At 71.1% G+C, this 55,350-nt stretch carries 52 protein-coding genes and 6 pseudogenes (2 of these 58 cut by a window edge); 38 read left to right on the top strand and 20 right to left on the bottom strand.

The genetic code is table 11. The annotated features are described in order from the left end of the window. On the bottom strand, positions 1-67 hold the start of the coding sequence (locus ACZ3TS_RS05915; protein WP_467613989.1) for a GAF domain-containing protein. It extends 1,043 nt beyond the left edge of the window; the window shows 67 of its 1,110 coding nt (coding positions 1-67); its start codon is at positions 65-67; its stop codon lies off the left edge, out of view. Between the two features lie 109 nt (positions 68-176). Here ACZ3TS_RS05915 and ACZ3TS_RS05920 point away from each other — a divergent pair, with 109 nt between their 5' ends. From ACZ3TS_RS05920 to ACZ3TS_RS05935, 4 genes are all read left to right on the top strand, one after another. Further along, a complete protein-coding gene (locus ACZ3TS_RS05920; RefSeq protein WP_467613991.1) occupies positions 177-893 on the top strand; it encodes an ANTAR domain-containing response regulator in 717 nt (238 codons plus the stop codon). 144 nt (positions 894-1,037) lie between these two features. Then, on the top strand, positions 1,038-1,901 hold the full coding sequence (locus ACZ3TS_RS05925) for a hypothetical protein (RefSeq protein WP_467613993.1): 864 nt from the start codon (positions 1,038-1,040) through the stop codon (positions 1,899-1,901). Positions 1,902-2,109: 208 nt separating this feature from the next. After that, positions 2,110-3,357 carry an aminotransferase class I/II-fold pyridoxal phosphate-dependent enzyme gene (locus ACZ3TS_RS05930; RefSeq protein ID WP_467613995.1) on the top strand — a complete coding sequence of 416 codons (1,248 nt, stop codon included), beginning with the start codon at positions 2,110-2,112 and terminating at the stop codon, positions 3,355-3,357. Then, positions 3,354-4,433 (top strand): MBL fold metallo-hydrolase, encoded by a 1,080-nt coding sequence (locus ACZ3TS_RS05935; RefSeq protein WP_467613997.1) that lies wholly within the window; start codon positions 3,354-3,356, stop codon positions 4,431-4,433. Before ACZ3TS_RS05930 ends, ACZ3TS_RS05935 begins: the two co-directional genes overlap by 4 nt. Before the next feature lie 13 nt (positions 4,434-4,446). On the opposite strand, the gene ACZ3TS_RS05940 is transcribed toward ACZ3TS_RS05935, so the two are convergent. Beyond that, positions 4,447-5,070, bottom strand: a complete 624-nt coding sequence (locus ACZ3TS_RS05940) for a DedA family protein (RefSeq protein WP_467614116.1) — start codon at positions 5,068-5,070, stop codon at positions 4,447-4,449. Then, positions 5,070-5,843 (bottom strand): MBL fold metallo-hydrolase, encoded by a 774-nt coding sequence (locus ACZ3TS_RS05945; protein WP_467613999.1) that lies wholly within the window; start codon positions 5,841-5,843, stop codon positions 5,070-5,072. The genes ACZ3TS_RS05940 and ACZ3TS_RS05945 overlap by 1 nt, the downstream gene beginning before the upstream one ends. 84 nt (positions 5,844-5,927) lie before the next feature. On the opposite strand from ACZ3TS_RS05945, the gene ACZ3TS_RS05950 reads away from it, so the two are divergent. The 4 genes from ACZ3TS_RS05950 to dnaK all read left to right on the top strand — a co-directional run bounded on the left by ACZ3TS_RS05950 (position 5,928) and on the right by dnaK (position 11,271). Beyond that, positions 5,928-6,383, top strand: coding sequence for a hypothetical protein (locus ACZ3TS_RS05950; RefSeq protein WP_467614000.1), 456 nt, complete (start codon positions 5,928-5,930; stop codon positions 6,381-6,383). 114 nt (positions 6,384-6,497) lie between these two features. Next, complete coding sequence (locus ACZ3TS_RS05955; RefSeq protein WP_467614002.1) at positions 6,498-8,588, top strand: alkaline phosphatase family protein; 2,091 nt, start codon at positions 6,498-6,500, stop codon at positions 8,586-8,588. A gap of 225 nt (positions 8,589-8,813) precedes the next feature. Further along, positions 8,814-9,239, top strand: coding sequence for an OsmC family protein (locus ACZ3TS_RS05960; protein ID WP_467614004.1), 426 nt, complete (start codon positions 8,814-8,816; stop codon positions 9,237-9,239). 169 nt (positions 9,240-9,408) lie between these two features. Next, on the top strand, positions 9,409-11,271 hold the full coding sequence (gene dnaK / locus ACZ3TS_RS05965; protein WP_467614005.1) for a molecular chaperone DnaK: 1,863 nt from the start codon (positions 9,409-9,411) through the stop codon (positions 11,269-11,271). 7 nt (positions 11,272-11,278) lie between these two features. Here the strand turns inward: dnaK and ACZ3TS_RS05970 are convergent. The 3 genes and pseudogenes from ACZ3TS_RS05970 to ACZ3TS_RS05980 form a co-directional block, all read right to left on the bottom strand. Next, positions 11,279-11,488, bottom strand: a pseudogene (locus tag ACZ3TS_RS05970) (SAM-dependent methyltransferase); the annotation flags it as partial. A gap of 68 nt (positions 11,489-11,556) precedes the next feature. Beyond that, the gene (locus ACZ3TS_RS05975) at positions 11,557-12,420 is read right to left on the bottom strand and encodes a helix-turn-helix domain-containing protein (RefSeq protein WP_467614007.1); all 864 of its coding nucleotides are present in this window, start codon (positions 12,418-12,420) and stop codon (positions 11,557-11,559) included. 92 nt (positions 12,421-12,512) lie between these two features. Beyond that, on the bottom strand, positions 12,513-13,340 hold the full coding sequence (locus tag ACZ3TS_RS05980; RefSeq protein WP_467614008.1) for a helix-turn-helix domain-containing protein: 828 nt from the start codon (positions 13,338-13,340) through the stop codon (positions 12,513-12,515). A 26-nt stretch (positions 13,341-13,366) separates the two neighbouring features. On the opposite strand from ACZ3TS_RS05980, the pseudogene ACZ3TS_RS05985 reads away from it, so the two are divergent. The 3 genes and pseudogenes from ACZ3TS_RS05985 to ACZ3TS_RS05995 form a co-directional block, all read left to right on the top strand. Further along, positions 13,367-13,576 (top strand): annotated as a pseudogene (locus ACZ3TS_RS05985) (ADP-ribosylglycohydrolase family protein); the annotation flags it as partial. Between the two features lie 109 nt (positions 13,577-13,685). Continuing rightward, positions 13,686-13,991, top strand: coding sequence for a 4a-hydroxytetrahydrobiopterin dehydratase (locus tag ACZ3TS_RS05990; protein ID WP_467614009.1), 306 nt, complete (start codon positions 13,686-13,688; stop codon positions 13,989-13,991). Between the two features lie 13 nt (positions 13,992-14,004). Next, on the top strand, positions 14,005-14,745 hold the full coding sequence (locus ACZ3TS_RS05995; RefSeq protein WP_467614011.1) for a class I SAM-dependent methyltransferase: 741 nt from the start codon (positions 14,005-14,007) through the stop codon (positions 14,743-14,745). Between the two features lie 6 nt (positions 14,746-14,751). On the opposite strand, the gene ACZ3TS_RS06000 is transcribed toward ACZ3TS_RS05995, so the two are convergent. Together ACZ3TS_RS06000 and ACZ3TS_RS06005 are read right to left on the bottom strand one after the other, a co-directional pair. Further along, on the bottom strand, positions 14,752-15,213 hold the full coding sequence (locus ACZ3TS_RS06000; RefSeq protein WP_467614012.1) for a hypothetical protein: 462 nt from the start codon (positions 15,211-15,213) through the stop codon (positions 14,752-14,754). Beyond that, on the bottom strand, positions 15,213-15,689 hold the full coding sequence (locus ACZ3TS_RS06005; RefSeq protein ID WP_467614014.1) for a hypothetical protein: 477 nt from the start codon (positions 15,687-15,689) through the stop codon (positions 15,213-15,215). Before ACZ3TS_RS06005 ends, ACZ3TS_RS06000 begins: the two co-directional genes overlap by 1 nt. A 39-nt stretch (positions 15,690-15,728) precedes the next feature. On the opposite strand from ACZ3TS_RS06005, the gene ACZ3TS_RS06010 reads away from it, so the two are divergent. Next, positions 15,729-16,673, top strand: coding sequence for a helix-turn-helix transcriptional regulator (locus ACZ3TS_RS06010; protein WP_467614015.1), 945 nt, complete (start codon positions 15,729-15,731; stop codon positions 16,671-16,673). Between the two features lie 64 nt (positions 16,674-16,737). Here the strand turns inward: ACZ3TS_RS06010 and ACZ3TS_RS06015 are convergent, their stop codons facing one another. From ACZ3TS_RS06015 to ACZ3TS_RS06025, 3 genes are all read right to left on the bottom strand, one after another. Further along, entirely contained in the window at positions 16,738-17,877 is a 1,140-nt protein-coding gene (locus tag ACZ3TS_RS06015; protein ID WP_467614017.1) for an ABC transporter substrate-binding protein, read from the bottom strand. 322 nt (positions 17,878-18,199) lie between these two features. Beyond that, positions 18,200-21,025 carry a SpoIIE family protein phosphatase gene (locus tag ACZ3TS_RS06020; RefSeq protein WP_467614019.1) on the bottom strand — a complete coding sequence of 942 codons (2,826 nt, stop codon included), beginning with the start codon at positions 21,023-21,025 and terminating at the stop codon, positions 18,200-18,202. An 86-nt stretch (positions 21,026-21,111) separates the two neighbouring features. Beyond that, complete coding sequence (locus tag ACZ3TS_RS06025; RefSeq protein WP_467614021.1) at positions 21,112-21,780, bottom strand: vanadium-dependent haloperoxidase; 669 nt, start codon at positions 21,778-21,780, stop codon at positions 21,112-21,114. 163 nt (positions 21,781-21,943) lie between these two features. On the opposite strand from ACZ3TS_RS06025, the gene ACZ3TS_RS06030 reads away from it, so the two are divergent. After that, positions 21,944-22,810: a class I SAM-dependent methyltransferase gene (locus tag ACZ3TS_RS06030; protein WP_467614023.1), complete on the top strand. Its 867-nt coding sequence runs from the start codon at positions 21,944-21,946 to the stop codon at positions 22,808-22,810. A gap of 79 nt (positions 22,811-22,889) precedes the next feature. Continuing rightward, positions 22,890-23,180, top strand: coding sequence for a PucR family transcriptional regulator (locus tag ACZ3TS_RS06035; protein ID WP_467614024.1), 291 nt, complete (start codon positions 22,890-22,892; stop codon positions 23,178-23,180). 35 nt (positions 23,181-23,215) lie between these two features. Here the strand turns inward: ACZ3TS_RS06035 and ACZ3TS_RS06040 are convergent, their stop codons facing one another. Next, positions 23,216-24,052: an aldo/keto reductase gene (locus ACZ3TS_RS06040; RefSeq protein WP_467614026.1), complete on the bottom strand. Its 837-nt coding sequence runs from the start codon at positions 24,050-24,052 to the stop codon at positions 23,216-23,218. 293 nt (positions 24,053-24,345) lie between these two features. Here ACZ3TS_RS06040 and ACZ3TS_RS06045 point away from each other — a divergent pair, with 293 nt between their 5' ends. The 4 genes and pseudogenes from ACZ3TS_RS06045 to ACZ3TS_RS06060 all read left to right on the top strand — a co-directional run bounded on the left by ACZ3TS_RS06045 (position 24,346) and on the right by ACZ3TS_RS06060 (position 25,517). Then, positions 24,346-24,483 carry a pyrroloquinoline quinone precursor peptide PqqA gene (locus ACZ3TS_RS06045; protein ID WP_467614028.1) on the top strand — a complete coding sequence of 46 codons (138 nt, stop codon included), beginning with the start codon at positions 24,346-24,348 and terminating at the stop codon, positions 24,481-24,483. Between the two features lie 71 nt (positions 24,484-24,554). Beyond that, positions 24,555-24,743 (top strand): annotated as a pseudogene (locus ACZ3TS_RS06050) (glycoside hydrolase family 88 protein); the annotation flags it as partial. Between the two features lie 4 nt (positions 24,744-24,747). Further along, positions 24,748-25,032, top strand: a pseudogene (locus tag ACZ3TS_RS06055) (Tat pathway signal sequence domain protein); the annotation flags it as partial. Between the two features lie 11 nt (positions 25,033-25,043). Beyond that, the gene (locus ACZ3TS_RS06060; protein ID WP_467614123.1) at positions 25,044-25,517 is read left to right on the top strand and encodes a hypothetical protein; all 474 of its coding nucleotides are present in this window, start codon (positions 25,044-25,046) and stop codon (positions 25,515-25,517) included. 5 nt (positions 25,518-25,522) lie between these two features. Here the strand turns inward: ACZ3TS_RS06060 and ACZ3TS_RS06065 are convergent, their stop codons facing one another. Both ACZ3TS_RS06065 and ACZ3TS_RS06070 read right to left on the bottom strand, forming a co-directional pair. Continuing rightward, on the bottom strand, positions 25,523-27,349 hold the full coding sequence (locus ACZ3TS_RS06065) for an AMP-dependent synthetase/ligase (protein ID WP_467614030.1): 1,827 nt from the start codon (positions 27,347-27,349) through the stop codon (positions 25,523-25,525). Between the two features lie 280 nt (positions 27,350-27,629). After that, a complete protein-coding gene (locus tag ACZ3TS_RS06070; protein WP_467614032.1) occupies positions 27,630-29,114 on the bottom strand; it encodes an MFS transporter in 1,485 nt (494 codons plus the stop codon). Positions 29,115-29,225: 111 nt separating this feature from the next. Between ACZ3TS_RS06070 and ACZ3TS_RS06075 the strand changes: the two genes are divergently transcribed. Further along, positions 29,226-30,206: an Lrp/AsnC family transcriptional regulator gene (locus ACZ3TS_RS06075; RefSeq protein ID WP_467614034.1), complete on the top strand. Its 981-nt coding sequence runs from the start codon at positions 29,226-29,228 to the stop codon at positions 30,204-30,206. A gap of 473 nt (positions 30,207-30,679) precedes the next feature. On the opposite strand, the pseudogene ACZ3TS_RS06080 reads toward ACZ3TS_RS06075, so the two are convergent. Next, positions 30,680-31,534 (bottom strand): annotated as a pseudogene (locus tag ACZ3TS_RS06080) (LysR substrate-binding domain-containing protein); the annotation flags it as partial. A gap of 159 nt (positions 31,535-31,693) precedes the next feature. Between ACZ3TS_RS06080 and ACZ3TS_RS06085 the strand changes: the two are divergent. From ACZ3TS_RS06085 to ACZ3TS_RS06095, 3 genes are all read left to right on the top strand, one after another. After that, positions 31,694-32,707 (top strand): bile acid:sodium symporter family protein, encoded by a 1,014-nt coding sequence (locus tag ACZ3TS_RS06085; RefSeq protein WP_467614035.1) that lies wholly within the window; start codon positions 31,694-31,696, stop codon positions 32,705-32,707. A 113-nt stretch (positions 32,708-32,820) separates the two neighbouring features. Next, the gene (locus ACZ3TS_RS06090) at positions 32,821-33,180 is read left to right on the top strand and encodes a MarR family winged helix-turn-helix transcriptional regulator (RefSeq protein ID WP_467614037.1); all 360 of its coding nucleotides are present in this window, start codon (positions 32,821-32,823) and stop codon (positions 33,178-33,180) included. 19 nt (positions 33,181-33,199) lie between these two features. Continuing rightward, positions 33,200-33,727: an isochorismatase family protein gene (locus tag ACZ3TS_RS06095; protein ID WP_467614039.1), complete on the top strand. Its 528-nt coding sequence runs from the start codon at positions 33,200-33,202 to the stop codon at positions 33,725-33,727. Between the two features lie 10 nt (positions 33,728-33,737). On the opposite strand, the gene ACZ3TS_RS06100 is transcribed toward ACZ3TS_RS06095, so the two are convergent. After that, on the bottom strand, positions 33,738-34,457 hold the full coding sequence (locus tag ACZ3TS_RS06100; protein WP_467614041.1) for an SDR family oxidoreductase: 720 nt from the start codon (positions 34,455-34,457) through the stop codon (positions 33,738-33,740). Positions 34,458-34,626: 169 nt separating this feature from the next. On the opposite strand from ACZ3TS_RS06100, the gene ACZ3TS_RS06105 reads away from it, so the two are divergent. Continuing rightward, positions 34,627-35,436: a LysR family transcriptional regulator gene (locus tag ACZ3TS_RS06105; RefSeq protein ID WP_467614042.1), complete on the top strand. Its 810-nt coding sequence runs from the start codon at positions 34,627-34,629 to the stop codon at positions 35,434-35,436. Positions 35,437-35,545: 109 nt separating this feature from the next. On the opposite strand, the gene fdhD is transcribed toward ACZ3TS_RS06105, so the two are convergent. The 3 genes and pseudogenes from fdhD to ACZ3TS_RS06120 form a co-directional block, all read right to left on the bottom strand. After that, positions 35,546-36,394, bottom strand: coding sequence for a formate dehydrogenase accessory sulfurtransferase FdhD (gene fdhD / locus ACZ3TS_RS06110; RefSeq protein WP_467614043.1), 849 nt, complete (start codon positions 36,392-36,394; stop codon positions 35,546-35,548). 7 nt (positions 36,395-36,401) lie between these two features. Further along, positions 36,402-36,572, bottom strand: a pseudogene (locus ACZ3TS_RS06115) (2Fe-2S iron-sulfur cluster-binding protein); the annotation flags it as partial. A gap of 61 nt (positions 36,573-36,633) precedes the next feature. Further along, a complete protein-coding gene (locus ACZ3TS_RS06120) occupies positions 36,634-37,605 on the bottom strand; it encodes a 2-dehydropantoate 2-reductase (protein WP_467614045.1) in 972 nt (323 codons plus the stop codon). 218 nt (positions 37,606-37,823) lie between these two features. Between ACZ3TS_RS06120 and ACZ3TS_RS06125 the strand changes: the two genes are divergently transcribed. The 4 genes from ACZ3TS_RS06125 to ACZ3TS_RS06140 all read left to right on the top strand — a co-directional run bounded on the left by ACZ3TS_RS06125 (position 37,824) and on the right by ACZ3TS_RS06140 (position 41,163). Next, positions 37,824-39,149 carry an OFA family MFS transporter gene (locus ACZ3TS_RS06125; RefSeq protein WP_467614047.1) on the top strand — a complete coding sequence of 442 codons (1,326 nt, stop codon included), beginning with the start codon at positions 37,824-37,826 and terminating at the stop codon, positions 39,147-39,149. Next, on the top strand, positions 39,124-39,252 hold the full coding sequence (locus ACZ3TS_RS06130) for an MFS transporter small subunit (RefSeq protein WP_467614049.1): 129 nt from the start codon (positions 39,124-39,126) through the stop codon (positions 39,250-39,252). Before ACZ3TS_RS06125 ends, ACZ3TS_RS06130 begins: the two co-directional genes overlap by 26 nt. 157 nt (positions 39,253-39,409) lie before the next feature. Continuing rightward, positions 39,410-40,357 (top strand): beta-ketoacyl-ACP synthase III, encoded by a 948-nt coding sequence (locus tag ACZ3TS_RS06135; RefSeq protein WP_467614050.1) that lies wholly within the window; start codon positions 39,410-39,412, stop codon positions 40,355-40,357. Between the two features lie 128 nt (positions 40,358-40,485). After that, positions 40,486-41,163 (top strand): GntR family transcriptional regulator, encoded by a 678-nt coding sequence (locus ACZ3TS_RS06140; RefSeq protein WP_467614052.1) that lies wholly within the window; start codon positions 40,486-40,488, stop codon positions 41,161-41,163. Positions 41,164-41,202: 39 nt separating this feature from the next. Here the strand turns inward: ACZ3TS_RS06140 and ACZ3TS_RS06145 are convergent, their stop codons facing one another. Further along, complete coding sequence (locus tag ACZ3TS_RS06145) at positions 41,203-41,415, bottom strand: SDR family oxidoreductase (protein WP_467614054.1); 213 nt, start codon at positions 41,413-41,415, stop codon at positions 41,203-41,205. Positions 41,416-41,643: 228 nt separating this feature from the next. On the opposite strand from ACZ3TS_RS06145, the gene ACZ3TS_RS06150 reads away from it, so the two are divergent. The 11 genes from ACZ3TS_RS06150 to ACZ3TS_RS06200 form a co-directional block, all read left to right on the top strand. After that, on the top strand, positions 41,644-42,825 hold the full coding sequence (locus ACZ3TS_RS06150) for an ROK family transcriptional regulator (protein ID WP_467614118.1): 1,182 nt from the start codon (positions 41,644-41,646) through the stop codon (positions 42,823-42,825). Positions 42,826-43,011: 186 nt separating this feature from the next. Continuing rightward, positions 43,012-44,529, top strand: a complete 1,518-nt coding sequence (locus tag ACZ3TS_RS06155; protein WP_467614056.1) for a sugar ABC transporter ATP-binding protein — start codon at positions 43,012-43,014, stop codon at positions 44,527-44,529. Further along, complete coding sequence (locus ACZ3TS_RS06160; protein ID WP_467614058.1) at positions 44,526-45,545, top strand: ABC transporter permease; 1,020 nt, start codon at positions 44,526-44,528, stop codon at positions 45,543-45,545. The genes ACZ3TS_RS06155 and ACZ3TS_RS06160 overlap by 4 nt, the downstream gene beginning before the upstream one ends. Positions 45,546-45,562: 17 nt before the next feature. Further along, positions 45,563-46,603, top strand: coding sequence for a substrate-binding domain-containing protein (locus tag ACZ3TS_RS06165; protein ID WP_467614060.1), 1,041 nt, complete (start codon positions 45,563-45,565; stop codon positions 46,601-46,603). Between the two features lie 59 nt (positions 46,604-46,662). Next, on the top strand, positions 46,663-47,871 hold the full coding sequence (locus ACZ3TS_RS06170) for a Gfo/Idh/MocA family protein (protein ID WP_467614061.1): 1,209 nt from the start codon (positions 46,663-46,665) through the stop codon (positions 47,869-47,871). A 14-nt stretch (positions 47,872-47,885) separates the two neighbouring features. Beyond that, the gene (locus ACZ3TS_RS06175; RefSeq protein ID WP_467614063.1) at positions 47,886-48,884 is read left to right on the top strand and encodes a sugar phosphate isomerase/epimerase family protein; all 999 of its coding nucleotides are present in this window, start codon (positions 47,886-47,888) and stop codon (positions 48,882-48,884) included. A gap of 80 nt (positions 48,885-48,964) precedes the next feature. Beyond that, entirely contained in the window at positions 48,965-51,469 is a 2,505-nt protein-coding gene (locus ACZ3TS_RS06180) for a PQQ-dependent sugar dehydrogenase (protein ID WP_467614065.1), read from the top strand. A gap of 12 nt (positions 51,470-51,481) precedes the next feature. Continuing rightward, positions 51,482-52,816: a ThuA domain-containing protein gene (locus ACZ3TS_RS06185; RefSeq protein WP_467614067.1), complete on the top strand. Its 1,335-nt coding sequence runs from the start codon at positions 51,482-51,484 to the stop codon at positions 52,814-52,816. An 85-nt stretch (positions 52,817-52,901) separates the two neighbouring features. After that, positions 52,902-54,050, top strand: a complete 1,149-nt coding sequence (locus tag ACZ3TS_RS06190; protein ID WP_467614068.1) for an inositol-3-phosphate synthase — start codon at positions 52,902-52,904, stop codon at positions 54,048-54,050. Continuing rightward, a complete protein-coding gene (locus ACZ3TS_RS06195) occupies positions 54,047-54,958 on the top strand; it encodes an SCO3242 family prenyltransferase (RefSeq protein WP_467614070.1) in 912 nt (303 codons plus the stop codon). Before ACZ3TS_RS06190 ends, ACZ3TS_RS06195 begins: the two co-directional genes overlap by 4 nt. Beyond that, positions 54,955-55,350, top strand: partial view of a sugar phosphate isomerase/epimerase family protein gene (locus ACZ3TS_RS06200; protein WP_467614072.1) — the beginning only. 582 nt of this gene lie beyond the right edge of the window; 396 of the gene's 978 nt are visible here — the first part of the coding sequence; it begins with the start codon at positions 54,955-54,957; its stop codon lies off the right edge, out of view. Before ACZ3TS_RS06195 ends, ACZ3TS_RS06200 begins: the two co-directional genes overlap by 4 nt.

Raw genomic sequence — 55,350 nt, forward strand, 5'->3', positions numbered from 1 at the left:
CCTTGAGTTCCGCCACCCGGCGTACGAAATCCGCGAGCTCTTCCCCGAATTCGTCCGTCTGCGTCATGCGACGAACCTAACCCGGACGGTTGACTCCAAGGGCTTCGCGGGCCGAACCCGGCCGTGCTGTTTTTCGCGGCGGTGGGCGGGCACGCGCCCCGTGGAGGAGGTGAAGAATGCCGGACAGCGAACAGCTCGGTCACCTGGGGACCGAATCTCCGGAATCGGCTCTTCCAGGCCGTCGGCTGTCGGAACTCGCCGACCAGGCCGCGCGCTGCACCACCGATTGCTGCGGAGCCAGCAGCATGGTCGACGACGGCGGCGTGGACCGGCCCGCCGCGGTCACCCATCCCGACCTCGCCGCACTCGTCGCGGTCCAGCTCCGTTCCGGCGACGGACCCATTCCGGCGGCCCTGCGACACGGAGAACCTGTCGACGCGGCGGACCTGCTGAGGGACGAGCGCTGGCCCGAGTACCGCGCCGTCGCGCTCGACGCCGGCGTACGGGCCAGCGTCACGATCCCCTTCCGCCGCTCCGGGCTGACCGTCACCCTGAGCCTCTACAGCTTCCGGCCCGGCACCCTGGAGGATGCCCCGCACGGTGCCGCCCGGGCGCTCGGCGACCTCGCCGCGAGCTGTATCGTGCGGGACCGCTCCTACCGCGCCGCGCTCACCGAAGTAGACCAGCTCGGCGCGGCCCTGCGGACCCGGCCCGTCGTCGACCAGGCGTGCGGGATCGTGATGCACGTCCTCGACTGCGACGCCGACGCGGCTTTCGGCGTACTGCGCCGCATCTCCCAGAGTGCCAACCGCAAGCTGGCCGACGTCGCCGCGGCCGTGGTGGACAAGCGGGGGCGCGGTCTGGAATGCGAGCTGGGTTCGCTGTCCGGCTGACCCGACGCCTTCGTCACCCGCCCGGCGGTGCCGGTAGCGCGAATGGGGTCCGGCCGCGCGCGGGCCGGGGCCTGGCGGGCTGTCATGGGCTTTCGAGGGCACGGCCGTCGTGCCCCGGAGAAACCGGCCGAAGGAGTCGCCCGCATGCGCCGCAGCGCCCGTGTCCTGTCCGCCGCCGCTCTGGCTGGTGCCGCCCTGGGCTTCGTCGCCGCGCCGGCGTCCGCCGAGCCCTCCGCGGACATCACTCCGCGCTCCGCGGTACCCGGCGGAACGGTCACCGTGTCGGTGTCCTGCGACGCGTTCGGCGGTGCTCTGCCCGACTCCATCGAGGCCACCTCCCAGGGCTTCGAGGGGGGCAGGGTCCGGCTGATCCAAGTCGACGGCAACGGCGCCCGGGCCCGGGACTCGGCCACCGCCCTGTACAGCGGTACGGCCCGGGTTCCGGTCGGCGGCGCCGTCGGCGACGTCGCCGACCTGGCCGGCCGCGACGCGGAGTGGGACGTCGACGGCCGGTGCCCGGTGACGGGCGGCGGTCGCGAGAAGCCGTGGAACGTCTCGTTCACCGTGAACCGCGACGACATCGGGCGTCAGGGGGACGGTCAGGGGCAGCTGCCGGGAAGACTGCCGGCGACGGGCGAGCCCCAGCCGCCCGGGAGGCAGCAGGGCGAGGATCTCCTGCAGCAGCCGGGGAGGCAGCAAGGTGACGGGCGGGTTCAGCAGCCGGGTAACGGGCAGGTTCAGCAGCCGGGGAGGCAGCAGGGCGAGGGTCTGTTGCAGCAGCCGGGGAGGCAGCAAGGTGACGGGCATGGCGAGTACCCAGGCCGGCAACAGGGGGAGCGGGAGCACGGGCCGCAACCTCCCGCCGGGGTCCAGAACGGGGTGCACGCGGGCGAGGGTGGTGCCTTCACCGAGTCCGTGCCGATGCTGGTCGCGGGCGGCTTCCTGATCGCGGGCGCGCTCGGCGCCGCCGTCCACCGGGTGTGCCGGCACGGGGTGACCGGCGGCTGAACCTGTGACCCGGGCAACTCGGGCAGGCGGCCATGACCGGCCGGATCCCGGGGTACTCAGAACTCGGGGGCACCATCGACCTCATAAAGGAACAGGAGTACGAGATAAAGGAACAGGAGTACGAGAACGGACCGCGGCCACGGGTCGAGGGCCTGAGCGAGCCGGAGCCCCGGGGGACCGGCGCACCACGGACTGCGCGGAGGCACGCATGCGGCGCACGGATCCGGAAGGACACGGTCCCGTCCGTTACGGCCCGCCCCTTCCCGACCACGGACTGCCCCTCCTGCCGGGCCTGTCCGCCGCGCTCGCCGGGGCCGCGGACCCCGACGACACCGGCGCCGCCGGCCGTACGTCCGCCCTCCTCGACGCCGCCTGCGGGTACTTCGCGCGGCGCGGACTGGCCGCCGACCCCGACACGGTGGCCTCCGCTCCCGGTGCGCCCGCCCTGCTCGTCGCGGTCACCGCCGCGCTCGGCGGCGACGTGCTGATCCCACGGCCGTGCCCTGCCTGGTGGGCACCCCAGGTTCGCGCGCTCGGACGATCCGTGTTCCACGTGGGCACCCCCGCGGAGTGCGGCGGTGTCCCGGATCCGTACGCCCTCCTGGAGACCGTCCGCAGAATCCGCGCGGAGGGGGGCGACCCGCGCCTGCTCGTGCTGGCGGTCGCCGACGACCCGACCGCCACCGTGGCTCCGCCCGAGGTGATGCACGAGACCGTCGAGGCCGCCGCGGCCGAGGGACTCCACCTGGTGAGCGACGAGACCTGGCGCGACACCGTGCACCGGCCGCACGACACCGTGCTGCTCAGCCCCGCCGAGATGCTCCCCGGACGGGTCACCGTGGTCACCGACCTGGCCGGCCCCTTCCTGCCGCCCGGCTGGCCCGCGGCGGTCGCACGGTTCCCGGCCACCGCCGACGGCGCCGGGCTGCGCGCCCGTGTCCTCGACGTGCTCACCGCGCTCGGCGCCCGCGTCGCCGACCCGGTCGCCGCCGCGGCCGCGTACGCCCTCGACGAACCCGCCGACGTCGCCCACCGCCTGACGGCCGGCACCGCACTGCACGCGCGCGTGGCCGCCGCCGCGCACCAGGCGGTGGTCGCCGCGGGCGCCCTCGCCCGGCCCCCGCAGGCCGGGCGCCACCTCTACGCCGACCTCGGCCCGCTGCGCTCCGCGCTCGGCGCGCACGGCGTCGGCGACGCACAGGAGCTGGAGGACTTCCTCACCGCCCGGCTCGGCATGCCCGCACCCGGCGGCCACCGCTTCGGGGACGACCTGGCGGCCCTGCGCGTTCGCCTGTCCACCGCGCCGTTCCTCGGCACGACCGCCGAGGAACTGGGCCAATGCCTCATCTCGCCCGAGCCGTTGGAACTGCCACACGTGCAACGCGCGTTGATCCTCCTGGGATCGGTCTTCGACGATCTACGCGACGACGCTCAGCGATGGGAGCCTCCTCCATGACGCAGCAGTCCGAGTCGGCCACGAGTACCGTTTCGGCGCACCTGGACACCGGGGAACCCGCGTCCTCGTCCCTGCTGAGCCCGGGTTCCGGGCCGCCGACTCCGTTCCCGCCGCTCGCCGAGCCCCGTCCGCTCGGCGAGCACCGCCTCTGGCCACGCTCCTTCGTGGACCGGCTGACCTCGCCCCTGCCCGGCCTCAAGTCCTTCGCCCGCTTCGCCCGCGAGGGCGCGGTGCGGCCGGGACCCGAAGGCCTCAGGGACATACCGCTGCTGCCGTACGAGCCGGCCCCGGTGCCCCGGGTCGACGCCCGCACGGTGGCCGTCTCCTGGGCGGGGCACGCCAGTTGGGTGGTGCGGATCGGCGGGCTGAGCCTCCTCACCGACCCGGTCTGGTCCCGTCGCATCCTGGGCACACCGACCCGGATCACCCCGGTCGGCATCGCCTGGAACGCTCTGCCGCGCGTGGACGCCGTCGTCATCAGCCACAACCACTACGACCATCTGGACGCCCCGACCCTGCGTCGGCTTCCCGGTGACACCCCGGTGTTCGTACCGGCGGGCCTGGCCCCGTGGTTCCGGCGGCGCCGGTTCACCCGCGTCACCGAGCTGGACTGGTGGGAGGGCGCCGAACTCGGCGGTGTCCGCTTCGACTTCGTCCCCGCCCACCACTGGTCCAAGCGCACCCTGACCGACACCTGCCGTTCGCTGTGGGGCGGCTGGGTGCTGACCGCACCCGACGGACAGCGCGTGTACTTCGCGGGCGACACCGGATACGGCCACTGGTTCGAGCGGATCGGCCGCCGCTACCCCGGGATCGATCTGGCGCTCATGCCGATCGGCGCCTACGACCCGCGGTGGTGGCTCAGCGACGTCCACTGCGACCCGGAGGAGGCGGTCAGGGCGACGGCCGACCTGGGCGCACGGCGGATGGCACCCATGCACTGGGGCACGTTCGTGCTGTCGGCCGAGCCCGTTCTGGAGCCGCTGACGCGGGTGCGGACGGCATGGGAGAAGGCGGGGCTGGCCCGCGAGGACCTGTGGGACCTGCCGGTGGGGGCGTCCCGGGTGCTGGACTGAGCCGGGCCGCCGCTCAGGAGGCGGCGGTCCGGCGCATCCGGCGCCACACGCCGGGCGCCACGCCGATGGCCAGCGTCAGTGCGACCGCCGCCACGACGCCCTCCCACGGCTCCGCGAACAGGGAGCCGCCGAGGATGCCGATCAGCTGGTACGTGGCGGCCCAGGCGAGACAGGCCGGGGCGTCGCCACGGGCGAAGTCGCGCAGCGGCATCCGGGCCAGCAGGCAGGCGAGCATCACCGGGATGCGGCCCGCCGGGACGAGCCGGGAGAGGGTGAGCACCGCGATACCGTGGTCGTTCAGCTTCTCCTGTGCCTGGGTCAGCCGGTCCTCGGGGGCGCGGCCGCGGAGAGTCTCCAGCCAGCGGGATCCGTTCTTGGACCGCAGACCGCGCCGCCCGAGCCAGTACAGCGCGATGTCCCCGAGGAAGGCCGCGAACGCGGCGACGAGGAACACCAGCGCGAGCGAGAAGGGCGCGGTCTGGTGGAAGGCCACGACCGCCGCCGAACTGACCAGCGCGCCCGTCGGTACGACCGGCACGAGCGCACCGATGAGCACCAGCAGGAACAGCGACGGATAGCCGACCACCTGCTGTGTCGACTCCGGGGTCACACCGGTGGCCGCACCGCCGAGGAACATCACCGGGCGACCTCCGGGTGGACGCTCTCGCCGTGGGACAGGAGGTGCACCGCCACATCCGGCGCGTGTTGTGCGGCAAGGCGTACGAACTCGTGGCCGGGCGCGTGGAATTCATGGGGGCGCACGGCGTCCATCCCGATCGGCCAGTACGTGCCGTAGTGCACCGGCACCGCACTGCGCGGCATCAGCCGCGCCAGCGCCTGCGCCGCGCGCCCCGCGTTCAGATGCCCCGGCCCGAGGTACGGCCCCCAGCCGCCGACGGGCAACAGGGCCACGTCGACCGGTCCGACCTCCTCGGCCATCGAGTCGAACAGACCGGTGTCCCCGGCGAAGTACGTCCGTGCGGCGCCCTCGACGACGAACCCGAGGGCGGGACAACGGTGCGGTCCGACCGGCAGCCTGCGCCCGTCGTGCCGCGCCGGCACCACCCGTACGACCAGGTCACCGATGCGCACCCGGTCACCGGGCGCCACTTCTGTGAGCCTGAGATGGCCCAGCCGGCGCAGCCCCGGCACCTGTCCGGGAGCGCCGCGCGGCACCAGCAGCCGGGTGCCCGGGGCCAGCCGGGCCAGCGACGGTACGTGCAGATGGTCGGCGTGCAGATGTGAGACCAGCGCCGCGTCCGCGACGGCCGCCTCGGGAGGCGGCGTGGCCCCGCGCCGCCGCCGCAGATGTGCGAGACGGCGCGCGAACAGGGGATCCGTCAGGACACGTGTTCCGGAGTCCTCGATCGTGCAGGTGGCGTGACCCCACCACGTGATCTCCACCGGCACTCCCTTGCCTCCTTCGTGCGACTCCCCTCGAGCCTACGGGCAGGGGTAGGGTCGGCGGCGAAACCCTGAGGTGAGGGGGACACCATGGGAGATGCGCACGATACCTCCGGCACGCGCGACGCCTCCGGCAGCCGGCCTGCCACGGTACGGGTGACGGCGATCGCCAGCCTGACGCCGCTGGAGGAGCTGGACGCGGACCCCTTCCTCGTCGACTCCCGCAGCCAGCACGCGATGTGCGCGCGCTGGGCGGCGGAGCGGGGGTATGTGGTCACGCGGGAACTGCTTGTCCGGGGCCTGCGCCCCGACCACTGCGCCCTGTGGACGGATGTGGAGGCGGGTCTGGTCGACCTGTTCGTGGCCCCGAGCCGCCGGGTCCTGGAGCGGGCCCTGTCCTCCGTGGAGGAGTTCACTGCGGAGTGCACGCGGCGGGGCGTCCGCGTCGAGACGGTGGGCCGCGCGGAGCCGTCGTACGACGCCCAGATGAAGGCCCGCGTCCACCGCCGACTGTCCATGCCGACGGCGGGCTACGACGGCCGTTGACCTGTCGGCCGGCCCGGTCGGCGCCTCCGTCCGTTTCGGCGGGCCCAGGTCGTTGTGACAAGGTGGGGCGGGTCCTCCAGGATCGCATCGGCCGGGATGTGAGGTGAGCGGGGCGTGGGTCAGGAGCGCTGGCGGATACTGATCAGCGGTGTGGGGCGGAGCATCGCCGTGTGGGCCGCGTCCACCGCCACCATGCTCGTCCTCGCCGGGGTCCTCCCCGACTTCCGGCTGGAGTCCGCGGCCGGTGACAGCCTCACCCGCATCGCTCTGACCGCCGCGGCCGGCGCCGGCGTCTTCGGTCTGCTGTCCTCCCTCGTGTGGCCCCTGCTCGTCCGGTTGCTGCTGCTCGTGCCCGCCCTCGTTCTCGGGCTGCTGGTCTTCTTCCTCAACGGATCCCTGCTGCTGCTCGCCCTCCGCATCAACCCCTCCGGCCAGGGCGAGGCCGCCCCCGAGACCGCCGTCGTGGTCGCCGCGGTGATGTCCGCCGTCGCCTCGGCCACCGGCGGCGCCCTCGCCGTACGGGACGACGACGCATACCGCAGACGGCTGTACCGGCTCGCCGACCGGCGGCGCAGACGCGAGGGGCGGGCCGGACCCGGCACTCCGGCCGCCCTGTTCATCCAGCTCGACGGCGTCGGGCACGACGTGCTCCGGGCGGCCGTGGACAAGGGGCTCATGCCGACCGTCGCCTCCTGGCTGGGCCCCCGCGACGGCCGGGCACCCACCCACCGGCTCACCTGCTGGCGCACCGACTGGTCGAGCCAGACCGGCGCCAGCCAGCTCGGCATCCTGCACGGCTCCAACCACGACATTCCGGCCTTCCGGTGGTACGAGAAGGAGCACCGCGAGGTCATGGTCTGCAACCGGCCGTCGAGCGCCGCCGAACTCCAGCGCCGGGCCATCGAACGGACCGGCGACGGCGGACTGCTCACCGTCGACGGCGCGAGCCGCGGCAACCTCTTCAGCGGCGGTGCCGACGAGGTCGCCCTCGTGCTGTCCGTCGCCGTGCGCAGGGGCCGGGAGAACCGGTCCCGGGCCGGGTACTTCGCGTACTTCAGCGATCCGGCGAACGCCGTGCGCACCGCCCTGTCGTTCCTCGCCGAGGTCGGCCGCGAGATCGCCCAGTCCACCCGGGCCCGCCTCACCCAGCAGCGGCCCCGGGTCAAGCGCGGCGGCCTGTACCCCTTCGTCCGTGCCTTCGCCACCGTCGTGGAGCGTGACGTCGTCGTCGCCGCGGTGATCGGAGACATGCTCGCCGGACGCAACGCGGTCTACGCGGACCTGGTGGCCTACGACGAGGTGGCGCACCACTCCGGCCCGCACAGCCGCGACGCCGAGAAGGTCCTGCAGAGACTGGACCGCTCGCTCGCGCTTCTGGCGCACGCGGCCGAGCACGCCCCGCGCCCGTACCGGATCGTCGTGCTGTCCGACCACGGACAGAGCCCGGGCGAGACCTTCCGGACCCGCTATGGGCTCAGCCTCGGCAATCTGGTGCGGGCAGGCTGCGGACTGCCCGTGCCGCGCAAGGTGGAGGGCACCCACAGCGGTGCCGAGGCGCGCGCGGCGGTGCGGGCCGCCCTGCGCAGGCCGGTCGAGGAGGGCGGCGAGGAGCACCTGCCCGCCCGGCGCCGCAACGAGCCCGTCGTGCTCGCCTCCGGCAACCTCGGACTCGTCTCCTTCCCCGACGTGCCGCACCGGATGACCAAGGAGGAGATCGACCGCCGCCACCCCGCTCTGCTGTCGACGCTCGCCAATCACCCCGGCATCGGCTTCGTCCTCGTACGGAGCGAGGAGCACGGCGGGGTGGTACTGGGGGCGCACGGCGCCCAGGTCCCGGTCGACCTGCTCGCCGACGGAGGTGGCCCGCTCGCCGGCTTCGGCCCCGGCGCCGCCGACGCCGTACGTCGCACGCACTCCTTCCCGCACACCGCCGACATCATGGTCAACTCCTGGTACGACCCGGCCGAGGGCGAAGTCCTCGCGTTCGAGGAGCAGATCGGCTCGCACGGCGGACTCGGCGGCGCCCAGGGGCGGCCGTTCCTGCTCGCACCGGTGGCGCTGTCCGCCCCCGGCGAGGACGGTGCCGAACTCGTCGGCGCCGAGCGGCTCCACCGTGTCTTCCGTCGCTGGCTGCGCGAGTGCAACGGTCCCCAAGTGCCGCTGACCGCCCGCGAGGACGAGAACGAGGACGAACGCGCCGCCTGACCGGGAGGATCTCGGCGGCGGTACCCGCAGGAAGGCCATGTGAGGGCCGCAACCGTCGATCGATCCCGGACGGCGCCCGCATGCCGTTCACCGCGCGCGGGCCGGTGTTCCGGGTTCGGTGAGCCCAGGGCGGTCAATGGCGCGGTGCGACGGGTGCGTCGGGTTCAGGTGTGATCGGATGGGGTGACTTGACCCGGCAACGGGACCACACCGAAAGGAAGAACCGTGGCAACCACGCGCACCGCACACACCGTCTGGGAAGGCAACCTGCTCGAGGGCAACGGCGTCGTCACCTTCGACTCCTCCGGCATCGGCCAGCAGCCGGTGTCGTGGCCGTCGCGAGCCGAGAAGGCGAACGGCAAGACCAGCCCCGAGGAGCTGATCGCCGCCGCCCATTCCAGCTGCTTCTCCATGGCGCTGTCGCACGGTCTGACCGGCGCCGGCACCCCGCCCACCAAGCTCGAGACGAAGGCCGACGTCACCTTCCAGCCGGGTGAGGGCATCACGGGCATCCACCTCACCGTCGAGGGCACGGTTCCCGGCATCGACAACGACGCGTTCGTCGCCGCTGCCGAGGACGCCAAGAAGAACTGCCCGGTCAGCCAGGCTCTGTCCGGTACGACGATCACTCTGGATGCCAAGCTCGCCTGACGCACTCATGTCCGAAGGTGCCGCGCCGCCGTGAGGGGGCGCGGCATCGCCGTTTCCGGGGTATGTGCCAAGGGCCGAAGGGTACCCGCTCCGAGTCGAGGGCATTGACAAGGGGCCACTCAAGTTTTGTGATGGAGTGCAGGAAGCGCCCTGGCGGAAGGGGACAGCGATGGCACGTGCGGTCGGGATCGATCTCGGTACGACGAACTCGGTGGTGGCCGTTCTGGAGGGTGGTGAGCCCACCGTCGTCGCCAACGCCGAGGGGGCGCGAACCACTCCGTCGGTGGTGGCCTTCGCCAAGAACGGCGAGGTGCTGGTCGGTGAGGTCGCCAAGCGGCAGGCCGTGACGAACGTCGAGCGCACCGCGCGCTCGGTGAAACGGCACATGGGCGACACGAACTGGCACTTCCCGGAGACAGGGTCCGTCGACGGCACCCGCTACCGGGCGCAGGAGCTGTCCGCCCGCGTCCTGCAGAAGCTCAAGCGGGACGCGGAGGCCTATCTGGGTGAGGACGTCACCGACGCCGTGGTCACCGTGCCCGCCTACTTCGACGACGCCCAGCGGCAGGCGACCAAGGAGGCCGGGGAGATCGCGGGGCTGAAGGTCCTGCGGATCATCAACGAGCCGACGGCTGCGGCCCTGGCATACGGGCTCGACCGCGGCGAGGAGCAGACGGTCCTCGTCTTCGACCTCGGCGGCGGCACCTTCGACGTCTCCCTCCTGGAGATCGGTGACGGCGTCATCGAGGTCAAGGCCACCAACGGCGACACCCACCTCGGCGGCGACGACTGGGACCAGCGGATCGTCGACCACCTCGTCAAGCGCTTCAAGGGGCAGTACGGCATCGACCTCGGCGCCGACAAGATGGCGCTGCAACGACTGCGCGAGGCCGCCGAGAAGGCCAAGATCGAGCTGTCGAGTTCCACCGAGACGACCGTCAACCTCCCCTACATCACCGCCTCCGCCGAGGGCCCGTTGCACCTCGAGGAGGGGCTGACACGAGCTCAGTTCCAGGAGCTGACGGCCGATCTCCTCGACCGCTGCCGGACCCCGTTCCACCAGGCGGTCAAGGACGCGGGCGTGAAGCTGTCCGCGATCGACCACGTCATCCTCGTCGGCGGCTCCACCCGCATGCCCGCCGTCACCGAACTGGTGAGGGAACTCACCGGAAAGGACCCGCACAAGGGAGTCAACCCGGACGAGGTCGTGGCCGTCGGCGCGGCACTCCAGGCCGGTGTCATCCGCGGCGACGTCAAGGACGTACTGCTGCTCGATGTGACCCCGCTGTCCCTCGGCATCGAGACCAAGGGCGGCATCATGACCAAGCTCATCGAACGCAACACGACCATTCCCACGCGGCGTTCGGAGATCTTCACCACCGCGGAGGACAACCAGCCATCGGTCGGCATCCAGGTCTACCAGGGTGAGCGCGACATCGCCGCGTACAACAAGAAGCTCGGCGTCTTCGACCTGACCGGGCTGCCGCCCGCGCCGCGCGGAGTACCGCAGATCGAGGTGGCCTTCGACATCGACGCCAACGGGATCATGCACGTCTCCGCGAAGGACCTGGCGACGGGCCGGGAGCAGAAGATGACGGTGACCGGCGGCTCCGCGCTCCCCAAGGACGAGATCGACCGGATGATGCGGGACGCGGAGCAGTACGCCGAGGAGGACAGCAAACGCCGGGAGACGGCCGAGACGCGCAACCAGGCCGAGCAACTCGTGTACCAGACCGAGAAGTTCGTACGGGAGAACGAGGAGCGCATCCCGGCCGGGACGAAGGACGAGGTGACGGCCGCGGTCACCGAGCTGAAGGGCCTGCTGAAGGACGAGGCCGACACGGCGGCGCTGCGGGCCGGGACCGAGAAGCTCGCCACCGTCAGCCAGAAGATGGGGCAGGCGATGTACGCGCAGTCCCAGCCGTCCGGCTCCGGCGCCTCCGGAGACGAACACGGCGCTCCCGAGGACGAGTCGGTGGTGGACGCGGAGATCGTCGACGACGACAGGGAGGCCAAGGGCGGGACCGCCTGAGAGGGAGTCAGGGCTTGCGCGCGACTCCCGCGTACACCGGCACGATGCCCTCCGCCTGGGCCGCCACATCCTCCGGTTCCGGCCGCCAGCCGGAGACGGGGATCACTCCGGGGCCGAGCAGCTCCAGGCCGTCGAAGAAGCGTGAGAACTCGGCGAGGGAGCGGGGGAAGAAGGGTGTGCCGCTCTGCCGGAACAGGCCGGCGGCCCGCTCGACTGCCCGGTGGTGATGCGGATGCTCCTGGAAGGGGGCGGGTGAGGTGGGTGAGGGAAGGGGACGGCGTCGGGTCAGAAGGCGTCGCGGTACTCCTGGAGGATCTTCCTCGTGTGCTGGGCGGAGGCCGCCTTCGCCGACATGTGGTCCAGGACCTCCAGGTGCATGGCCACCTCGGCGCGCGAGTCGAGATAGAGGGCGCCGGTCAGATACTCGCTGTACACCATGTCGGGCAACTCCGGCTCACCGAAGCGGAACAGCACGAACGGCGTGTACGTCCCCGGGTGCGGACCGGAGGCGTACTCGGCGACCTGCAGCGTGATCCGCGGGTTCTCGGTGACCTCGATCAGCCGGTCGAGCTGCTCACGCATCACCTGGGAACGGACACTGACCGGGCGCCGCAGCACCGTCTCGTCCATGATCACCCAGAAGTGCGGCGCGTCCTCCCGGCTGAGCACCTCCTGTCGGGCGAGGCGCAGTGCCACATGACGCTCGATGTCCTGGGGGCGGACCTGCCCCACGGTACCCGCCTCCAGCACGGCACGCGCGTAGTCCTCGGTCTGCAGCAGTCCGGGCACGAAGTGCGGCTCGTACGAGCGGATGATGCGCGCGGCGCCCTCCAGACTGACGTGCAGGCTGAACCAGTCGGGCAGCACGTCGTGGTAACGCTGCCACCAGCCGGGCTCATTGGCCTCCTCGGCAAGCCGGACGAAGGCGGTGACCTCCTCGTGGGGCACGCCGTACGTGGTGAGCAGCACCTGCACGTACGGGATTTTCAGCGCGACCTCGGCGGTCTCTATGCGCCGCACGGTCGCCGGAGCGACACGCAGCACCCGCGCCGCCTCCTCGCGTTTCAGCCCGGCGGCCTCCCGCAACTCCTGCAGCCGTCGCCCGAGCACCACCTGTCCCACGGTGGGTGCGACCCGCCGCTCACTCACGCCACGCCTCCCCTACGCGCCGAAGTATGCGAGCAGTGTGGCATGTTCGAGTGGAAGTCGTACGGGATCAGCCGTAAGACATTGACGACAGGTCAGCTACCCGGCGACTGAAGGTGCTTGACCGTCGCAGGGTCCGCCGGGAGGAACGTCTCGATCGCCAGCTCCGCGACTGTCACATCCATAGGGGTGTTGAAGGTGGAGATGGACGAGATGAAGGACAGCACCCTGCCGTCGTGTTCGATCTGCATCGGGAGCGCGAAAGGAGGAACGGGCCCACCCGGTTCGGGTTCCGTCCGGTCCGGGACCGGATACGCCGCCACCTCCGTGTACAGCGCCCGCAGGGCTTCCGAACGCTGCAGGGCGATCTGCCGGTCCATCTGGGCCAGCAGATGGTCCCGCCACTCGCGCAGATTGCGGATACGCGGAGCCAGCCCCTCCGGATGCAGCGTGAGGCGCATCGCGTTCAGTGGCGGGTCGAGCAGCCGCTGCGGGACCCCCTCCAGAAGCATCGTGATGCCCCGGTTCGCCGCCACCACGTCGTACTTCGCGTCCACCACCAGCGCCGGGTACGGCTCATAACCCTGGATCAGCCGCTCCACACCCGCGCGCAGCGCCTCCATCGACGGGTCGTCCAACGGCGTCTCCGGGTAGCGCGGGGCGTAACCGGCGGCCACCAGCAGCACGTTGCGCTCGCGCACCGGGACGTCCAGGTGCTCGGCGAGCCGCAGCACCATCTCCTCGCTGGGCCGCGACCGGCCCGTCTCGATGAAACTGATGTGCCGCGCCGAAGAGTCGGCCCGCAGCGCCAACTCCAGCTGGCTGACCCGCCGCCGCTCCCGCCAACCGCGCAGCAGTGGACCGATGCCCCGGTCGGAAGGGGCCGGTGAGGAAGCGGAGGCGCCGGACGGGACAATGGTCATAAGACGACCGTAGTCGAGGATGGTGCATGTACGACGGGTGCCTCCTCGGGGGCGCCATAGGTGACGCCCTCGGGTATCCGATCGAGTTCGCCTCCCTCGACCGTATCCGTGCCGCGCACGGTGCGAACGGCGTCACCGGTCTCGTCCCCGGCGGCGGAGGCGCCGTGGGACGCGTCACCGACGACACGCAGATGACGCTGTTCACGGTGGAGGGGCTCCAGCGGGCGCACGAGCGCGAGGGCCCGGACAGTCCGGACGCCGAGGGCGCGGCCGCGCGTACGGCGCCGTACGGAGGGGATGTGACAGGGTGGGGCGAAGCCCACGTCGTACGGAAGGAGCCAGGTCATGCCCGTCGAACCGCTGTCGCAGAAGGAGATCGAGGACCGGCTGGCGGAGCTGCCCGGCTGGTCGCTGGACGGCGACCGGATCGCCCGCTCCTACCGGCTCGGCTCGCACTTCGCGGCGACCGCGATGGTCGTGCACATCGCCCAGGTGCAGGAGGAACTCGACCACCACTCCGACCTCACCCTCGGCTACAACACCGTCTCCCTCACGGTGAACACGCACAGCGTGGGCGGCGCGGTCACGGAGCTCGATCTCGAACTGGCCCGCCGCGTCGAGGAACTGGCGTCCGGGCACGGCGCGCACTGAGCGGAGGGCACCCATGCTCGACTACGAGAGTGAGGCGGAGGAGTACGACGCCACCCGCGGGGGCGAACCCCGGGCCGCGGCGGCGGCCGACGCCGTGCTCGGTCTGATACCCGAGGGCGCTGTCCGGCTGCTCGACGTGGCCTGCGGCACGGGGATCGTGACCCGGCGGCTCGCGGCCGGGCGGCCCGGGCTGCGGGTGACGGGCGCGGACCTGGCGTTCGGGATGGCCCGCCGGGCCGCAGCCCGGCTGCCCGGCGCCGTCGTCCTCGCCGACAGCCGTCGGCTGCCGTTCGGCGACGGGACGTTCGACGCGGTCGCGAGCATATGGCTGCTGCATCTCGTGGACGGGCCTCAGGACGTGCGGGCCGTACTGGCCGAGTGCGCCCGGGTACTGCGGCCCGGCGGTGTGTACGTCACCACCGTCGACAAGGCCGCCGCCCACGACGTGGGCAGTGACATCGACGCCGTCCTCGCCCGGCGCCCGCGCCGCCCGTCCCGCGATGAGTCGGAGGCGGTCGCGGCGCACGCCGCCGCGTGCGGCCTGGTGCCTGCCGGGCAGGCCCGTTTCCCCGGTGCCGGTCAGGGCCGCAGCCCCCGCGGCGCGGCGGCGGACCTGCGGCGCGGCTGGTTCACCACGCTGACGCCCGGCGATCCGCTCGGCGAGCGGATCGCCGGGCGCCTTGCGGCACTGCCGGACCAGGACCGCCCGCGCCCCGACCCGGTGTTCACTCTGCGGGCGTTCCGCAAGGACTGAGCGGGCTCAGTCGGGCCGGCTGAACTCCATGATCCAGTTGGTCACCCAGGTCTCCCCGCCGTCCACCGAGAACGCCTGCTCCCAGTGGGCCGCGCGCTCGGAGACCCCCGACCACACGAACCGCACGCGCACGTCCTTGCCGTCGTGTGTGTCGTCACCGTAGAACTCGCCCCGGTCGCCCTCGAACCGGCCGATCACCGGCGGGAACAGCTTCCCGCTGCTGCTGGAGGACCAGTTCAGGGACCACTGCCCGGTCTCCCGGTCGAAGAGCCGCAGGGTCAGACCCTTCGATCCGAGGTGGGGCATGTCGATCTCGTCGATGTTCGCGGCCCCGTCGAAGAGCTGCCAGCAGCGGTGCGTGGCCGGGAACTCCTCCCATGCGCTGTCGGGGTCGAGGAAGTCGGTGCGGCGGCGGTTGAGGACGTGCCACTCGCCGGGGAAGAAGTCGAAATCGTGCGGGCTGCTCATCAGCGGTCTCCTGTCGTGCCCTCGGGCAGGGAGTCGGTCAAGTAGGCCTGGAGATCTGGGACTTCGGGGGCGAGCAGATGCCGTACCCAGGCATCCCGCTCGTGCAGGACCGGCGGCAGCTCCCAGACGCAGCCGATCCAGGGCCGGTCGGGAAGGACGAAGTGGGCCGGGTCGCGGTCCGGGCAGCCGAGCACCGGCTGGCCCGCCGCGGCGTTCCGGTAGTGCAGGACGTTGTCCCACACCCAGCTGTACGCGTTCAGATAGGCGCCGTCGTCACCGCCCCGGTGCAGTACGACGAACGTCGCGGGCGGCGTTCCGTCCGGTTCCGGCAGCAGCTCGGGCAGAAGCGCATAGGCCGCCCGCTCGACGTCCGGTGCGATGCCGGCAGGGTCGGCGGTGACGTGGTAGCGCTTGATCCACCGTCCCGCCACCTTCATCGGTGGCGGGACGGTGAGGAGTTTCTCCGTGAAGGCCATGACGAGACGCTAGAGCCGGTCTCCTGACATCCTGTGTCGGTGAAGTCCAGCCGGCTCGTCTCCATCCTTCTGCTGCTCCAGACCCGCGGCCGGATGACCGCCGCCCAGCTCGCCGAGGAGCTGGAGGTCTCCGTGCGCACGGTCTACCGGGACGCCGAGGCGCTGCACGCGGCGGGCGTCCCGCTGTACGGCGACGCCGGACACGCGGGCGGCTACCGGCTCCTCGACGGATACCGCACCCGACTCACCGGCTTGACCACGGGCGAGGCCGAGGCCCTGTTCCTATCCGGCGCCCCCGGCCCGGCCGCCGAGCTGGGCCTCGGCCCGCTCCTGGCCGCCGCCCGGCTCAAGGTCCGCGCCGCGCTCCCGCCTGAGCTGCGTGCCCACGCCGACCGGATCAGCAGCCGCTTCCACCTGGACGCCCCCGGCTGGTACACGGACTCCGACGAGGCCCCCCACCTTCCTGCCGTCGCGGAAGCCGTCTGGAACAGCCGGGTGCTGCACGTCCTGTACCGCCGCTGGCGCGAACCCACCGACGTGGAGCGGCGCCTGGAACCGTACGGACTCGTACTGAAGGCCGGCCGCTGGTACGTCGTCGCCGGACCGGGGCCGCGCACCTTCCGTGTCGACCAGATCCTGGAACTCAGCACGTCCGACGAGGAGTTCAGCCGCCCCGAGGACTTCGACCTGGGCGCCTACTGGTCGGCGTACCAGCGCGACTTCCATGACCGGCTGCACCGGGGCGAGGCGGTCGTCCGGCTCGCCCCGGGGACCCGGACAAGCGGTGCCCTGGCGCGTGCGGTTGCCTCCAACGGACGGACGGATGAGGGAGGTTGGACGGTGACCACGGTCCCGATCGAGTCCGTGGAACACGCCCACGACGAGTTCCTGCGCCTGGGAGCGGCGATCGAGGTCCTTCGGCCGCCCGAACTGCGCGGGCGGATCGCGGCGACGGTGACCGCGCTGGCACGCACCTACGCGTAGCAAGCACTCGTCGGGAGCGCGAGGTCGCCGCGGCAGAACCCGTGTCCTCCCGCGAGCCCACCCGTCAGGCGGAGACGGCCTTCGCCCAGCCCCGGTCGACCGTCTCCGTCGCCTTCTCCAGTTGTGCGTCGGTCGGGAACGGCGGCATTCCCTCGACCGTCGGCAGCCGTGCGGCGGCGGCCTCGTCGAGGGTGCCGTCCCGCTTCATGACGTCCATGAGCACCGGGCGGGCATAGCCGTGGAGCCGGAGGTTCTGGCCCTCGGTGCTGAAGAGGTACTCCTGCCAGAGGCGGGCGGCCGCCGGGTGCGGCGCGTTCTTGTTGATCGCCTGCGCGTAGTACTGGGCGAAGGTGCCGTCGAAGGGGATCGCGACGTGCCAGTTCACACCCTTGTCGCGGAGCCGGTCGGCATAGCCGAGATTGAGGTAGTCCCAGTTGATGCTGATGGGCGTCCGACCGTCCTCGACCGCCGCGGAGGTGGACTCCAGGGGGTTGAAGTTGCCCCTCTTCTTGAGTTCGGCGAAGAAGTCGAGGCCGGGCCGGATGTCGTCGAACGACCCGTTGTTCGCCAGCGCGGCCGCGTAGACGGCGGAGAAGGCGGAGTTGGCCCGGGTCGGGTCGCCCTCGAGCGCGACCCTGCCCTGATGACGGGGCTTCAGCAGGTCCGCGAAGGTCTGGGGACAGAGCTTGACGCGGTTGGCGTCGCAGCCGATGGAGATGAAACCCCCGTAGTTGTTGTACCAGCGGGCGTCCGGGTCCTTCTGGGTGCCGGGGATGGAGTCGTACGCGGCGACCTTGTACGGCGCGAGCAGGTTCAGCCTCGCCCCCATCCGTGCGAACGTATCGCCCACATCGATCACGTCGGGGGCCGTCGGCCGTTTCCCGCTCTTCCTCAGGGCGTCGATCTCGTCCTCGCTGTGGGCGTCGGGACTGTCGACCGTGACCTTGATCCCGTACTTCTTCTCGAAGCCGTCGATGAGTCCGCCGTAGTTGGCCCAGTCACGCGGAAGCGCGATCGCTCGGAGCGCACCTTCCCGTTTCGCTGCGGCGACCAGCGTGCCCATGCCACCCATGTTCTCGGCGGAGGTGGCCACCGACGGCTCCTCGGGCCGGGCGGGCGGTGATTTCTCGCAGGCACTCAGGCCCAGTGCCACGAGGGCGAGGCAGCCGAGCGCGGCCGCTGCTCGGGCACGGGGTGCGGTCACGACGGCTCCAGAGGGTGGGATGTGCAAGGAGGGCTCTCATGGAGAGGCCTGGTGTGGGGAGCGCAGCGTCGGATCACCGGCGTGAGCGACCGGTACCTCAGAAGCGGTCGAGGGGCCGGGGCACGGCACTCGAGCTTGGGTCCAGCGCGTCGATGATGGGGTCGTCGAGGCCAGAGTACCCGGCCGACTCGATCACCGGATCCCACCGAGACAGCACTGCGAGCAGCGCCTTTCCACGGCGGGACCGCGGCCTGTGTGTGTCCGGGCCCCGGTCGCGGGCCGCGCGACGTGTCCTGTCGCCGCGCAGTTCGTACGCGACCTCTCACCATGCCGTGTCGTCCCCTTCGCCGAGCAGGATCTCGCCGAGCCGTTCCGCTCCCGGTGTGGCGCGGCCGTGCAGGGATTGTTCCGCCCAGATCACTTTGCCGGTGGGTGTGTAGCGGGTGCCCCATCGCTCGGTCAACTGGGCGACCAGGAAGAGTCCGCGGCCGCCCTCGTCGGTGACGTTCGCCCGGCGCAGCCGGGGCGAGGTGCTGCTGCCGTCGGAGACCTCGAAGATCAGGGCGCGGTCGCGGATCAGCCGGACGGTGACGGGCTCGCCGCCGTAGCGAACGGCGTTGGTGATCAGCTCGCTGAGGACGAGTTCGGCGGTGAAGGCCAGCTCCTCCAGGCCCCACTCCGTCAGCCGGTGGACGCAGGCGGTGCGCCCCGGGGCCACCGCCGCCGGTTCACGGGGCACGTGCCACTCGGCGACCTGTGCGGGACCGAGCCGACGGGTGCGGGCCACCAGGAGCGCGATGTCATCTGTGGGCCGATCGGGCAGCATGGTTTCCATCACCGCCGCGCAGGTGGCCTCCGGAGTGCGATCGGGCCCCGTCAGAGCACCGCGCAGGGCCTCCAGACCGGCGTCCGGGTCGCGGTCGCGGCCGACGATCAGACCGTCGGTGAAGAGCACCAGCCGGGAACCCTCGGGCACGGTCAGCTCGCCGCTCTCGAAGGGCAGGCCGGCGCCCAGCCCCAGCGGCGGGGAGACGGGTACCTGGGGGAAGTCCACGGTCCCGTCCGGATGGACCACCGCCGGTCCCGGATGGCCCGCGGAGGCGACGGCCAGCCGTCCGGACACGGGATCGTAGACGGCGTACTGGCAGGTCGCGCCGGTGATCGCCTGTCCGCCCTCGTCGGCGTCGATCTGGGCCACCAGCTCGTCCAGCCGGCCCAGCAGCTCCTCCGGAGGCATGTCCAGGCTGGAGAAGTTGTGAACGGCGGTGCGCAGCCGGCCCATGGTGGCCGCGGCGTGCAGGCCGTGGCCGACGACATCGCCGACCACCAGCGCCACCCGGGCGCCGGACAGCGGAATGACGTCGAACCAGTCCCCGCCCACCCCGGCCTGGGCGGGCAGGTAGCGGTGGGCCACCTCGAGGGCGGACTGCTCGGGCAGCCCGCGCGGCAGCAGGCTGTGCTGCAGGGTGACGGCCATGGTGTGCTCGCGGGTGTAGCGGCGGGCGTTGTCGATGGACACCGCCGCGCGGGCGGCCAGCTCCTCGGCGAAGGACACGTCCTCGTCCTCGAACGGTGGGGAGGCGTCGGCCCGCCAGAAGTCCGCCATTCCCAGCACCACCCCGCGGGCCTGCAACGGGACCACGAGCAGGGAGTGGATGCCGTGGTCGAGGATCCGCCGGGTGCGTGCGGGATCCTGGGCCTGCCAGCGGTCGGCATCGCTGAGGTCCCTGACCAGGATCGTCCGGCCGTCGGCCACTCCTCGGGAGACGGGGTGGGAGTCCGTGAACCGGATCAGCTCGCCGACGGGAAAGAGCAGCGGGGCCTCGTCCGGACCCGTGACCGCGATACGGCGCATCTCCGTGGGCGCACCGGAGGACTCCTCTCCGTGCAGGACCGGGTCCAGCAGCTCGACGGTGGCGACGTCGGCGAACCGGGGCGCCGTCACCTCCGCCAGTTCCTCGGCGGTGCGCTTCACATCCAGCGTGGTGCCGATCCGCAACCCGGCGTCGTGGAGCAGTCTGAGCCGTTCGCGTGCCCGCTCGGCCCTGTCGGCGAGAGCCCGCAGCTCGGTGGTGTCCCGTAGCGTCACCGCGCTGCCGACCGGTCCGCGAGGTGCGGTGGGCCGCTTGTTGACCGCCAGTAGCCGGTCGGCCGCCGGGTACACCTCGTCGGTGGCCGGGCGGTCGGAGGCCAGCAGCTCGGCAAGTTCCCCCTCCGGCCCCAGGTCGGTGATGTGGCGGCCTTCGGCGTCCGCGGGCAGGTCCAGCAGCCGCCGCGCCTCGCAGTTGGCCAGCAGCAGCCGACCGTCTCCGCCGATGATCAGGACTCCTTCTCGTACCGCGTGCAGCACCGCGTCGTGGTGCTCGTACATCCGGGTCATCTCGGTCGGGCCCAGGCCGTGGGTCTGCCGCCGCAGCCGCCGGCTCACCAGGCCGGCTCCTCCTGCGGCGATGGCAAGGGCTCCGGCGGTGGCGCCGAGCAGGACCGGCAGCTGCTGGTCCAACGTGTGACGCATCTTCTCGACCGTGACGGGAACGGCGACGACGGCGACAACGGATCCGTCAGGAGCCGTGACGGGCACGGCCGAGACCACGGAACGCCCCAAGGACCCCTGGAAGGTCTTGGTGAACGCCTTGCCGGCCGCCGCCTCCGCATAGGGGCCGATGACGTGCTTCCCGATCTGGCTCGGGTCGCTGTGGGTGATGGTGATCCCATCCAGCGTGTACACGATGACAGCGTCGACGCCCGCGGCCTTCCGGGCGGCCTCGGCGTGCGGCTCCAGTACTGCGGTCGGGTCGGGGCTCTTCAGCGCCGCCACGATCCCGGGGGAATGCGCGAACGTCGCCGCCGTCGCGAGCGTACGGCTGTTGGCCTCCGCCATGGTGTCGCGTTGCGCCTGCACCACGAGCGCCACCAGGGCAGCGACGACGAGCAGCACCACGACCGCCAGCTGCAGGAGGAAGACCTGGCTGGCGAGGCTGCGCACGCTCAGCCGGAGCCACAGGCGCCGCGGCGGCCACCACCCCTCTCCACGGTGCGACCGATCGCGTTCTGGCCGCCCGTGTCCCGGGCGGGAATCCCGACCGGGCCCAAGGGGCCGGGAGGGGTCGGACACCCCGTGACCACCTTGACCCGAAATTCCACGCATATTCCCTTTCTATCGCTTCTGCGTCAGTGACCACGGACTGGCCATCTCGGGCCGAGCCCAGCCCGAGCCGGTGAACTGTCAGGGCTTCAGCTCGTGCCGCGCTGCGTGCACGTGCGCGGTGCCTGCGGCGAGGCCTTCGAGCGTGGTGAACGCAACGGCTGGAAGTAGTGGGCGAGCGTCCAGGCGCCGATACGGTCGCCGGCCCGGCACCCGGCCACGTCCGCCGAGCGGAAGTGGATTCCCGCCCAGACGCGGGCGTTGATCATGTCCTGGTTGAGCTGGTCGGCGTATGCGTAGTGCCGTGTGGTGCCGGTGGCCTCGGAGGAGAAATTGAGGTCGAGGCGTGTCGTGCCGAGGATCCCGCTCAGGGTCCGGGTCACCGCGCCGGTGACCGTGGCGTGGCCGCTGAGGTAGTCGGGGTGCGGTGGCGTGACGAGCAGCGGCCGCCATTGCGGGTCGGCCTGGGTGGCCGGGTTGCCGTCGGTGTCGGCCAGTTGGACGGCGATGATCGGCCGCCAGCGTCCGTAGTGGAGTTCGACGTCCCACGCGGTGACGACGGCGTCGGTTGCCGAGGTGTTCGCCGCGGCGAACATCCGCGCCGTCTCGGCGATGCCCAGGTGGTGCCGAGCGGTGTGGTCCCGGAGCGCCGCTTGAATCTGCACCGCCAGATTGCCCCCGAAGAGCAGGGCGGTCTCGGTCTGGAACGCGGTGCGGGGCGAGCCGGTGCTCGCCCCCATGATCTTCACCTCGTTCACGTCCTGGGCGTAGCGCGCCGAGGACAGGGCGGGCCGACTTCGTGACGGTGCGACCGGGCGCCGTGCCGTTTCCGTGTTCTCGTTTGCCGTTACGGCAACAGAAGTGGCTCTTCTCCGGTGCGTCGGCGCAGGCTGGAGTCCTCCGGACGAGAGGCTCATCACCATGGCACACCACCACGACCACGACACCGACATCGACTGGGCCGTGATGGCTCCGCTGCTCGAGGCGCAGGCCGAGCTGTTCGCTCCGCTGTACGAGCGGGTCATGGCCTGGCTTGCGGAGGAGGTGACCGCGCCCGGCCAGATCGTCGACACGGGCAGTGGTCCGGGTGTCGTCTCCTGTCTGTTCGCCGAGGCGTTCCCGAGCGCGCGGGTCGTCGCGGTGGACGGCTCAGAGCCGCTGCTGGAACGGGCGCGGGCCAGGGCCGCACGGCTCGGGGTCGCCGACCGCTTCGCCACGATCACAGGTGAACTCCCGGACGTGTTGGGGGATTTGGACTACCCGGCCGACCTGCTGTGGGCGAGCAACAGCCTGCACCACCTCGGTGACCAGCGGGCGGCTCTCACCGCGTTCGCCGAGCGACTGGCGCCCGGCGGCACCGTGGCCCTGCTTGAGGGCGGGCTTCCCGCGCGGTTCCTGCCCCGGGACGTCGGCATCGGCCGCCCGGGGCTGCAGGCGCGGCTCGACGCGGTGGAGGCGGAATGGTTCGCGCGGATGCGGGCCGCACTGCCCGGTGCCGTCGCCGAGGCGGAGGACTGGCCCGCGCTGCTGACCGCCGCGGGACTGAAGCACACCGGCACACGAAGCTTCCTGCTGGACCTGCCCGCGCCGGCATCGGACCGGGCGCGCGCCTACGTCGTCGCGTCCCTGACCCGACTTCGTGAAGCCCTCACGGACGGCCTCGACGCCGAGGACCGCGCCACCCTCGACCGGCTCCTCGACCCGGAGGACCGGGCGAGCGTGCACCACAGGAACGACGTGTTCGTGCTGAAGGCGCACACCGTGTACACCGCCGTCCGGAGCATCTGAGCCTAACCGTCGCGGCTCTTGACTTGGAGAGCGCTCCAAGTGATGGACTCCCGGCGTTCACCGGGACACAGGGGGTAAGGTGAGCCGCCCCGCCCGCAACCGTCTGCTCGAACGCACCGCCGCCGGCCTGCTCGCCCAGCCGGACCGGCCGGTGCTCCGCGACACGATCACCGCCTGGTGCGAGAGCGGCTTCAACCTCGTACGGGCGTCCGCGGCGCTGCACATCCACCGCAACACCGTGGTCTACCGGATGAACAAGTTCGAGGAGATCACCGGCCGTCCGCTGCGTGAGCACCGCGCCACCCTGGCCCTGTACCTGGCCTGCCTGGCGGACCAGGTGGGCGGCGGCACGGCCTCGGGCGCGGGCTGATCCCGTCCGGCCGGTCCTCCGGGGCCGCGGACTCCTCAGCCCATGTCGAACGCCGCCGGGTCGGGACCGAGGCGGCGGTCCTCGTTGAGCGCGCTGATCGCCGCCATGTCCTCCGTGTCCAGCGAGAAGTCGAAGACCTCGATGTTCTCCCTGATCCGGGCAGGTGTCACGGACTTCGGGATCACGACGTTGCCCAGCTGGATGTGCCAGCGCAGCACGATCTGGGCCGGGGTGCGGTTGTGCTTCTGGCCGATGGCGACGATCGCCGGCACGTCGAGGAGGCCCCTGCCCTGGCCGAGCGGGGACCAGGCCTCGGTCGCGATGCCCTGCTGTGCGTGGTAGTCGCGTGCCGCGTGCTGCTGCAGATGCGGGTGCAGCTCGATCTGGTTGACCGCCGGGATCACCGACGTGTGGGCGGTCAGCGTCTCCAGGTGCTCCGGCAGGAAGTTGGAGACACCGATAGCCTTGGCGCGGCCGTCCGCGTTGATCTTCTCGAAAGCCTTGTACGTCTCGACGAACTTGCCCCGGGACGGCAGCGGCCAGTGGATCAGATACAGGTCCACGTACTCCAGGCCGAGCTTCTCGAGCGACACGTCGAAGGCGCGCAACGTCGTGTCGTATCCCTGGTCGCTGTTCCAGAGCTTGGTGGTGATGAAGAGGTCCTTGCGCGGGATGCCGGAGGCGGCCACCGCCTTGCCGACGCCCTCTTCGTTGCCGTAGATCGCCGCAGTGTCGATGCTGCGGTACCCGGTCTCCAGGGCGGTGGCGACGGCGCTCTCCGCCTCGTCGTCCGGAACCTGCCAGACGCCGAAGCCCAGCTGGGGCATCTCGACGCCGTTGTTCAGGATGATCGGGGGGACCTTGCTGCTCACGGGCTCTCGATCCTTCAGTCGTCGGGTGGTACTCCCATCGTCAACGATCACGGCCTGCCCTGCATTCCTGACCGGCCGTTTCCCCGTGGAATCTCGACGTCGCCCCAGATTGGCCAGAAATGGATCCGACCTTATCGGTCCGGACCATTGACCGGGTCCCGTCATGCCCCAACTCTGTATCCCGGGCACCGAACGAGTCAGTGAACGTGGTGCATGTATGTGAGCATCAGCAGCCTGCCTGACCCTTCTCTGCGCTGATCCACCCCCCACCCATCCGGAAAGCAGGTACGCACATGAACGGGAAGTACAAGGGTCGCCAGCCGGAACCACGCATTCGCGAAACATCCGAGGAAAGGTTCTGGGAGGCTCCCGACTGTCTGGTCGTGGAGACGGCCCTGGAGGTCACCGCCTACGCACTCGGCGACCGCTAGCCGACCGGTGGCCGCACCGTGACCGCGACATCCCTGCGCGACGACGGTGTCACAAGCCCTTGGGGAACCGCCAGGACCGCTACCGCAAGGCGGCCCTGAAGATCCGCGACCGGCTCGACACCTACCCGCGCACCTCCGACGGTGGCTTCTGGCACGCGGACACCAGCAGCCGGGCGCACCAGCTCTGGTCGGACGGCGTCTACATGGTGAACCCGTTCCTCGTCGAGTACGGCAAGGAGTTCGGGGACGCGACGTACGCGAAACGACGACATCCTGATCGGCCGGACCGACCTCGAACCGCTGCACGACAAGTGGACCGACGTCGACTTCCAGATCAAGGCCGGCAACGGCACGGCGGGCTCGGTCCGCTGGATCCTCAAGAGCGGCTCGACGACGGTCCTCGACAAGTCGAAGTCGGGCGTCGACACCTTCCTGGCCGACCGAGTGCGGCCCAAGTGGGGCATCTACCGCTCCCTGGGCGACACCTCCGGGTCTCTGCAGGACACCTACCTCCTGCTCACCGATCTGCGCGGCTACCAACTGGTGTGAGGAACCGTCACATGCGACCCGCCACCGTCCCCATGAGACGGGCGGCGGCGATCGTGATCGCCGTCTTCGCCGTCGTCCTCGGACTCTCCCACCCTTCGGCCCTCGCGGCCCCGCGGCCCGCGCCCCGCGCCGGCGTCTACGACATACGTGCCTACGGCGCCAAGGGCGACGGCTCCACCAACGACACCCCCGCCATCGACAAGGCCATCACGGCGGCCAACACGGCCGGCATCGGTACCCGGCCGGCGTACGGCTGGTACCTCCACAACGCGGACGACGTCACCTTCACGGACAGCTCGGTGAAGTTCGCCGACCGCGTACTACGTCGGCACCCACGGCCGGCTGCGCACGGTCACCAAGGTGCCGGGCGCCGACCAGCTGTGGCTGTCCACGACGAACTGCGACAACAACGGAGGTGCGGCGGACGGATCCGACAAGATCTTCCGCGTGACGATCAACTAGGCGGTGCCGCGGGGGCGCTGTAGCGGGCTCAGGCCCGGTACAGCGCCTCCACCTCGGTCACATAGGCGTTCTCGATCGCCTTGCGCTTCAGCTTCAGCGACGGCGTGAGCAGGCCGTGCTCCTCGGTGAACTGGTGCGCGAGGATGCGGAACGTGCGGATCGACTCGGCCTGGGAGACCAGTGTGTTCGCGGCGACCACGGCGCGCCGCACCTCGGTCTCCAGATCGGCATCGCGCACCAGCTGCGCCGGGGACAGCTTGGGTTTGCCGCGCATCTGCAGCCAGTGCTCCACGGCCTCCGCGTCGAGCGTGACCAACGCGGCGATGTAGGGGCGGTCGTTGCCCACGACGATGCACTGCGCGACCAGCGGGTGGTCCCGTACGCGCTCTTCGAGCAGCCCGGGCGAGACGCTCTTGCCGCCGGAGGTCACCAGGATCTCCTTCTTGCGGCCGGTGATGGTGAGATAGCCGTCCTCGTCCAGGGAGCCCAGGTCGCCGGTGGCGAGCCAGCCGTCGTGCAGTGCCTCGTCGGTGGCCTTGGGATTGTTGAGGTAGCCCTGGAAGACATGACCGCCGTGCAGCCAGATCTCGCCGTCGTCCGCGATGTGCACGGTCGTGCCCGGAATGGCCTGGCCGACCGTGCCGTACCGGGTGCGCTCCGGCGGGTTCGCGGTCGCCGCCGCCGTCGACTCGGTCAGGCCGTATCCCTCGTAGATGTGCACGCCGGCGCCCGCGAAGAACAGCCCGAGCCTGCGGTCCATCGCCGAGCCGCCGGACATCGCGTGTCGCACCCGGCCGCCCATCGCGGCACGGATCTTGGCATAGACGACCTTGTCGAAGAACTGGTGCTGCATGCGCAGGCCCGCGGACGGGCCGGGGCCGATGCCCCACGCCTTCGCCTCGACCGCATCCGCGTATTTGACGGCGACCTCGACGGCCTTCTCGAAGGGGCCCGACTTGCCCTCCTTCTCGGCCTTGCGGCGGGCCGCGTTGAAGACCTTCTCGAAGATGTACGGCACGGCGAGGAAGAACGTCGGCCTGAACGCGGCCAGGTCGGGCAGCAGCGCCGCCGCGTTCAGTTGGGGCTGGTGGCCGAACTTGACCTTGCCGCGGATGGCCGCGACCTGCACCATCCGCCCGAAGACATGGGCCAGCGGCAGGAACAGCAGCGTGGCCGCCTCGTCGCCCTTCTTGGAGTGGAAGACCGGCTCCCAGCGCTCGATGACCGTGTCGGCCTCGAACATGAAGTTGCCGTGCGAGAGCACACAGCCCTTGGGGCGGCCGGTGGTCCCGGACGTGTAGATGACCGTTGCCGTCGACTCGGGCGTGACCGCCTGCCGGTGCCGGTGCACCACGTCGTCCTCGATGTGCGCGCCCGCGTCGTACAACTCCTGAACGGCGCCCACATCGAGCTGCCACAGCCGGTGCAGCTGCGGCAGCCGGTCGATGACCGTGGCGATCGTCATCGCGTGGTCCTCGTGCTCCACCATCGCGGCCGACGCCTGCGCGTCGTGCAGCATCCAGAACACCTGTTCGGCCGACGAGGTGGGATAGATGGGCACCACCTGGGCGCCGATCGTCCAGAGCGCGTAGTCGAAGAGGGTCCACTCGTAGCGTGTTCGGCACATGATCGCGACCCGGTCCCCGAACCGGACCCCCTGCGCCAGCAGACCCTTGGCGAGTGCGAGGACCTCGTCGCGGAACTCGGCGGCTGTCACGTCGCGCCACCGGCCCTCCTCGTCCTTGCGGCCGAGGGCGACACGGAGCGGGTCTTCTTGGGCATAGTCGAAGACGACGTCGGCCAGACCGCCCACCGGCGGCGCCGACGCCAACGGAGGGTTGGTGAACTCGTGCAATCCCCGCTCCTTGTGGCGCTCCGCACAGCGCCGTGAAAGCTACCCCACTGCAGGGCCCGGCGGGAGGGGGGAGGCATCCGGGGCACTTGCGGCAAACGCACAGGTCAGCCGGAGAAAATAACCGCACATGGGGAAGGGTCGGACAGAATTCCTTACGGCCGCGTAGGTTCCGGACCCGTAATCTCCACGGAATCTGTACGACGCGATTACGGCACCCCGCACCCTACTCGCGAGTAGCGCCGAGGCGGTGGCCGACCGCGTGGGCCACCGCCCGCGCCGTTCAGCCCTGCGTCGCCGTCTCCTTCAGCGTCTGGGGCGCCGATCGTGTCACTTGGGTCCGCGGCGACCGCACCAGGAGCAGCACCAGGGTCCCCGCGATCATCCCCGCCACGCCCGCGACCACCAGAGCCGCATCGAGGCCGGAGGTGAAGGCGCTGCGCAGGGCGTGCTCCGAGAACCGGCCACGCAGTGCCCCGGCACCACCGCTTGCCAGGGCGTGCGCCGCGTCGTGCGGCAGCGTGTCCCGCATACGGGAGGTCAGTACGGTGCCGAAGGCGGCGACCCCGAGCGCGTACCCCAGTTGCCGGACCGTGTTCACCGCGCCGCCCGCCATGCCCGCCCGCTCCGGCGGCACCGAGGCGAGCGCCGCTCCTGCCACGGTGGGCGACACGAAGCCGGTGCCGATGCCCACCAGGACGAACCCCGGCACCAGCGCGGTCCAGTCGCTGCCCGCATCCAGGACGGCCTCGCAGAAGCACCCCGCGCCGATCAGCAGCAGCCCGCCCCCGACGGTCAGCCGCGCCGGTACTCCGTGCAGCAGCCGGCCGACGAGGACCGCGACCACCATGGCGGCGATCGTCAGCGGCAGCAGTGTGAGTCCGCCGCGCGCCGGACTCATGCCCAGCAGCGTCTGTGTCCAGATCGCGAAGTACGGCGTCACACCGAACGCCACGCCGCTGAAGGCGAGCGCGCCCGCCATCACACCCACGAACGCGGGCTCGCGCAGCAGCGAGAGGTCCAGCAGTGGATGCAGAACCCGGCACTCCACCAGCACGAAGGACACCAGGGCCAGCGCGGCGACCGTGAACGAAGCCAACGTCACCGACGAGGTCCAGCCGTCCTCCCCGGCACGCACCACCGCGTAGGTCGTCCCCCCGGCGAACCCCGCGAACGCGACCGTGCCCGCCCAGTCGATCCGCATGCCGCGCGGCCCCCGCGACTCCGGAACCGCTCGCAGCATCAGCCACACCGCGGCCACGCCGACCGGCAGGTTCACGAGGAAGATCCACCGCCAGCCGGGTCCCTCGGTGAGCAGTCCGCCGAGGGCCGGCCCCACCGCCGCGGCCACGCCGCTCACCGCGCCCCACACACCGAGCGCCGCCGACCGCTGCCGGCCCTGGTACACGGTGCCCAGCAGCGGAAGTGTGGTCGCGAACATCGCGGCTGCGCCCATCCCTTGCAGCGCCCGGGCGGCCACCAGCGTGCCGGGCCCGGACGCGAGCCCACACATCAGCGACGCCACCGCGAACAGCGCCACGCCCGCGACGTGCACCCGGCGCCGCCCGAGGACGTCCGCGGCGGCCCCGGCCCCCAGCAACAAGGACGCGAGCGCGAGCGCGTACCCGTCGACGACCCACTGCAGATCGCTCAGCGACGCGTGCAGCGCTTGCGCCATGTCCGGCAGGGCGACGATCACGATCGTCACGTCCAGCAGCAGCATGAACGTGCTCAGACACACCGCCATGAGCGGTCTCCACGTGCGCATGTACCTACTCCCTGTGCGATCGATGCGTATGACTCCCTACGATGAGCTGATCGCGGCCGATCGCGGTGGATGACGACGCCCGAACACCGGAATCCGACAGAGATGGGATGGATGGAGATGGAATCCCTCGCCCTCGATCAACTGGACCTGCAACTGCTGTCCGCGCTGGAGGTCGACGGCCGGGCCTCCTTCAGCCGGATCGGAGCGGTGCTGGGCGTCTCCGACCAGACGATCGCGCGCCGCTTTCGCAGGCTGCGTGCCGAGGGCGGACTGCGGGTCGTGGGGATCCGTGATGCCCACCGCCTCGGCCAGGACCAGTGGATGCTGCGCGTTCGCTGCGCCCCCGACACCGCGCTGACCATCGCGGACGCGCTCGCGAAGCGCCTCGACACGTACTGGATCGGACTCGCCTCCGGAGGCACCGAGGTCCTCTGCCTGACCCGTCCGCGCAGTCGCGGCGACCACGACGAACTGCTGCTCGGCAAACTGCCGCGCACGCCGAGCGTGGTGGAGATACGCGCCCATCAGCTGCTCCACCGGTTCTACGGCGGGGTGGACGGCTGGGTCCGCAAGTTCCGCGCACTCACCGACGACCAGATCGCCGCCCTCAGCCCCTACCCGCCTCCCGACCCGGGGCCGGTGGGTATTCACCCGGAGGACGAGCCCCTGTTGGCCGTTCTCGAGCGGGACGGACGCGCCACCTACCCCGAACTCCAGCGCGCCACCGGCCGCTCCGAGTCCGCGGTCAAACGCCGACTGAACACGTTGCTCGCCTCCGGTGCCGTGTACATCGACGCGGAGTACAACCCGGACCTGTTCGGCTATCCCGTCGCCGCCGTCCTCTGGATCACCGCCGCCCCCTCCGCCCTGCACTCCGTCGGCGAAGCCCTCGCCGCTCACGACGAGATCGCCCACGCCTCCGCGACGGCGGGTCCCTCGAACATCGTCGCGACCGCGTTGGCCAGGAGCACACGGGATCTGTACGCCTATCTGAGCGGCCCCCTCGGGCGCCTGGAAGGCGTCCAGCACGTGGAGACGACACCGTTCCTGCGCCGGGTCAAACAGCTCACCTATCAGCGCCTGCCGCGTTAGGCACGGTGGTCCGGCCGGCGCCGCCCCGCCGCCCTCCCGGCCCTGTCGTACGGCGGCCCTTCCCGAACGTCGTTCGCGCAACGCGTGCTCAGCCTCGCGATCTTCGCGGTGGTGGGAGGCGTCGCCACGGCGATCATCGCGGGGATCGCCTACGACGCCATCCCGGGGCCCTTCCTCGCTCTCGCGGGCGTCTCACACTCATGGCGGGAGCGGTGGCGGCCGGAACCGCCCTCCTCATCCGCATGTTCGGTGCGTTGGTCGTCCCGCTGGGCTCGATCTTCATGCTGGTGATGGGCAATGCCACGAGCGGCGGCGTCCTGCCCCCGTCCTTCCTGCCGGGCTGGCTGCAACCGCTGGCCTCCGTGATGTATCGAACCGAACACGCTGTGTGCGTCCTCGGTGCGACGCGGCGGGGCGTGTCGTTCGGGGCCGCCCGGCGCTCCCGTCCGGCCTCGGTGCGCGTTCGTCCGCGGGTGCAGCCGGTCCCCGCCCGCCAGGATCGCCGCCGCCAGCGCCTGGGCAGCGTTCCGCGCCGGGCCCGGGCGGCCTGCGTGGACCAGGACGAAGTCGACCTCGCCCAGCTCCGGCAGGCCCGCCCGCTCGGGGACGCGCACCAGGCCCGGCGGGATCAAACCGCGGGAGTGCGCCATCACACCGAGGCCGGCGCGGGCCGCCGCGATCAGCCCGTTGAGGCTGCCGCTCGTGCAGGCGATGCGCCAGGCTCGGCCCTGTTCCTCCAGGGCCGCGAGGGCACGGGCGCGGGTGATGCCCGGCGGTGGATAGATGATCAGCGGAACCGGTCGGTCGGGGTCCAGGCGCAGCCGCTCCGCGCCGATCCACACGAGTTTGTCGTGCCAGACGAGTTCGCCGTGCGGGTCCTCGGGCCGCCGTTTGGCGAGCACCAGATCGAGTCGGCCCGCCGCGAGCTGTTCGTGCAGCGTGCCGGAGAGCTCGACCGTGAGCTCCAGGTCCACGTCGGGATGCTCGTACCGGAACCCCTCCAGGAGCTCCGGCAGCCGGGTCAGCACGAAGTCCTCCGAGGCGCCGAACCGCAGCCGCCCCCGAAGCCGTGTCCCGGTGAAGAAGACCGTCGCCTGCTCGTGGGCCTCCAGGATCCGCCGTGCGAATCCGAGCATCGCCTCCCCGTCCTCCGTCAGCTCCACGGAGTGGGTGTCCCGGAGGAACAGCTGCCGTCCCGTCGCGTCCTCAAGCCGCCGCACGTGCTGGCTCACCGTCGACTGGCGCAGTCCGAGCCGCCGGGCGGCCTGCGTGAAGCTCAGTGTCTGGGCCACCGCCAGGAACGTACGCAGGTGCGAAGGGTCGTACATGCCTCGAGCTTATCGCGAAGCGTGATGACAGTCAGAGCGGTATGAAGGATTCCCGATCAAGCGGCGGAGGAGGACGATGGAGAGGGCACGACCGTGTTCGGTACCGGACGTACAGAAAAGTAGTGAAGCACTGTGAATCGCCTGCAATGGCCGCGTTGGATGCCCGTCGACCCGTACATCCTCCTGCTGCTGGGGACCGTGGGGCTCGCGGCCCTCCTCCCCTCGCGGGGCACGGCCGCCGACGTCGCCTCGGGCGCCTCCACCGCCGCGATCGCCTTCCTCTTCTTCCTGTACGGAGCCCGGCTCTCCACCCATGAGGCACTGGCCGGCCTCAAGCACTGGCGGCTCCACGTCACCGTGCTGGCCTGCACGTTCGTGGTCTTCCCGCTGCTGGGCCTCGCCGCGCGCGGCCTGGTGCCGGTGTTCCTGACGCACCACCTCTACACCGGCCTCCTCTTCCTCATGATCGTCCCGTCCACCATCCAGTCGTCGATCGCCTTCACCTCGATCGCACGTGGGAACGTGCCCGCCGCGATCTGCGCGGGCTCCTTCTCCTCCCTGGCCGGCATCGTCATCACCCCGCTCCTGGCGGCGGCGCTCCTCGGCAGCAGCGGCGGCGGATTCTCCGCGGACTCGCTCGTCAAGATCGTGCTGCAGCTGCTGGTGCCGTTCCTCGCCGGGCAGGTACTGCGGCCCTGGGTCGGCGGCTTCATCACGCGGCACAAGAAGGTGCTCGGGCTCGTGGACCGCGGCTCGATCCTGCTGGTCGTCTACACCGCGTTCAGCGAGGGCATGGTCCAGGGCATCTGGCACCAGGTGAGCCCGCTCAGGCTGGGCGGCCTTCTCGTCGTGGAGGCGGCGATCCTCGCCGTGATGCTCGCCCTGACCTGGTACGGCGGCCGGGCGCTGGGCTTCGGCCGGGAGGACCGCATCGCGATCCAGTTCGCCGGGTCCAAGAAGTCCCTCGCCTCCGGACTGCCCATGGCGAGCGTCCTGTTCGGCACGCACGCCTCCCTGGCGGTGCTCCCGCTGATGCTCTTCCACCAGATGCAGCTCATGGTCTGCGCGGTGATCGCCAAGCGCCGCTCCCGCGACCCACGGCAGCCTCAGGTCAGCCCCGGAACAGTCGCAGCGTCCCGAACCGCGGTCGGCACAGGGACACGTTCCGGCTGACCTTCGTCTGCGCCGGGGCAGCCGTCGCCGTCGGCCCGGTCGTCGGCGCGCGTGGCGTCGTCGCCATACCGCGTGAACTCGGCGTTCAGCGCGCCGCCGCGCGCGGCCGCGCCATGGTGGCCGACGCCCTCGCCGCCGAGGGCCTGCGTATGTGCCACCGCGTGGTGCTCTCTGCCGTCCGCGACCTCGCCCCCGTCGCCCAGGCCGACCTCGGCCGCAGCGTCGGACTTGGCCCCAAGGACCTGATCGGCATCCTGAACGACCTGCAGGCCGTGCGTTTTGTCGTGCGAGAGCCGGACCCCGAGGCCCGCCGCAAGAACGCGGTGTCGCTGACCGAGGAGGGCGCACGGCTCCTGAAGCGCTGCGGGAAGTCGGCCCGGGAGGCGAACGACACGCTGCTCGCCCCGCTCTCGACGCCCGAACGTGATCGGTTCATGGAGCTGTTGATCCGGATTTCCGGTACGGACGGCTGACTGCGGATAACGTTCCGTCATGACCGCACCCCACGCGCTCGACCCCGCGCGCACCGCCCTCGTCCTCGTCGACCTGATGGACCGCATCGTCGCCCTGCCCCTGGAGCCCCGCAAAGGCACCGAAGTCCTCGCCACGGCCGAGGAACTGGCGGGCGCGTTCCGTTCGGTCGGCGCTCCCGTCGTCCTGATCCGCGTCGAGCGTCCCGGCCTCGCCGAACAGCCGTCCGGCAGCGGACTGGTGCCCGGGTTGCTCCGGGACGGCGACCTGGAGGTGGTGAAGCGGACGATCGGCGGCTTCCAGGGCACGGGCCTCGATGAGCGTCTGCGTGAACGCGGCATCACCACCCTGGTGTTCGGCGGTATCGCCACCAACCTCGGTGTCGAGTCCACCGCCCGTGCCGCCGCCGACCTCGGCTACGAACTCGTCTTCGTCGAGGACGCCATGACGGCGTTCACCACCGCCGAGCACGAGGCGTCGGTCAGGCTCGACTTCCCGCGGCTGGGATCGGTCGTGGCCGCCTCCCGGGTGCGGCTCACGTCCGGCTGACGGCTGACCGTCAGACCAGCAGTCCGCCGCCGTCCACGACCACCACGGAGCCGGTGCTGTAGCCGCCGCGCATCAGATACAGGTACGCCTCGGCGACGTCCGCGGGCTCGCCCACCCGCCCGACGGGGAGCGACGCGGCGGAGGACTCGTACAGCCCGTCCCGGTCCTCCTCCGGCAGATCCCGCCACAGCTCGGTGCGGACCACACCGGGGGAGACCGCATTGACCCGGAGCGGCGCGAGCTCCAGTGCCAGCGCCCGGGTGAGCGACTCCATCGCGCCGCACAGGCTCGCCGCGACGGTCGTACCGGGCATCGGCCGACGCCCCGCCGTGCCGGTGGTCAGCACGATGGAACCGCCCCTGCGGATCGAGGACGCGCCCTGCTTGACGGCCGTGTACGCGCCCCACAGCCGGGTGTCCAGGAAACGCCGGGACCGCGCCAGGTCCGACTCCGCGAGGCTCTCCATCAGCAACGACTCACCGGCCGTGTAGACCAGGTGGTCGAAGCCGCCGATCCGCTGGAAGAAGTCGCGCACCCCGGCCTCGTCGGTCGCGTCGAGCACATGTCCTTCGGCGCCCTGGGGCAGCCGCTTCAACGCGGCGTCCACGCTCTCCTGCCGGCGTGAGGCGACCACCACCTCGGCCCCCTCCCGCGCGGACGCCTCCGCGACCGCGAGCCCGATGCCCGAGGTGCCGCCGATCACGGCGATCCGCTGTCCTTGCAGGCTCATGCCGGTGTTTCCTTCCTGCTGGTGCGACGTCACGCTGGTGCGACGCGCTTGGGTCTCGTGATCCAGCCTGTGGCCGCCTCCACCCCGCTGTCCAAGACCTCTTTCGGCTGCGGCGATACCCTGAAGGCATCGCCACCGCTACGACGGCGCTACGACGGAAGGGGCGGCCATGGACCTCGACCTGCGAAAGGTGCGCTACTTCACGGCGGTCGCCGAACAGCTGCACTTCGGGCGCGCGGCCGAGAGTCTGCACATCGCGCAGCCCGTGCTGAGCCGTCAGATCCGTGCTCTGGAGAAGGACTTGGGTGTCCCTCTCTTCGAACGGGACAGCCACGGGGTGACGTTGACGGAAGCGGGTCGGCAACTCCTCGAGGATGCACGGCATCTGCTCGCGAGCGCGGACGCCACCCGGCGCCGAGTGCTCAGGGCAGCGCGTGGCCCGCGCCGCCTCGTCGTCGGCTTCCGGGCGGGTGTCGTCGTCACCCAGGCACTGCGCGCCTTCGGCGCCGCGCACCCGGACGTCGAGGTCACGGCGCGCCGCGTCGAGTGGGACGACCAGGAGCAGCTGATCCTGGACGGGACCGTCGACCTCGCCTACGTCCGCCGGCCCATCCGCGAGCACGGCCTGACGCTCGTGCCGCTGTTCAGCGAGGCGCGCGTGGCCATGCTGCCCGCGGATCACCGGCTCGCCGGCAAGCAGGAGCTCGCGCTGGCCGACCTGGAGGGCGAGCAGTGGTTGCGCTACTCCGACCCGCGGCCGGACGACCTGCCGATCCGGACCATCGAGGAGAAGTTCGAGTGCGTGGCGGCGGGCGCGGGCATCACGCTCGTGCCGGAGTCGGTCGCCGCACAGTACTCCCGACCGGACATCGCGTACGTGCCCGTCCCCGACGCGGAGCCCGACCAGGTGTTCCTCGCCTGGGCCGCGGACCGCAGGTCACCGCTGATCGCCGCTTTCGTGGCGATGCCCCGCGAGTGAGCCGAAGGAACGCCCGTAGGGGAACGAGCCAAAGAACACGGCGGGGCCCCTGCGGCGCAGGGGGCGCTCCCCGCCGGCCGGGGCCCCGCCGCCGTGACGCGGGAACCGGTCAGCCCCGGGTGGCCGCGGCCCGCAGGGCGATGCGGTCCTCGCCCGCGTACACGTTCATGGAGCTCCCCCGCAGGAAGCCCACCAGGGTCAGGCCGGTCTCCGCAGCCAGGTCCACGGCCAGCGACGACGGCGCCGAGACCGCGGCGAGGACCGGGATCCCCGCCATCACCGCCTTCTGCGCCAGCTCGAAGGAAGCCCGGCCCGAGACCAGCAGGACGGCGCGGGACAGCGGCAGGTCCCCGTTCTGCAGAGCACGGCCGACCAGCTTGTCGACCGCGTTGTGCCGGCCCACGTCCTCGCGGATGTCGAGCAGCTCGCCGTCCTCGGCGAACAGGGCCGCCGCGTGCAGACCCCCGGTCCGGTCGAACACCCGCTGCGCAGCCCGTAGCCGGTCGGGGAGGCTCGCGAGCAGCTCGGGTTCCACCCGGACCGGGGGCGTGTCGGCGATGGGCCAGCGCGCCGTCGTTCGGACCGCGTCCAGGCTCGCCTTGCCGCACAGCCCGCAGGACGAGGTGGTGTAGACGTTGCGCTCGAGCGTGATGTCGGGGATCGCCACGCCGGGCGCGGTCTTCACGTCCACCACGTTGTACGTGTTGGATCCGTCCACCGTGGCGCCCGCGCAGTACACGATGTTCTGCAGGTCCTGCTGCCGGGCCAGCACGCCCTCGCTGACCAGGAACCCGGCGGCGAGCGCGAAGTCGTCGCCGGGGGTGCGCATCGTGATCGCGAGCGGTTTGCCGTTGAGTCTGATCTCCAGGGGTTCCTCGGCGACGAGCGTGTCCGGTCGCGTGGAGACAGCCCCGCCCCGGATGCGGATCACCTTGCGTCGTTCCGTGACTCGTCCCATGTCCTGATCAGCCCCGGTTCTCTACGTGCTGGTGGCCGAAGCGGCCCTTGATGCGGAGATTGCCGTGGGTCACCGCGTTGTCGTGCGCCGAGGTGACCTTGACGATCCCATTGTCCTGCACGTGCGGGGTGAGACGGCAGCCCACCCCGCAGTGGGCGCACACCGTGGTGGCCGTAGTCGCGTGCATACAGCGATTCTGCGCGCTCCGCGGCCGGCGTGGGTCCTGGGTTCGCGTTTCCTCATGCGGCGGTCCTCAGCGCGAGCAGGTCCGAGATGGCGTGGACGGTGCGCAGGGTGGGCACCTCGACGCCGGTGATGTCCGCCAGCTCGACGACGGCTGCCAGGAGTACGTCGAGTTCCAGCGGTTTGCCGCGCTCCAGGTCCTGGAGCGTGGAGGTGCGGTGGTCGCCGACGCGTTCCGCGCCGGCGAGGCGTCGTTCGATGGAGACGCCGACCGTGCAGCCGAGGGCCTCGGCGACCGTGAGTGTCTCGCGCATCATGATCTCGATGACCTTGCGGGTGCCGCCGTGCAGGCACATCTGCCGCATGGTCGCGCGGGCCAGTGCGCTGATCGGGTTGAAGGAGATGTTGCCGAGCAGCTTGAGCCAGATGTCGTTGCGCAGGTCCGGCTCCACAGGGCACTTGAGCCCGCCCGCCTGCATGGCCTCGCTGAGGGCCAGACAGCGGGGCGAGATGCTGCGGTCGGGTTCGCCGATGGAGAACCGGGTGCCTTCGAGGTGGCGGACGACTCCCGGGCCCTCCAGCTCGGTCGCCGCGTAGACGACGCAGCCGATGGCCCGTTCGGGCGCGAGCACCGCACTGACCGCGCCGTCAGGGTCCACGCTCTCGACGCGGTGGCCGTCGTAGGGGCCGCCGTGCCGGTGGAAGTACCACCAGGGGATGCCGTTCTGGGCGGCCACGACCGCCGTGGTGTCGTGCAGGAGCGGCTCGATCAGCGGCCCGCACGCCGCGTACGAGTTGGCCTTCAGGCCCAGGAACACGTAGTCGACCGGGCCGATCTCGGCCGGGTCGTCGGTGGCGTGGGCGTGCGCGGTGAAGTCACCGCGCGCGCTGAGCACCTGCACTCCGTGCCGCCTCATGGCCGCCAGGTGCGGTCCACGGGCGACGAGGTGCACATCGGCGCCCGCGCGATGGAGCGCGGCGCCGACGTAGGCGCCGATCGCACCGGCGCCGAGAACTGCGACTTTCACGGGAACGCTCCGTTCGGTCGAGGGAGTACCGCGGAGGTGAGATGTGCCGAATGTTGTCGACGAAATATTGTCTACAGTATGGAAGTGGGGTCGGCAAGGGCCCGCGCGGCACCGGAAGCCGTCGGGTACGACCGTTCGTCGCACTCTGGATACCGCTCACCGCATACGGTCGACCCGACGGTTCTCAACCCCCTTCCGTCTTCGTACCGTTCGGGATCATGAGTCCTCCTGTCGCTCCCCCGGGATGGAGCCGCTGGCTGGTCCCGCCCGCCGCTCTCTCCGTCCACCTCTCCATCGGCCAGGCCTACGCCTGGAGCGTGTTCAAGCCGCCCCTCGAATCGGCACTCCACCTCAGCGGCACCGAGAGCGCGCTGCCCTTCCAGCTCGCCATCGTGATGCTCGGTCTGTCCGCCGCGTTCGGCGGCACGCTCGTCGAGCGCAACGGACCGCGCTGGGCGATGACCGTGGCCCTGGTGTGTTTCTCCACCGGCTTCCTGATCTCCGCTCTGGGCGCGGCGACCGAGCAGTACTGGCTGATCGTCCTCGGCTACGGATTCGTCGGCGGCATCGGCCTCGGCATCGGCTACATCTCGCCCGTCTCGACGCTGATCAAATGGTTCCCGGACCGGCCCGGCATGGCCACCGGCATCGCCATCATGGGTTTCGGCGGCGGCGCACTGATCGCCTCGCCCTGGTCGGCCCAGATGCTGCAGTCGTTCGGCTCCGACCACTCCGGGATCGCGCTCGCCTTCCTCGTGCACGGTCTGTCGTACGCCGTCTTCATGTCGCTCGGCGTCCTGCTGGTGCGGGTGCCGCGCAGCGAGAAGCCGGTCGAGACGGGCCCGAGCGCCTTCGAGGGCGTGCAGGTCTCCGCCCGCAACGCCGTGCGGACCCCGCAGTTCTGGTGCCTGTGGATCGTGCTCTGCATGAATGTGACCGCCGGTATCGGCATCCTCGAGAAGGCCGCCCCGATGATCACGGACTTCTTCGCGGACACCTCGACCCCGGTGTCGGTCACCGCGGCCGCCGGCTTCGTCGCCCTGCTGTCGGCGGCCAACATGGCAGGCCGCATCGGCTGGTCCTCGACCTCCGACCTGATCGGCCGCAAGAACATCTACCGCGTCTACCTGGGTGTCGGCGCTCTCATGTACCTGCTCATCGCGCTGTTCGGCGACTCGTCGAAGCCGCTGTTCATCCTGTGCGCGCTGGTGATCCTCTCCTTCTACGGCGGCGGCTTCGCGACGATCCCCGCGTATCTGAAGGACCTCTTCGGGGCCTACCAGGTCGGCGCGATCCACGGCCGGCTGCTCACCGCCTGGTCCACCGCCGGTGTCCTCGGTCCGCTGATCGTGAACTGGATCGCCGACCACCAGAAGGAAGCGGGTAAGCACGGGTCCTCCCTCTACAGCCTGTCCTTCATGATCATGATCGGGTTGCTGGTGATCGGCTTCGTCGCCAACGAGCTGGTCCGGCCCGTCCACCCCCGCCACCACATTCCCGCACCGAAGGAGGCCGCCGATGGTCGGCGAGAGCAACCCGCCTGAGCGGCGGGGGTTGATCGTCTTCTCCTGGCTGTGGGTGGGGGCGCCCCTGTGCTACGGCCTGTACGAACTCGTCCTGAAGGCGAAGCAGCTCTTCACCGGGTGACGCCGTGACGGCCGTTCGGGAGATCCTCGGGCGTCCGGGAGTGTGCGGAAGCAGACAACACGGGCGCCCCATTCCTGTCGCTTCACGTGCCGTCGTACCCATGAGTCACTGATCAGACTGGGGGATCCCGCTACCCACGGCAACGAGGGGATCCACCATGAACGGCTCGCGCATCGCCTCCGTCGGCCACTATCAGCCCGCCAAGGTGCTCACCAACGAGGACCTGGCGGGCATGGTCGACACCAGCGACGAGTGGATCAGGACCCGGGTGGGCATCCGGACACGCCACATCGCCGGGGCGGACGAGCCCGTCGACGAGCTGGCCGCGCACGCCGCCGCCAAGGCGCTCGCCGCGGCGGGCCTGGCACCCGGCGACATCGACCTGGTGGTGGTCGCCACCTCCACGGCCGTCGACCGCTCGCCGAACACCGCCGCCCGCGTCGCGGCCCGGCTCGGCATCCCGTCCCCGGCGGCGATGGACGTCAACGTCGTCTGTGCCGGCTTCACCCACGCGCTCGCCACCGCCGATCACGCCGTACGCGCGGGCGCGTCCACGCGGGCGCTGGTCATCGGCGCCGACAAGATGTCCGACGTGACGGACTGGACCGACCGTACGACGTGCGTGCTGGTCGGGGACGGCGCCGGGGCCGCGGTCGTCGAGGCGTGCCCTCCCGGTGCCGAACCCGGGATCGGTCCGGTGCTGTGGGGCTCGGTGCCCGAGATGGGGCGCGCGGTGCGCATCGAGGGCACGCCTCCGCGGTTCGCGCAGGAGGGGCAGAGCGTGTACCGGTGGGCGACCACCCGGCTGCCGCCCATCGCGCGCCAGGTCTGCGAGCGGGCCGGGACCGCGCCGGAGGACCTCGCTGCGGTCGTACTGCACCAGGCGAACCTGCGGATCATCGAGCCGCTCGCCGAGAAGCTCGGCGCCGTCAACGCGGTCGTCTCCCGTGATGTCGCCGAGTCCGGGAACACGTCGGCCGCGAGCATCCCGCTCGCCCTGTCGAAGCTGGTGGAGCGCGGGGAGATCTCGACGGGCGACCGGGTGCTGCTGTTCGGCTTCGGCGGGAACCTGTCGTACGCGGGGCAGGTCGTCCGCTGCCCGTAGGCGGCCTTGGAAGCGCGGTGTGACAAGCCCAACTCCCCGTGCCCCTGTTCAGTGTGCGCCGTAGACTGTAGACGAAAGACACTGGCTTTACGGCTGCTGCTCTGCCGCTGCCCTGGAGGGGGACCGCGATGTTGTCGACAGGACTGCCGCAGGGAGCGGTGCCCAAGCTCGAGCGGCCCGGCCCGCTGCGCGACCGCGTCTATGAGGCGCTGCTCGAACTCATCACCACCCGTGCCCTCCAACCGGGCCAGCACCTCGTGGAGAGCGAGCTGGCCGGGCACCTCGGGGTCTCCCGGCAACCGGTGCGCGAGGCGCTGCAGCGGCTGAACACGGAGGGGTGGGTCGACCTGCGGCCCGCCCAGGGCGCGTTCGTGCACGAGCCGACGGAGGCGGAGGCCGACCAGCTCCTGACGGTACGTACGCTGCTGGAGGCCGAGGCTGCCCGGCTCGCCGCCGCCAACGCGGGCAGCGCCGGCATCACGACCCTGGAGCAGCTGTGCGCGGAGGGCGAGCGCGCGGTCGCGAACGACGACGTGGACGGGGCCGTCGCGATGAACGCCCGCTTCCATGCGAAGGTGATGGAGCTGGCGGGCAACGCGGTGCTCGCCGAACTCGCCGCGCAGGTCGACCGCCGGGTGCGGTGGTACTACACGCCGGTCGCCCGTCAGCGCGGACGGCAGTCCTGGGTCGAGCACCGCGACCTGATCGCCGCGATCGCGGACCGCGACGAGCAGCGCGCCACACAGCTCATGCGCGAACACACCGAGCACACGCGGCGGTCGTATCACGCGCGCCAGGGGTCGTAGCCCTGCCGGGTCTCTCAGGGTTCGCTCGGAGGTCTCCGCTCAGAAGGCGTCCGTGTGCGACGCCCGTACACCGTCGAGGGCGCTGTGCACCGTCTCGGGCCGGTTCACGTCGCCCGCCACGGCCTCGACGCCCGGCGACAGCCCGTGCGCCCGGCCGGAGCGGCTCAGCGCCCGCACCGGCTCTCCGGCCTCCGCCAGGGCCCGGACGAGCTCGGCACCCACGTTGCCTGTGGCACCCGTCACCAGAATCACACGGTCCCCCTTTCGGTCCCGGGCTACGGCGGCCCGGCGTCGCGGCCTCCATCCTGCGCGTTCGGTGCGGGGGCACCAGAACGCGTCACACATCTTTGTCCTGTGAGTGGAGAAAGTTCGCAGCAATTGCTGCGTGACTTCTTCCCACTCCCGACAGTCGCTGCTACGTTCCCCTCGAAAGCCCGAGACAGTCGGCCGAATTGAGGCGGGGAGGGGCGCGTGAGACGTATGACGGCACGACCCGCGAACGCGCACCAGGCCCGGCTGCTCAAGCTGTTGCGCGACGGGGGACCCAACTCCCGGGCTCAGCTGGGCGATCAGGTCGACCTGTCGCGGTCCAAGCTGGCCGTGGAGGTGGACCGGCTCCTGGAGACGGGACTGGTCGTCGCGGACGGGCTCGCCGCCTCGCGCGGCGGGCGGCGCTCGCACAACATCCGGCTCGCCCCCAACCTGCGCTTCCTCGGCGTCGACATCGGCGCGACCTCGGTCGACGTCGCGGTCACCAACCCCGAACTGGAAGTGCTGGGTCATCTCAACCAGCCCATGGACGTTCGCGAGGGCCCAGTCGCGGTCTTCGAGCAAGTCCTTTCCATGGCCGCAAAGTTGAGGGTGTCGGGGCTCGCGGAGGGCTTCGACGGCGCCGGCATCGGTGTCCCGGGCCCGGTCCGCTTCCCCGAGGGCGTACCGGTCGCGCCGCCGATCATGCCGGGCTGGGACGGCTTCCCGGTCCGGGAGGCGCTCAGCCAGGAACTCGGCTGCCCGGTCATGGTCGACAACGACGTGAACCTGATGGCGATGGGGGAACAGCACGCGGGCGTCGCGCGCTCCGTGGGCGACTTCCTCTGCATCAAGATCGGCACCGGAATCGGCTGCGGCATCGTCGTCGGCGGTGAGGTCCACCGCGGTACGACGGGCAGCGCGGGCGACATCGGGCACATCCAGGCCGTGCCCGACGGACGCCCGTGCGCCTGCGGCAACCGGGGGTGCCTGGAGGCCCACTTCAGCGGCGCGGCCCTCGCCCGTGACGCGCTGGAGGCGGCCGAGCAGGGACTCTCGGCGGAGCTCGCCTCCCGGCTGGAGACGAACGGCGGCCTGACCGCGGTCGACGTCGCGGCCGCTGCCGCGGCGGGCGACGCCACCTCGCTCGACCTCATCAGGGAGGGCGGTACCCGCACCGGCCAGGTCATCGCCGGCCTGGTCAGCTTCTTCAACCCCGGCCTGGTGGTGATCGGCGGCGGAGTGACCGGCCTCGGCCACACCCTGCTCGCCGCGATCCGCACCCAGGTCTACCGCCAGTCGCTCCCGCTCGCGACCGGCAACCTGCCCATCGTACTCGGTGAGTTGGGCCCGAACGCCGGTGTCATCGGCGCGGCCCGCCTCATCAGCGACCACCTGTTCTCACCCGCGTAACCGACTCGTCCAGTAGAGATCACCCGCACAGCGAGATCACCCGCACAGCGAGATCACCCGCACAGCGAGATCACCCGCACAGCGAGATCACCCGCACAGCGCCTTGCTCGGCCCTGCCCTGACAACGCCTGCCCGGCACGCGTTCCGCCCTGAAACCGGCCCGCACGCCCGCCGAGGGGAACCCACATGGCATCAGAACCACCGCTGCTCAGCATGTCCGGCATCACCAAGTCGTTCCCCGGCGTCCGGGCCCTCGACGGCGTCGACCTCGACGTCCAGGCCGGCGAAGTGCACTGCCTGCTCGGCCAGAACGGGGCCGGCAAGTCCACTCTCATCAAGGTCCTCGCCGGCGCCCACCAGCCCGACACCGGCACGATCAGCTGGCGGGGCGAGGCCGTCACGCTCCGCTCGCCCATCGCCGCCATGCGCCTCGGCATCGCCACCATCTACCAGGAACTCGACCTGGTGGAGCATCTGTCGGTGGCCGAGAACGTCCACCTCGGCCATGAACCCACGGCCGCCGGCTTCGTCGTACGGGGAAAGGCGGCGCGAGCGTCGACCGCCGCACTGCTGCGGCGCCTGGGACATCCGGAGATCGACCCGGCCCGCCTCGTCGGAGAGCTGTCGGCCGCCCAGCAGCAGATCGTGTCCATGGCGCGGGCGCTCTCCCACGACGTACGGCTCATCGTGATGGACGAGCCCTCCGCCGCGCTCGACCCGGACGAGGTCGACAACCTGTTCCGCATCGTCGGCGACCTCACCGCCGAGGGAGTCGCCGTCGTCTACATCTCGCACCGCCTGGAGGAGATCCGCCGCATCGGCGACCGGGTGACGGTGCTGAAGGACGGGCGGGCGGTTGCGGGGGGACTGCCCGCCAAGACCACGCCGACCCGTGAGGTCGTGGCGCTGATGACGGGGCGCAACGTCGAGTACGTCTTCCCCGAGCGGGCGGCCTCGGCGCCCGGTGGCGCACCGGTGCTGGAGGTGCGGGGCCTGTCTCGCGCGGGCGAGTTCGAGCCCCTCGACCTCACGGTCCGGCCCGGCGAGATCGTCGGCCTCGCCGGGCTCGTCGGCTCGGGCCGCTCCGAGATCCTGGAGACGATCTACGGCGCCCGCAGGCCCACCTCGGGTCACGTCCTGGTCGACGGGCGCCCCTTGCGGGTCGGCAGCGTGCGCGCGGCGGTCCGCGCCGGGCTCGGGCTCGCTCCCGAGGAACGCAAGGCGCAGGCCCTGCTGATGCTGGAGTCCGTCACCCGCAACGTGTCCGTCTCCACCCTGTCCCGGTTCTCGCGGGGCGGCTGGATCGACCGGCGCGCCGAAGGGGGCGCGGCCCGCGCGGCGACCCGCGAGCTCTCCCTGCGCCCCGACAACCCCTCCGTGCCCGTCCGCACGCTCTCCGGCGGCAACCAGCAGAAGGCCGTCCTGGCCCGCTGGCTGCTGCGAGGCTGCCGTGTACTGCTGCTCGACGAGCCGACCCGGGGCGTCGACGTCGGCGCCCGCGCCGAGCTGTACGCGGTGGTCCGGCGCCTCGCCGACGAAGGCCTCGCCGTGCTGCTGGTCTCCAGCGAGGTCCCGGAGGTGCTCGGCCTCGCCGACCGCGTGCTGGTGCTGCGCGAGGGGCGTGTCGTGCACGAGGCGCCCGCCCGCGAGCTGGACGAACACCGCGTACTCGATCTCGTCATGGAAGGAAGTCCGGCGTCATGACGCAGCCCGTCTCCCCGCCGCGGGGCAGCGCCGACAAGATACCGTCGGTCGGTCAACCACCCGCCTGGCGCGCCCTGTTGGGTCGTGCCGACGTCCGCACCCTGTCGCTGCTCGGCGTGCTCGCCGCGCTGGTCCTGATCGGCGGCGTCACCAAGCCGGACGAATTCCTCGACACCCGCAACCTCCAACTCGTCCTCACCCAGGCCTCGGTCATCGGAGTCGTCACCGTCGGCATGACGTTCGTCATCACCTCCGGCGGCATCGACCTGTCGGTGGGCGCGATCGTCGCCCTCGCCTCGGTGTGGGCGACCACGGTCGCCACCCAGGAGTACGGCTTCGCGGGCATCCTCTTCACGGCCGTCGTCGTCGGAGTGGGCTGCGGGCTGGTCAACGGCCTGCTCATCGCCTACGGCGGGATGGTCCCGTTCATCGCCACGCTCGCCATGCTGGCCTCGGCACGCGGACTGGCCCTGCAGATCACCGACGGCAGGACGCAGATCGTCACGGTCGACGGGGTCCTCAAGCTCGGCGAGCGTGACTCCTACGTGCTCGGCATCCCGCCGCTGGTCCTGGTCTTCGCGGTCGTGACGGTCATCGGCTGGCTGGTGCTCAACCGCACCACCTTCGGCCGCCGCACGGTCGCCGTCGGCGGCAACGCGGAGGCGGCCCGGCTCGCCGGCATCGACGTTCGACGCCAGCGCCTCTACCTCTACCTGTTGTCCGGACTGTGCTGCGGGATCGCCGCCTTCCTGCTGATCATCCTGTCCGGCTCCGGCCAGAACACGAACGGCAACCTCTACGAACTCGACGCCATCGCGGCCGCGATCATCGGCGGCACTCTGCTCAGCGGGGGACGCGGCACCATCACCGGCTCCGTGCTCGGCGTCCTGGTCTTCACCACGATCACCAACATCTTCGCCCTGAACAACCTGCAGAGCGACGTCCAGCAGATCGCCAAGGGCGCGATCATCGTCGCCGCCGTGCTGGTCCAGCGCCGTACCGCAAGCACGACCTGAGGAAAGGGTTCACCGCCATGTCACAGCTCACCAGTCGCAGAGGACTGCTCTTCGGGACCGCCGCCGTGTCCGCCGGTGCCCTCCTCGCAGGTTGCACGAGTAACGAGACCAAGTCCGAGAAGCCCGCCGGGAACGACCAGCCGGCCGCCGACGACAAGCCCGGCAAGCACGTCACCATCGGCTTCGCCGGCCCGCAGGCCGACCACGGCTGGCTCAACGCCATCAACGACAACGCCAAGAACCGGGCGAAGAAGTACTCCGACGTCTCCCTGGAGATCACCGAGGGCTCCAACGACACCGCCCAGCAGATCGGGCAGATCGAGACCCTCATCAACAAGAAGGTCGATGTCCTGGTCGTTCTGCCCGCCGACGGCAAGGCCCTCACCCAGGTCGGCCTGAAGGCGATGCGGGCCGGGATCCCCGTGATCAACCTGGACCGGATCTTCAACACCCCGCAGGCCTACCGCTGCTGGATCGGCGGCGACAACTACGGCATGGGCCTCAACGCCGGCCACTACATCGGCGAGAAGCTCAAGGGCAAGTCGAACGCCCGCGTCATCGAACTGGCCGGCATCGACAACCTGGAGCTGACCAAGCAGCGCACCCAGGGCTTCGACGACGCGCTCAAGAACTATCCGAACATCAAGAAGGTGGCCCGGCAGGCCGCCGAGTTCACGGTCGAGTCCGGCCAGGCCAAGATGGCCCAGCTCCTGCAGGCGCAGCCGAAGTTCGACGCCCTGTGGAACCACGACGACGACCAGGGCGTGGGCGCGCTGCGCGCCATCGAGCAGGCCGGCCGGGACGACTTCCTGATGGTCGGCGGGGCGGGGGCCCTGTCCGCGTTCCAGGCGATCAAGCAGGACAACGGCGTGCTGAAGGCCACCGTGCTCTACCCGCCGACGATGGCCGGCTCCGCGATCGACCTCGCGCGCGCTCTCGGCCAGAGCAAGGGTGTCGGCGGCCTCGCCGAGTACGAGATCCCGGCGTCGATCACGCTCTACTCGGCCGTCGTCGACAAGGACAACGTCGACCAGTACATGTCCACCGGCTTCCGCTGACACGCTCCGCCCCGCACCCCCCACGGCGCTATCACGACGAGGACGAGGAGGACATCCTTATGGGACAGCCGCAGCAGTCGGACGGGACAGAGGGAGGGGAGCCGCCGCTCCGCGTCGGCATGGTCGGCTACGCCTTCATGGGCGCCGCTCACTCCCAGGGCTGGCGCACCGTGGGCCGCGTCTTCGACCTGCCGCTGCGGCCGGTCCTGGCCGCGATCTGCGGCCGCGACAGCGCCGCCGTGCGCGCGGCGGCCGACCGCCACGGCTGGGCGACCGCCGAGACCGACTGGCGCGCGCTGATCGCCCGGGACGACATCGACCTGATCGACATCTGCACCCCCGGCGACAGCCACGCGGAGATCGCGCTCGCCGCCCTGGCCGCCGGCAAGCACGTACTGTGCGAGAAACCCCTCGCGAACACCGTCGAGGAGGCCACCGCGATGACCCGCGCGGCCGAAGCGGCGTACGAGCGGGGCCAGTTGTCGATGGTCGGCTTCAACTACCGGCGCGTTCCGGCGACGGCGCTCGCCCGGCGCATGGTCGCCGAGGGCCGGATCGGCACCCTGCGGCACGTACGGGTCAGCTACCTCCAGGACTGGCTGGTGGACTCACAGTTCCCACTGACCTGGCGACTGCGCAAGGAGTCCGCGGGCTCGGGCTCGCTCGGCGACCTGGGCGCCCACATCGTCGACCTCGCGCAGTACCTGGCGGGGGAGCGGCTGGCCGGGGTCTCCGCGCTCACCGAGACCTTCGTCCGGGAACGCCCCCTGCCCGGCGGCCCGACCAGTGGCCTGGCCGCCGTGTCCGCCGTCGGCACCGGGCAGGTGACCGTCGACGACGCCGCCCTGTTCACCGGCCGCTTCACCTCGGGTGCCCTCGCTTCCTTCGAGGCCACCCGGTACGCCACCGGACGCAAGAACGCTCTGCGCATCGAACTCAACGGTGCGCGCGGCTCGTTGGCCTTCGACCTGGAGCGTCTCAACGAGCTGTCGTACCACGACGGCACCGAGCCGGGCACGCACGCCGGCTTCCGCCGCATTCTCGTCACCGAACCCGACCACCCCTACCTGGACGCCTGGTGGCCCCCGGGCCACGGCCTGGGCTACGAGCACACCTTCGTCCACCAGGCCCGCGACCTCGTGCACGCCATCGCCGAGGGCCGCAGGCCGGACCCCTCCTTCGCCGACGGACTGCAGGTCCAGCGCGTCCTCGCGGCGGTGGAGGAGAGCGCCGAGAAAAACTCCGTCTACACTCCGATCGCGGTCTGAGGAGGCCCTTGCCAATGCCGCGCAGATTCACGCTCTTCACCGGTCAGTGGGCGGATCTTCCTCTCGAAGAGGTCTGCCGCCTCGCCCGCGACTTCGGCTACGACGGCCTGGAACTGGCCTGCTGGGGCGACCACTTCGAGGTCGACAAGGCACTCGCCGACCCGTCGTACGTGAAGTCCCGCCACCAGCTCCTCGACAAGTACGGCCTCAAGTGCTGGGCGATCTCCAACCACCTGGTCGGCCAGGCGGTCTGCGACGCCATCATCGACGAGCGTCACCAGGCCATCCTTCCCGCCCGTATCTGGGGCGACGGGGATGCGGAAGGCGTACGGCGGCGGGCCGCCGCCGAGATCGCCGACACCGCGCGTGCCGCGGCCGCCTTCGGCGTGGACACCGTCATCGGCTTCACCGGGTCCGCCATCTGGCACCTGGTCGCCATGTTCCCGCCCGCCCCCGAGTCGATGGTCGAGCGCGGCTACGAGGACTTCGCCGAGCGCTGGAACCCCATCCTCGACGTCTTCGACGCCGAGGGGGTGCGGTTCGCACACGAGGTCCACCCCAGCGAGATCGCTTACGACTACTGGACGACTCAGCGTGCTCTGGCCGCAGTCGACCACCGATCGGCCTTCGGCCTGAACTTCGACCCCTCGCATTTCGTGTGGCAGGACCTCGACCCGGTCGGCTTCCTGTGGGACTTCCGTAACCGGATCTACCACGTCGACTGCAAGGAGGCCCGCAAGCGCCTCGACGGCCGCAACGGCCGCCTCGGCTCCCACCTGCCCTGGGGCGATCCGCGCCGCGGCTGGGACTTCGTGTCGGCCGGGCACGGCGACGTCCCCTGGGAGGACGTCTTCCGGATGCTGCGGTCCATCGACTACCAGGGCCCCATCTCCGTCGAGTGGGAGGACGCCGGCATGGACCGGCTCCAGGGCGCACCCGAAGCCCTGACCCGCCTCAAGGCGTACGACTTCGAGCCGCCGTCGGCCTCCTTCGACGCGGCGTTCGGCAACTGATCCTCTCCAGCTCTCCGGGATGACGGCGCATCCCGGCGTACGCACCCGCCCGTACAACCGGCCCCATTTTGGAGGCATTCGTGCACGGGAACCACCGCACCACCAGCACCGGCAGAATCGAGATCCACAGACGACGTCCGTCCTTCCGCAAGGCGGTCGCCCTGCTCAGCGGCGCGCTGCTGGCCGGCGCGACCCTCACCCTCACCGCACCCCAGGCCGGCGCAGCCGTCACCGACGCGGGGACCACGGCGGCCGAGGACTTCCAGCAGGTCACTCTGGCCAAGGGCGAGGCGGAGGTCGGCGAGCCCATGTCGCTCGCCGTGCTTCCGGACCGATCCGTCCTGCACACCTCGCGCGACGGAGAGCTCCGCCTCACCGACGCGGCGGGCAACACCAAGCTCGCGGGCAAACTCGACGTCTACTCCCACGACGAGGAAGGCCTCCAAGGCGTAGGCGTCGACCCGGACTTCACCGACAACCGCTTCATCTACCTCTACTACGCGCCCCCGCTGAACACCCCGGCGGGCGACGCCCCCGAGACCGGCGCCGCCGCCGACTTCGCCCCCTTCGACGGAGTGAACCGCCTCTCCCGTTTCGTCCTGAAGCCGGACGGCACACTCGACGCCGCCAGCGAGAAGAACATCCTCGAGGTCAAGACCTCACGCGGCATCTGCTGCCACGTCGGCGGTGACATCGACTTCGACGCGGCAGGCAACCTGTACCTGTCGACGGGCGACGACACCAACCCCTTCCAGTCCGACGGCTACACCCCCATAGACGAACGCTCCGACCGCAACCCGGCGTTCGACGCCCAGCGTTCGGCGGGCAACACGAACGACCTGCGCGGCAAGATCCTGCGCATCAAGGTCAACGCCGACGGCTCCTACTCCATCCCCGACGGCAACCTCTTCCCGCCCGGCACGGACAAGACGCGGCCCGAGATCTACGCGATGGGCTTCCGCAACCCGTTCCGCTTCAGCGTCGACAAGAAGACGGGCATTCTCTACGTCGGCGACTACGGTCCCGACGCCGGCGCCGCGGACCCGAAGCGCGGGCCCGGCGGGCAGGTCGAGTTCGCCCGCGTCACCGGCGCCGGAAACTTCGGCTGGCCGTACTGCACGGGCGCCAACGATGCTTACGTGGACTACGACTTCGCGACGAAGACGTCCGGTGCTTCCTTCGACTGCAACGCCCCGAAGAACACCTCACCCCACAACACCGGTCTGACCGACCTGCCCCCGGCGCAGCCCGCCTGGATACCGTACGACGGCGCGTCCGTACCCGAGTTCGGCGACGGCTCCGAATCCCCGATGGGCGGACCGGTCTACCACTACGACGCCTCGCTCGACTCGCCGGTGAAGTTCCCCGAGGCGTACGACGGGAACTTCTTCGCCGGTGAGTTCGGCCGCCGCTGGATCAAGCGGATCGCGTCCGACCCCGCCGGAACCGTGCAGTCCATCAACGACATCCCGTGGACCGGCACCCAGGTGATGGACATGGCCTTCGGCCCCGACGGCGCGCTCTACGTCCTCGACTACGGCACCGCCTGGTTCGGCGGAGACGAGCACTCGGCGCTGTACCGCATCGAGAACGCGACCGACGGCCACTCGCCGGTGGCGCAGGCGGCGGCGAGCAAGACCTCCGGGCAGGCGCCGCTGAAGGTGCAGTTCTCCTCCGAGGGCACGAGCGACCAGGACGGTGACGCGCTGACCTACAGCTGGGACTTCGGTGACGGCGGCAAGTCGACCGCGGCGAATCCGACGTACAAGTACAAGAAGAACGGCACGTACACCGCGACCCTGACCGCCAAGGACGCCTCGGGCCGCACCGGCAGCGCGAGCGTGCAGATCGTGGTCGGCAACACCGCTCCCAAGGTCACGCTCGAACTTCCCCAGGACGGGCAGCTCTTCGCCTTCGGTGACGCGATTCCGTTCAAGGTGAAGGTCACCGACCCCGAGGACGGCGCGAACGTCGACTGCTCGAAGGTCACGGTCACCTTCATCCTCGGCCACGACACCCACGGCCACCCGATCACCTCGGCGAACGGCTGCTCCGGCACCATCCAGACCACCGCCGACGGCGGTCACGACGAGGACGAGAACATCTTCGGGGTCTTCAACGCCGAGTACACCGACCTCGGAGGCGGCGGCCAGGCCCCGCTCACCTCGCACGACCAGAACGTCGCCCAGCCCCGCCACCGCCAGGCCGAGCACTTCGGCAACTCCTCCGGCGTCTCGGTGATCGCGAAGGACAGCGCGCACGGCGGCAAGACGGTCGGTGACATCGACAACGGCGACTGGATCTCCTTCACGCCGTACGTCCTGAGCAACGCCAATAAGATCACGGCACGCATCGCATCCGGCGGCGCGGGCGGCATCCTCGAGGTCCGTGCGGGCTCGCCCACCGGCACCCTGCTCGGCAAGGCGACCGTGCCGGTGACGGGCGGCTGGGAGAACTTCCAGGACGTCAGCGCCGACCTGTCCCACGCACCCCGCGGCACGACCACGCTCTACCTGGTCTTCAAGGGAGGCAGCGGCTCCGGCGCCCTGTTCGACGTCGACGACTTCACCTTCACGACGGGCTGAGAGGAGGCAGGCATGCGTTCGACCGGCAGACTGACGACGGCCGTCGTGGGAGCGGCCCTGCTCCTCGGCTGCGTCGCGGGACCCGCCGCATCGCATCCCGCCGAGGCCAAGCGGGTGCTGGTGTTCTCCAAGACGGCCGGATTCCGGCACGACTCGATCCCCGAGGGCATCGCTGCGGTGAGGCAGCTCGGCGAGAGCGGCGGCTTCACGGTCGACGCGACGGAGGACGCCGGCGCCTTCACCCCTGCGAACCTGGGGCGCTACGACGCGGTCGTGTTCCTGTCGACGACGGGAGACGTGCTCGACACCGCGCAGCAGTCGGCCTTCGAGGGCTATATCCGCCACGGCGGCGGCTATGTGGGCATCCACGCGGCCGCCGACACCGAGTACGACTGGGCGTTCTACGGCGGCCTCGCCGGCGCGTACTTCCAGTCGCACCCGGCCATCCAGCAGGCGACTGTGGACGTGGAGGACCGCGCCCACCCGGCGACCGCGGAGCTGGCGCGAACCTGGGACCGCACCGACGAGTGGTACAACTACCGCTCGAATCCCCGGGAGCGGGCCCATGTCCTCGCCTCGCTCGACGAGTCGTCGTACACCGGCGGCACCATGAACGGCGACCATCCGATCGCCTGGTGCCAGAACTACCAGGGCGGTCGCGCCTTCTACACGGGAGGCGGCCACACCAAGGAGTCCTACGCCGAACCCGCCTTCCGCAGGCACCTGCTGGGCGGAATCCGGTGGGCGATCGGTGACGCACAGGCGGACTGCCGCCCGGAGAACGGCTACCGCCCGCTCTTCGACGGCACGGCCGGCTCGCTGTCCGGCTGGAAGCAGGCGGGCCCGGGTTCCTTCACCCTCGACGACGACGGCACCCTGACGTCGACGGGCGGTATGGGCCTGCTGTGGTACGCCGCGTCGGGCTTCTCGTCGTACTCGATGAAGCTCGACTGGAAGACGCCCGGCGACGACAACTCCGGTGTGTTCGTGGGCTTCCCGCCCTCGGACGATCCGTGGTCGGCCGTGAACAACGGCTATGAGATCCAGATCGACGCCACCGACGTACCCGAGAAGACCACCGGGTCCGTCTACGGCTTCCAGTCCGCCGACCTGAAGAAGCGCGACCGTGCGCTGAACTCGCCGGGGGAGTGGAACACGTACGAGGTCCGCGTGGAGGGCGAACGTCTCCGCGTCTGGCTCAACGGTGTGAAGATCAACGATTTCAGCAACACCGACCCGGCCCGGAGTCTGCGCGACGGACACATCGGCATCCAGAACCACGGTGCCGACGACCAGGTGTCCTTCCGCGACATCCGGATCAAGGAACTGCCCGTCAAGGGCAAGTGAGCGGCGGCGGGCGGGGGACGCCGGACTCCCGCCCGCCGTCTTCCCCCGTCTCTCCCGGGTTCCGCGCATGACAAGGAGGCTGCCCATGTCCGCATCCCTTTCCCGAGCCCGTGTCGGGGTGTGGCTGATCGGCGCCCGCGGCTCCGTCGCCACGACCGTCGTCGCGGGGTGCGCCGCCGTGAGCGCGGGTCTGCACCCGCCCACGGGCATGGTCACCGAGACATCCGAGTTGGCCGACTGCGGTCTTCCGGCGTTGTCGTCCCTCGTCTTCGGCGGCCACGACACGGTCGACTGCCCCCTGCCCAAACGAGCGGAGGCGCTGGCGGCGGGCGGTGTGCTGCCCCCCGGTCTCCCCACGGCGGTCGGGGCCGAACTCGCCGCCGCCGACCGCGAGATCAGGCTCGGTGGGCCGGTCCCGGGCGAGGCACGGAACGAGGAGGAACTCATCACCGCCTTCGCCGCGGACATCCGTGACTTCGTACGACGGTGCGGGCTCGACCGAGCGGTGGTGGTGAACGTGGCGTCCACCGAGCCTCCGGTCACCGTCGACGCCCTGCCGCCGAGCTCCCTGTACGCGGTGGCCGCGCTGCGGGCGGGCTGCCCCTATGTGAACTTCACCCCGTCGACGGGTCTGAACCATCCGGTGCCCGCCTCCGCGGCGGCAGCGAGCGGGCTGCCGTACGCGGGACGCGACGGCAAGACCGGCCAGACGCTGCTCCGCTCCGTGCTGGGCCCGATGTTCGCCCAGCGTGCCCTCGCGGTGCGGGCCTGGTCCGGGACCAACCTGCTGGGTGGCGGCGACGGCGCCTCCTTGGCCGACCCGGCCGCGGCGGCAGCCAAGAACGCGGGCAAGGAGAGGGTCCTCACCGACACCCTCGGCACGGCCCCCGAGGGTGAGGTGCACATCGACGACGTCCCCGCCCTCGGCGACTGGAAGACCGCCTGGGACCACGTCGCCTTCGACGGCTTCCTCGGGACGCGCATGGTGCTGCAGACCATCTGGCAGGGGTGCGACTCGGCATTGGCGGCGCCGCTGGTGCTCGACCTGGCCCGGCTGGTGCTGCGCGCACACGAGGCGGGCCTTTCCGGTCCGCTGGCAGAACTCGGCTTCTACTTCAAGGATCCGGTCGGCGAGGGGCCTTCGGCGCTGGGGGAGCAGTACGCGGCGCTGGTGGGGTTCGCGGGGCGGCTGCGTGCGGCCCAGGCAGCGGAGCACCCCGGGGAGCCGCGATGACCCGACGTGGTGTGGCGGACATACGGGCCTGGGCCGAACTTCTCCGCCTGCCCGCTTTGTTGACCGTTCCCGGCGACGCACTGGCCGGCGCGGCGGCGGTCTCGGCACGGCCCACCCGCCGCACCCTGCTGGCCATCGGCTCGTCCCTCTGTCTCTATGAGGCGGGCATGGCCCTCAACGACTGGGCCGACCGGGACGAGGACGCCATGGAGCGCCCCCACCGCCCCCTCCCCTCCGGCCGCGTCCGCCCTGCCGCGGCCCTCACGGCGGCCTGCGCCCTCACGGCGGCGGGCCTCACCCTGGCCCGGAGCGCCGGGCGTCCGGCGCTCGCCGTCGCCGCACCTCTGGCCGGCACCGTCTGGGCGTACGACCTGGGCCTGAAGCGCACCCCGGCGGGCCCCGCAGCGATGGCCGCGGCGCGAGGCCTGGACCTGCTCATGGGGGCCGCGGCCACCGTGGGCGACATCCGCCCGGCCCTCTCTCCGGCCGCCCTCCTCGGCACCCACACCCTGGCGGTCACGACCGTGTCCCGGCACGAAACCCGAGGCGGCGCACCGCTGGCCGCCCTGGCCGCTCTGATCACGACCGGGGTGTTGACCCGAACGCTGGCACGTCGGCGCGCCGGGGCGGCCGCCGTCGAAGCCCCGGCCCGGTTCCCTGCTGCCACGGGCGTCGTGGGCGCGGCTCTCGCCACCGCCTATGCCGCGAGCGCCGCCCGCCCCTACCTCCACGCCGCCCTCAACCCGTCACCCCCGCTCACCCAGCGCGCCGTCGTCGGCGGCATCCGTGCCACGATCCCGCTCCAGGCCGCACTGTCCGCGCGCGCCGGTGCCCCCGTTGCCGCGCTGCTCACCGGGGTGCTGGCCCCGCTCGCAGGCCGGCTCGCCAGGAAGGTGAGCGTCACATGAGCCCGCAGCCCCATGTCGCCCAGAGCACCCCGGCACCCGACCGTGCCCCCGGCGGCAAGCCGCTCCGCTTCGGGTACGGCACCAACGGCCTCGCCGACCTCCGTCTCGACGACGCCCTCACCCTGCTCGCCGACCTCGGCTACGACGGCGTCGGCCTGACCCTCGACCACATGCACCTCGACCCGCTCTCCCCGGACCTCGCCCACCGCACCCGTCGGCTCGCGCGCCGCCTGGAGACGCTCGGCCTGGAGGTCACCGTCGAGACGGGCGCCCGCTATGTGCTCGACCCCCGTCGCAAACACGGCCCGTCCCTGCTGGACCCCGACCCGGACGACCGCGCCCGCCGCGTCGACCTGCTGTGCCGTGCCGTCCGGGTCGCCGCCGAGCTCGGC

This window comes from Streptomyces sp. NPDC022910 (assembly GCF_055561075.1).

Bases quoted from the DNA above. Each gene is read 5' to 3' on its own strand.
- ACZ3TS_RS05920 (WP_467613991.1), top strand. From the start codon at position 177: ATGCCGGACAGCGAACAGCTCGGTCACCTGGGGACCGAATCTCCGGAA.
- ACZ3TS_RS05925 (WP_467613993.1), top strand. From the start codon at position 1,038: ATGCGCCGCAGCGCCCGTGTCCTGTCCGCCGCCGCTCTGGCTGGTGCC.
- ACZ3TS_RS05930 (WP_467613995.1), top strand. From the start codon at position 2,110: ATGCGGCGCACGGATCCGGAAGGACACGGTCCCGTCCGTTACGGCCCG.
- ACZ3TS_RS05935 (WP_467613997.1), top strand. From the start codon at position 3,354: ATGACGCAGCAGTCCGAGTCGGCCACGAGTACCGTTTCGGCGCACCTG.
- ACZ3TS_RS05940 (WP_467614116.1), bottom strand. From the start codon at position 5,070: ATGTTCCTCGGCGGTGCGGCCACCGGTGTGACCCCGGAGTCGACACAG.
- ACZ3TS_RS05950 (WP_467614000.1), top strand. From the start codon at position 5,928: ATGGGAGATGCGCACGATACCTCCGGCACGCGCGACGCCTCCGGCAGC.
- dnaK (WP_467614005.1), top strand. From the start codon at position 9,409: ATGGCACGTGCGGTCGGGATCGATCTCGGTACGACGAACTCGGTGGTG.
- ACZ3TS_RS05980 (WP_467614008.1), bottom strand. From the start codon at position 13,340: ATGACCATTGTCCCGTCCGGCGCCTCCGCTTCCTCACCGGCCCCTTCC.
- ACZ3TS_RS05990 (WP_467614009.1), top strand. From the start codon at position 13,686: ATGCCCGTCGAACCGCTGTCGCAGAAGGAGATCGAGGACCGGCTGGCG.
- ACZ3TS_RS05995 (WP_467614011.1), top strand. From the start codon at position 14,005: ATGCTCGACTACGAGAGTGAGGCGGAGGAGTACGACGCCACCCGCGGG.
- ACZ3TS_RS06000 (WP_467614012.1), bottom strand. From the start codon at position 15,213: ATGAGCAGCCCGCACGATTTCGACTTCTTCCCCGGCGAGTGGCACGTC.
- ACZ3TS_RS06005 (WP_467614014.1), bottom strand. From the start codon at position 15,689: ATGGCCTTCACGGAGAAACTCCTCACCGTCCCGCCACCGATGAAGGTG.
- ACZ3TS_RS06020 (WP_467614019.1), bottom strand. From the start codon at position 21,025: ATGCGTGGAATTTCGGGTCAAGGTGGTCACGGGGTGTCCGACCCCTCC.
- ACZ3TS_RS06030 (WP_467614023.1), top strand. From the start codon at position 21,944: ATGGCACACCACCACGACCACGACACCGACATCGACTGGGCCGTGATG.
- ACZ3TS_RS06045 (WP_467614028.1), top strand. From the start codon at position 24,346: ATGAACGGGAAGTACAAGGGTCGCCAGCCGGAACCACGCATTCGCGAA.
- ACZ3TS_RS06060 (WP_467614123.1), top strand. From the start codon at position 25,044: ATGCGACCCGCCACCGTCCCCATGAGACGGGCGGCGGCGATCGTGATC.
- ACZ3TS_RS06070 (WP_467614032.1), bottom strand. From the start codon at position 29,114: ATGCGCACGTGGAGACCGCTCATGGCGGTGTGTCTGAGCACGTTCATG.
- ACZ3TS_RS06075 (WP_467614034.1), top strand. From the start codon at position 29,226: ATGGAGATGGAATCCCTCGCCCTCGATCAACTGGACCTGCAACTGCTG.
- ACZ3TS_RS06085 (WP_467614035.1), top strand. From the start codon at position 31,694: ATGCCCGTCGACCCGTACATCCTCCTGCTGCTGGGGACCGTGGGGCTC.
- ACZ3TS_RS06090 (WP_467614037.1), top strand. From the start codon at position 32,821: ATGGTGGCCGACGCCCTCGCCGCCGAGGGCCTGCGTATGTGCCACCGC.
- ACZ3TS_RS06095 (WP_467614039.1), top strand. From the start codon at position 33,200: ATGACCGCACCCCACGCGCTCGACCCCGCGCGCACCGCCCTCGTCCTC.
- ACZ3TS_RS06100 (WP_467614041.1), bottom strand. From the start codon at position 34,457: ATGAGCCTGCAAGGACAGCGGATCGCCGTGATCGGCGGCACCTCGGGC.
- ACZ3TS_RS06105 (WP_467614042.1), top strand. From the start codon at position 34,627: ATGGACCTCGACCTGCGAAAGGTGCGCTACTTCACGGCGGTCGCCGAA.
- fdhD (WP_467614043.1), bottom strand. From the start codon at position 36,394: ATGGGACGAGTCACGGAACGACGCAAGGTGATCCGCATCCGGGGCGGG.
- ACZ3TS_RS06125 (WP_467614047.1), top strand. From the start codon at position 37,824: ATGAGTCCTCCTGTCGCTCCCCCGGGATGGAGCCGCTGGCTGGTCCCG.
- ACZ3TS_RS06130 (WP_467614049.1), top strand. From the start codon at position 39,124: ATGGTCGGCGAGAGCAACCCGCCTGAGCGGCGGGGGTTGATCGTCTTC.
- ACZ3TS_RS06135 (WP_467614050.1), top strand. From the start codon at position 39,410: ATGAACGGCTCGCGCATCGCCTCCGTCGGCCACTATCAGCCCGCCAAG.
- ACZ3TS_RS06140 (WP_467614052.1), top strand. From the start codon at position 40,486: ATGTTGTCGACAGGACTGCCGCAGGGAGCGGTGCCCAAGCTCGAGCGG.
- ACZ3TS_RS06150 (WP_467614118.1), top strand. From the start codon at position 41,644: ATGACGGCACGACCCGCGAACGCGCACCAGGCCCGGCTGCTCAAGCTG.
- ACZ3TS_RS06155 (WP_467614056.1), top strand. From the start codon at position 43,012: ATGGCATCAGAACCACCGCTGCTCAGCATGTCCGGCATCACCAAGTCG.
- ACZ3TS_RS06160 (WP_467614058.1), top strand. From the start codon at position 44,526: ATGACGCAGCCCGTCTCCCCGCCGCGGGGCAGCGCCGACAAGATACCG.
- ACZ3TS_RS06165 (WP_467614060.1), top strand. From the start codon at position 45,563: ATGTCACAGCTCACCAGTCGCAGAGGACTGCTCTTCGGGACCGCCGCC.
- ACZ3TS_RS06170 (WP_467614061.1), top strand. From the start codon at position 46,663: ATGGGACAGCCGCAGCAGTCGGACGGGACAGAGGGAGGGGAGCCGCCG.
- ACZ3TS_RS06175 (WP_467614063.1), top strand. From the start codon at position 47,886: ATGCCGCGCAGATTCACGCTCTTCACCGGTCAGTGGGCGGATCTTCCT.
- ACZ3TS_RS06185 (WP_467614067.1), top strand. From the start codon at position 51,482: ATGCGTTCGACCGGCAGACTGACGACGGCCGTCGTGGGAGCGGCCCTG.
- ACZ3TS_RS06190 (WP_467614068.1), top strand. From the start codon at position 52,902: ATGTCCGCATCCCTTTCCCGAGCCCGTGTCGGGGTGTGGCTGATCGGC.
- ACZ3TS_RS06195 (WP_467614070.1), top strand. From the start codon at position 54,047: ATGACCCGACGTGGTGTGGCGGACATACGGGCCTGGGCCGAACTTCTC.